This is a genomic window from Sphingobacterium bovistauri, from assembly GCF_020295405.1.
Taxonomy (GTDB): domain Bacteria; phylum Bacteroidota; class Bacteroidia; order Sphingobacteriales; family Sphingobacteriaceae; genus Sphingobacterium; species Sphingobacterium bovistauri.
This window is the reverse complement of the sequence record NZ_JADEYP010000019.1, coordinates 1-57,671: the sequence shown is the minus strand read 5'-3', so window position 1 is coordinate 57,671 and position 57,671 is coordinate 1. Positions and strand designations below refer to the sequence as shown.

The following is a 57,671-nucleotide window of genomic DNA, read 5'->3' as shown; positions in this document are numbered from 1 at the left end:
TTAATCCTAGGGCATATACTCAAATACAAATCCAGTTTACGCCAAATCTGATAAAGGAAAAGTATTTTGCAATTGATGACGTCGTCGTCACTAGAACCGACGGGATAACCAAATATTTTCAACTTAAACATCGACAACATCCCGAAAGGGATTTATGGGATTTTGGGGAACTTAAAACAAAAGGATTGTTCAAATGGATAAGCTCATACTTAGCACTTGTCAAACTTGGGCCGACAGAATCTTCTTTACAAAGCAATGGAAATATCTCAGCAGATATAACCCAATGCTTGTCCGACTGTAAATTGGATAAAAGAAAGATCGCAAACGCCGACCCGGATTTTTATAAAGAGCTGACAGATAAGTTTTCTGAAGAAGATTTGGAAAGATTTTTCAGAAACTTTGACTTTAAGTTCAATCAGCCAGGCATCCAAGAACTTGAATCAACGCTAAGAGAAATTTTGTATAAAGAGCTGAAAGTGACCAAAGCTGGTGTCGATAGCCTATTACTCTACATTTCCTCCCAGGGACGCGCCATGTTTCCTAAAACCTTCACGCTTGAAGAAATACGAAGTTGTCTTTCATGGGACAACCCAAGGCCATTAAATCAAAATTTTGAAATACCTGACGATTTCGAATTCTTTGACAGGGGATTTCATGAGAAATTGCTGTTCGAGCTTAAAGATGTCAAAGGAGGTATAAAGGTCTTTACTGGAAAACCCGGCTGCGGTAAGAGTACTTATTTGTCAAAGTTATTTTCCACGTTGAAGAAAAACGGAATCATGGTCTTTAGGCACCATTACCACCTAAACCCTAAGGACTCCTCCTTTGCAGAGCGACTTAACTCGGATCGGGTCAAAGAAGCCCTTAAAGCTGAGTTTAAAAAACAAAAGAACACAGTGATTAGGGAACTCGGTGAAATAAATACAGAATATATCGCTATTAAAGCATTTATAGATCGAATTGCGGAATATCACCGTCATCAAGGAACCGCATTTATTCTTATCATAGATGGACTTGACCACGTTATTAGGGAAGGTAAAAATCGGGACGCTTTAGTATCATTCTTAAATGATATTATATTTCCACAGGAAGGCTTTTGGATAATATTCGGAACACAAGAGATGGCAACTCCTTGTTTTCCAAGAATTGTTGAACAATATGCTCCCAAGTCTGATTGGACTGAAATTAAAGGCCTTAACAGGATACAGGTTGCAAAAATTGTAAGAAAGGCATTTCCTGATGTTGCGAGAAAATATAAAGAGTACTTTCGAGAGAGTACGGACGCACTTTATGAATTAACCGCTGGAAACCCATTACACCTAAGATACATAATTACGGAGATTAGCAATAATGGCAGAAATCTTTCAAGCTATGAGCTTAGGGGAATAAAGCCATATGGTAATGATATTTCAAACTATTATGCTGCTTTGTGGAATTCTCTTTCGGAGCTTGCACAGAGTCTTTGCTATGCAATAACTGCATTAGATTTTAAGTTGCACAAGGAACAACTTTTTTCCCTAGCAGCCCACTTGACCAAATATCCAGCCGATGTAAGTATAGCATTTAAGGATATATCTCATTTGATCCGTATAGAGTTGTCTGGAATCTCAGTTTATCATAACAGTTTTCAGGTCTTTATGAATGGTCAACCAGAATTAAAAGAACAGCAGACAGCACTTTATAGGGTCATCAGGGAATGGTTACAAAATCCGGCGCAAGAATCTTTGAGATGGGCAGAATCATCAAAAATTGAATATTATTTGAATAATCCTGCACCTCTTTTATCGTTAAGCCACGATTGGATCATAAACAGTTATCTTGATTGTCGCGATGAGTTTCAGATTCAAAAGATATTAGACCTTGCAGCTAAAGCAGCTTTCGAAAATAAACGTGCTGACAAGGTAATTTACTTTTCCGTTGTCTCCAGTTACTTTTCAAATCGTACATTTAACATGGCTGAGTGCCTTAATACGCTTTGGATTACATCTTTTCGGTCTAAGCCCAATCTTGCAATACCATATCCAGACTTCTCAAAGTTGACCCATTACCAAGTTAAAGAGATATTGATAAGTCTTAAAAATAGGGGGATTGTAAACGATATTCCTTTGGAGGCAATGGAACGGATGAACGAACTTTACAAAGACCGCAATTCTGATCAAAGAGAACTAACTCTAAACTGGATAGAAGTATTGGTCGCTTTTCCGGATATTCCGACAAAGAAGGTCTTCAATTTTCTCAAACAATTCCGTAAATCAAGCGAAGCCTCCACATACTTTTCAGCTTACCTAAGTTGCCTGCTGGCAGACGAAGCTAATAATAGAGAACGTATAGATGCATTACTAAGACTGAGACTAAAACCATCAGAGCGTGTAGCACTTTTGGAGGTATTCATGCGACGGGATATGTTGAGTGGCTCTTATCAATGGATAGAAGTCATAACCAGAACAAACCTAAAAGCTCATCGAATGATGAACTTTTATTCTGTTTATTCAGGACTTAAACCAGCGAAATTATCTAATTTTCCTAGTCAAGAGGAATTCCCTGACGAATATGAATACTATAGTTCCTCAAAAAGTATAGAAATAATAAAACTGTTTGAGCGCACTTTCGACGCTGCCTTTTTTAACGTCTTAGCTGATAACAAAACAACTATCAATAAATTCTTAAATAATGCTTCGGAACGTTGGCCCGTAAAACTGGCGAAAATTGTGGCTAGAATCGCTTCAACTTTGGGGAGATCTTTTTTAGAGAAGAAAAGAATAAAACTTCATGATGTACTCCAGCATCTTGACGAACTTCCAGAATTGGACTTCTCATATGATTTTAAAATCTATGAACTTAGAAGAGCAGTTGTTCCCTATATTATAGAAGAAACAGTATGGTTAACACAGGTTACGAACATCCGAAACGGAAATCAACCTGAGTTGACCAAAGCAGAGCTCGATCTCTTATTTCATCATAAATGGTATTATCAAAATAAGTTATTTGATCTGGTACAAAGCAAGCTGGTGTCAATTTCCGACGAAGCTTTGGATTTTTTCTTGGAACAAGAACTAGACAAGCTTCAACAAGAGCTGATACCATTCAAAGACAAAACGGAAAGCCTAGTAGGCCTAACTTTACTGTACAAAGACTTCCAGAATGGCGTGCACTTGCCTAAACTTCTCTATCTAACCGCAGAAAATATTTTGGCCTATGGTTATCATAAAGATATGTTCATCCATGATATCATAGAGAGCATAGAGGTTCTTATTGATTCTGGATCATCCGAAACAGGTGAATATTTGAATAGGTTAATGCCATTTGTTTATTATATAGAAGAGCTTACTGATGGTGATGAAACAAGGCATTTTATCTCTGCTTTTTACTTACTAGTGGCTCGTTATGATATTCAGTTGTTGTATAATTTTTATTTTCATCGATTAGATACCAGAGAGTACCTTGATAGTGACATTCTCTGGACTAGTGTGCTTAAAACGCTGGACTTAAATAATCCTGTCTCATTTGCTTTAGCATGTACCGCAATAGACCACTCTGGGTTTTCTACTATTTCAAGTGAAAATGTTAACCCCAAGATGACCGAAGTTATTGCAGACATTCACTCAAAATTCGGGGGGCTCAATTATTCGAAGAAAGAAAGTAATTCCACATCATATAAACGCGAGAATTCAAATGACAAATCCTACACGTCCGTAATACCAGGCAGTTTAGCTAAGATCCTATTAGACAGAAAGGAAAAAGAAGACTTTACAAGATTTGACCAAGGACATTTTATTAATCTTTGGGCAAAATTCTGGTTACGAAAGTTGCCGAATTCAACTTTAGAAATTTTAAAAGAAATTAAAAGTGTGTTGGGTGATAAACCTTGGGATATAGGAAAAGAAACATTAAATATATTATATCCCTACGCATTGAAAGTTGACAAGGCGCTGGCCTTTGATTGTTTGTGCTGGCAAATGATCGCTATTGGGGGATGGAACAGTAATTATATGCTTCGTATGGAAGACGCTCGTACTGTTTGGCGGGAGGTTAATCAAAGTTTTCCACACAGGAGAGAAGAGTTTTATCAATGGACTGTGAGTAACTCAGGATTACGATATGGTGACCAAAAGAATTATTCAATTCCAATTCCCAAAAGTATCCAGTTCTTTGTTGATGCAGGGCAGATACAACGTGCTGAAGAGTATGTAAAATTCTATTTAAATACTCTCGCGAGCATTTTTCCTAATGTGGCTCTACCGGTTCCTGAATTTTGGACTAAACCAAAAGAAATTAAACCGTTTGATTTACTCTTGCGTCGTTTGGAATGTATGAGCCCATTAGTAAAATCTACTGCTGCAGAAAAAATATCAGAACTTCTGCGTAATGATAAATCGGGAGAGATTCATTCAATGTTCTATTCTTGGCTAGAATCCTGTAAGCTGGAATCTATTGCATGTTATGGCTTGTTAGTAATCATACGCTCACTACAGAATCAGCAGTCATTAACGTTTAAACATCTGGGGCAATTACGATTGGGTATATTACTAAAAATTCGATGTATGGCGACAGATCTATTACTTGAGCGTATTGCCGAGATATTGAAAGTTCCATTATATATAGATAGGCCGCTTATTGTCGCCATTAATTCTGCACCTCCCAAAATTGATCTCGATCATTTCAAAAATTTGATTGGCAGAAACCTGACACTTTCTTATCTCGATTTTTTGGATGATATTGAAGACCGTAGTCCATTTTCAGTATGGAGGGCGTGGCTGTGTATGTATAAAGAGCGTTGTGAGGAAATGGGATTGGTGTACCAGTCTGAAGATGAAGAATATGAAAATAGGGGAACTACAGTAATGATTGGTAGGAATACTATTTTTGCTGAAATCTTAAAATCGACATTCTTTAAAATTATCGATAGCCTTTATGATATGGGGTTACTTGACATAGGGACGTTTTTCCGTCTGACATTAAAAGTTTTGCCGATAGACTATTCTATATGGGAGGTTTCCCCGCAACGTAAACCGGAATGGTGGCCAAAGTTTCATGTGGCTTTAATAAAATCAGGAGATGCGCATCCGGATTTATCCGAAGAATTAAACCAAGCATTTATTGCGTCGGGAGATAACACTATTTTATCGATGAACGCTGTATTTCATCATGGTGAAGACTTTTATTCGGCTGAGACCTATTACGTACAAAAAACAATTGCATTTGCGTACCCATCAAATCAAACATTAATTGGAAATGCAGACCAAATCTATGATCAAATTCATGCCAATGGATTTTTGTATCCAAAAATTCGAACCCTCAACGAATTTGGATCTTTGGATAATGATTTAGGCTATTCTGCAAGGAATCGGAAACCTGCAATCTCAGGTTTACAACCGCTAACAGCTCAACTTAATATTCCGACTCATCATATATGGGAATACTATCGCATCTTCAACCCTTTTGTGTTACTACATCCTCTATTGGGTTCAGGATTAAGATTGGAACCTAAAACGGATGGTATATTCTATTTTTCTAAGGAACGGCCCATTGCGAAAGCTGCGGACTTTATGTCAGGATTACGGGAAACATTTAACCATCACTTACATTTGATCCCCCATTCAAACTATCTTGTTATCGATACTGCTTTTTTTAAGGATATTTTGCAGAAAAATAATATGCAATTCGCATATATTGTAAGGGAAGAATTCTATTATAAAGCCGATTCTTACCAGGATGAATGGCCAAAGCCATATGTGACCTATCGAGTAGTTTCAAAAAATATCTAAAGATTTTTCTTCTTATCAAAAGTTAACAGAGGTTTTCTTTTCTATCAACATCAGGGATATTTAGAAAGAAGAAAACCGATGGTTACTAATCAAGTAATTGGGAAGGAAGATTGAATTGATATTACAAGACCAATGAAACTAAAATCACTTATGCAATAGCCGAGTAATATATCTTTAAGGTAAAAACTTGGATGGACCAATATGGAATTTATTGATAAACTAAGTTCAAATAAGCCTAACAGAATACTTTTATCAGGTGAGATAGGTTCACCAGGGGGAGCACCTCCATCCTAATAATATAATTATCAATCTTTTCACGACGAAATATTGAAGCTTGATCTACCGACCAGCCTTTAGACGTGTTTATCTCCGAAAACAAAGTCTTATTTGCTGTTTTTTTTGAATAATGTCTGACCAGAATAGTTGAACAAAATTATTCTTCCGTTCACTATTTTTAGAAAACTGAAAATCAACAAAAAAAGATGGAAACATCAGAACCTTGAAGAAGATATCGAGATGCATGAAAGACATTCTAAACAGAAGACAGCAGCGGTTCTTCAAAAGATTCAGGACTAAAGTTGATGCGAATTTCGAATACAAAGGTTGAACTAGAAATACAGACTATCAACAACTTGTATCATAAGCATTTATTGACTTAAGGGTAAAATAGTTCACTACTTTCTTTAAGTCAAGTTCATAAGATTCGAACCCTTAAACTGTTCAAAATAAAGTTTAACAGTTAATTAAATCGCTAAAAAATCCCTATATTTATGTAATAGTAATTGCAGCTAAAACATACATCAAACCAGTGAGTTATTCGGTGAGTAGGGAAACAGAAGGTTTGTAAGACATTGAAAATAAGACTAATGCTCAATGGGTATTATTCCCCTACGGGCTACAAAAAAGCGACTTCAAAAGAGTCGCTTTTTCTTTTTATAAAATATTCTTTACACTCATTCACATCTCTTCTGTTTTAACTTATTAATTCTAATAATTGTTATATCTTTCGTAGATTGACAATATTTCTATTAATAAATAGTTTTATTAAAGAAATTTTGAATTAAGCTTGTCAGATGGACAATAGCAATATCGTAGATCAATTATATCATAATAATCAAAATGGATTAAAGGAGCTTTATAAAATTTATTATAAACCTCTACTCTACTTTGTAATGCAGTATGTAAAAGAAAAGCAAACTGCAGAAGATATTGTAGCTGAAACATTTGTTAAAGTGTGGGAATATCGCCATAAATTCTTGGCTATAGAGCCTTTACGTTCATTTCTATATGTTACTAGCAAAAATCTTACATTAAACCAGCTAAAAAAAGCCTCGTTTAAATACGAAAACATTGATGTTAACTCGTTAGAAAATGAAATATTATCTGATTCTAATATTTTAGATAAGATCGTTAAAACAGAGTTACTTAAAAGTATTTTTGAAGAAGTACAAAAACTTCCAGAAAAACAGCAACAAATTATAAGATTAACTTTTATCGAGGAAAAGTCTATTGAAGAGATCTGTGCACTCCTAAAAATGAGTGAATCTGCTGTCTATACAAATAGATCGAGAGCTATCGCCTCATTAAAAAAAATGATTGGCAAAAATCCAATATTAGAATTTCTTATTACCCTTTAATAAAATTATATAGCTATTAATCAACTGTTTGCGGTTAATTAATAAATAATTAACCTTGTAATGTAAGAAATTACCTTTCAAGTTGTTATACCCATTGATAACACAATTATTTAAATTCATTTCATGCATCATATTGATAAAATAACGCATTTACTAAAGCGTCACTTTATTGGCTCAGGCAATATCCAAGCGGATAAAAATGAACTTTTGGAGCTTCTTGAAAGACACCCAGAACTTAATCAGTTATTAGAGGAACTGAAAGATCCTTCCGTAGCAGGAAATATGTTAAATGAATACGATGATCTCAACACCGAAAATCAGGATTTAATCCTTGAATCCATTCTGGAAAAGATAAGAGAAAAACCGTCGAGAAAACATGTCGTATTCAAAATCATAATATATGCTGCAGCCTGCATATTGTTATTAATTGGGTTTTATACCATGCAAAACTACAAATCTCCAGCGGTCAAAACTGATATAACGGTTGAAAATTTTATAGCAGGTCAAAAAGGCGCCCTACTGAAATTGGCCAATGGCACCACGATACCCCTTAATGGAGATAAACAAGGTATTGTAACTGGTGAGGGAATAACATACGAGGATGGTACCAAACTACTAAGTGATGACGAACTACAATCAAGCCAATTATTAACACTGCTGGTTCCTAATGGTAAAGAATTTCAAATCACCCTTTCAGATGGAACAAAAGTCTTTTTAAATGCAGGGAGTGAATTAACTTATCCGATAAAATTTACACAGAGCACCCGAAATGTACAATTAAAGGGTGAAGCCTACTTTGATGTTAAGACCATCAAAACTAAACCATTCTTGGTGAAAACACCGACTCAAACTATAGAGGTTTTAGGTACACAATTCAATGTAAACGAATATAGTAATACAAATCCTTCTGTCACATTAGTGGAGGGGTCAGTAGAAATTGAAACCTTAAAAAAGAATAAAGTTCTTCTGACGCCTAATCAACATGCTACAAATACGAATGGAACACTCTCTGTCAAAAATGTGGATGTAAGTGAGTATATAGCTTGGAAAAACGGCGAATTCCTCTTTAATTACGAGAAGCTTTCAACGGCTATGGAAAAAATCAAACGATGGTACGATATTGATATTAAGGTAGATCCAAACGCTGATGATATTCAACTTTGGGGATCAATAAAACGAAAAGAAAACTTTACTGAGGTACTAAAATTAATAAAACTAACTAACAATAATTTAAAAATAAATATTAATGGCAGAAAAGTAACTGTAACACGATAACACGATTATCAACCAATTCAAGAAGAAAAAAGCGGAAAAGGTGGAGCTTTCCCGCTAGATTCTAATTCAAAAAACCGTTTACACACAATTTTTTAGAACTAACAACCAATTAAAAGTAATGAAAATTAACTTCTATTCTCATTGGCGGATACAATTTATTCCGCTCAGAAATCTATTAATTATGAAATTCATTTTTTTACTTGTTTTTGTTTTCACTTTGGGGAGTCAGGCTAGCATTAATGCGCAGACTGTTAATTTTTCTAAGAACAATGCATCCTTAGTAGAAATTTTTCGTGAGATAAAAAAACAAACTGGCTACACTATAATCTGTGATGCCAACATTTTAAAAAATGCAACTCCTGTTTCAGTATCCCTGCGGAACACTCCTTTAAAGAGTGCTTTAAAAGAAAGTTTACGCTCGAATGATCTCGATTATTATATAGATGGAGAGTCTATAGTCATTCGTGAAAAAACAAATGCAAATCAAATGAAAATTAGTTTGCCAAAAATTGAATCTGAAAAAAGTCAACAAACCGTAACAGGAACGGTAACTGGTGCGCAGGGGCCATTAGCAGGTGTCACCGTCTCTGTTAAAGGCGTTTCTACACAAGTAACATCTACTGATGCAAATGGTAAATTCTCCTTACAAGTTCCATCGGGGAACGGAACGCTAGTATTCAGTATGTTAGGATATATTAAAAATGAAATTGAAGTAAACAGCCGAAGCATCATTAACGTAACCCTTAAAGAAGAAGAAACTGCAATGACTGAGGTCGTTGTCGTTGGATATGGAACACAAAAAAAAGCTACAGTTACTGGTTCTATTGCACAAGTTAGTGGTAAAGAAATTGTAAAGTCTCCTGTTGCTAACATTAGCAATTCCTTACAAGGTAGATTGCCTGGACTTCAATTTCAACAAACAAGTGGTGAGCCCGGTGGTGACGCCGCCAATATTAATATTAGGGGATTAGGTCCAGCTCTGACTATTGTTGATGGTGTTCCAACTGACATCAATCAGATAAATCCTAATGATATTGAAACAATCAGTATCCTAAAAGATGGCGCTGCTGCCATATATGGTTTTAGGGCTGCAAATGGAGCTATTATCATCACTACAAAAAGAGGAAACTCATCTAAGCCTACTTTGTCGTTTGACGCATACTCTGGAACACAAGCGAACGCTATCCCTTATCCAACTTTATTGAATGCTGGTCAATATATAGAGCTACAAAACGAAGCAGCCATAAATTCTGGATCATCTTCTTCTTTACCCTATACTAAAGAGGAGGCTCAAAAATGGAAAGAAGGTGGACTAAATTATGAAAGCACAGATTGGTATAATTTAGTGTTTAATGAGTACGCCCCACAAAATAGTATTAATCTAAGCGTTCGTGGAGGTAGTGATAATGCTAGATATTTTATATCTGGTGGCGTTCTTAATCAAAGTGGAAATATAAAAAGCGACAATTCTAACTTCAAAAGATATAATTTAAGAAGCAACATTGACTTCAAAATCAATAAGGATTTCAAAGCCTCAATTAACTTAAGTGGTAGACTTGAAAACCGCAATGCTCCTCCTTATCGAATTACGGGAAATGACTTCAATATACTACAAACTGTAGCTCGCGTTTATCCAAGTTATAAGCCATACGCAAATAATAATCCAGACTATTTTGGGACAACGAACGTACCTTCGGGCAACCCGCTAGCAATGTCTAGCAGCAATGCTGGGTACAATAGAAACACCTGGGCTGTAATGAATGCATCAGGTACTTTAGAGTATTCACTCCCCTACGTGAAGGGTTTGTCTGCTAAAGCTAATCTTAATTACGAGTACGTAAATTATAATTCAAAAACTTGGAACAAACAATATTCATTATATAATTATAATGAAACAGCTGATATGTATGATATTGTTTCCAATGTTAACAACCCAACTACACTTAGCCATAATAATTATCAAGAAGGCATTCCTATTGATTTACAATTATCGCTAAACTATGAAAATACCTTTGCACAAGACCACAATATTAAGGGATTACTCCTAATGCATAAAACAAAGAAAAATGGTTTTGGATACTACGTAAACAGAAACTATTCTTTAGATGCACTTGATCAATTGGGAAAAGGAGACGTACTTAATCAAACATTAGGCGAAAGCAAAAATTATCAAGAAGCTTATTTGGGCTATGCGGCTCGTTTGAATTACGATTATAAAGGAAAATATTTATTTGAAGCGATAGGTAGATACGATTATTCGTGGAAATTCCCCAATAACGCTGGTTTCTTTCCTTCTGTGTCGGCAGGCTGGATCGTATCAAACGAATCATTTTTTAATGTACCACAAATAAATAATCTTAAAATAAAGGGATCTTGGGCAAAAATGCCAGATGACAATGGCTTTGGTGGATTTATCTATTTATCAGGGTATAATTATCCGAGCGGGAGCTATTTATTTTCTTCAGGAACACCTGTCAATGGTCTCAGAATAGGCGAGCTTGCAAACCCTAGCCTAACATGGGTGACAGGCGCTATGCATAATTTAGGGGTAGAAATTGGCTTATGGGACAATATGATAACTGGGGAATTTAATATATTTCGTAGAAATAGATCCGGATTAACAGCAACTAGAAATGCAACATACCCTTCTGTATCTGGAGCATTTACTCCACTAGAAAATCTCAACGAGGACAATACAAGGGGCTTTGAAATAGAATTAGGATTAAACAAAACTATAAATGGTTTAAAACTGAATGTTTCGCCAAACTTTGCCTACTCAAGATCAATGAATGGATTCCAAATCGACCCACCAGCCGGTAGCGCTTGGAGCAATTATGTTGACAAAAGAACAAATAGATGGAACAATATCGGTCTAGGCTATGTAGCTCTTGGTCAATTCCAATCTCAAGAAGAAATCAATACCTCTCCTGTACAAGATGGTCGTGCCAACCATTCCTTACGCCCGGGAGATATCAAATATGAAGATATCAATGGTGATGGTGTGATCAATGATGATGACAGAAGATTTATTAGCCGTGGTGCTTTCCCTCAAATTCAATACGGGTTAAACCTTAGTCTAGAATACAAAAATTTTGATCTTTCAGCCTTATTTGCTGGAGCAGCTCATTTTAACATCTCATATGATGGAGAACTACAACGTCCTTTCTTCAATGGCGCTAATTCATTTGACTTCTATATGGATAGATGGAGACATGAAGACATTTATGATACCTCTTCTCCATGGATTAAGGGTAAATACCCTAGCACTGTAGCAGGAGGTTCGGACAATAACAATAAATATTCTACATTTTGGGTGAAAAATGGTGATTACCTAAGATTAAAAAATCTAGTAATAGGTTATTCATTACCCAAAAACCTTTTAAGTAAAGTAGGTATAGAAAATGCACGTATTTATGCCTCAGGACAAAACCTATTTATATTATCCGAAGTAAAGAATTTAGATCCAGAAGCATTTGCAAATGCAGCTAGAGGGGCATATTATCCTATTCAAAAGGTATACACTTTTGGAGTAAACATTGGTTTCTAATCATTCATTAAAAGAAAACGATCATGTCAACAATTAGAAAAATACATTATATATTATGTTTTACTCTTCTCCTTACAGCATCATGTAATAAGGATTTTGTAAAACTTGATCCGACAGACAAGATATCAGACGATCAGGCTTATTCAACACCAAATGCAGTACAGGCACTTATGGTTTCTCTATATGAGCGAATTGGTTGGAATTTTGAAGATCAACGATTTGGAGAAGGTGGTCCAGGAAACTATACCTGGATATGGACAGATGAGGCGCACGGAAGTTACACATGGTCTGCGACCGCCAACACTAATACTGTATCGGACAACTTTGGGTGGTGGGATTATGTCCTCATCAAAGATTTGAATGATTTTATTGCAAAAATATCTGACGCAACTGTCACTGCTGAGCTAAAAACTAGATACTTATCAGAGGCTCACTTCTTAAGAGCTTATATATATTTCAGTATGGTCAAAAGATATGGTGGTGTACCTATTGTAGATAAAGTGCTGCAAATAGGGATTGATGAATTAAATATCCCTCGATCTACAGAGCAAGAAGTCTATGATTTTGTGGAAAAAGATTTAAATATTGCAATAGAAGGCCTATTAACAAAATATGAAGATGGAACAGACAAATATAGAGCTACAAAATATGCGGCATATGCTCTAAAATCTAGAGCCATGCTATATGCTGGTTCAGAAGCCAGATACGGAACGGTTCAATTGAATGGCTTACTGGGTATAAACAGTACGTTAGCACAATCGTATTTCCAAAAAGCATTTGATGCCGCCAATGAAATTATCAAAAATGAAGAGATCAAATTATATAAAGGTAATCCAGACTACGCTTTAAATTATCAAAAAATCTTTGACGGCTCGGTAGATCCTAATGCCAATAGCGAAATAATAATGGCTAAAGGGTATGCTATGCCAAACAATGCCTACAATTTTGATTTATATAATGCACCACAATCATTCAAAGTGGACTGGGGCTGCTTTACGAACCCCACAGCAGATCTAGTGGAAGATTATGAATATACAGACGGTACAGCGGGCAAACTTAAAATTAAAGATGGCTCAGGTCAATACATAAAATATAGCAATCCAGCAGATCTTTTCAAAAACAAAGACCCTCGTTTCTTTGCAACCATTTTATATCCTAATGCTACATTTAATATGAATGGCAATCCACAAGGAAATTTTATCGGCATCAGAAGAGGAATCATGGTTGGCAATAATACCCTACAAACAGATGACGCAAATCAAACGCATGGTTCTGGTACATTTGCTACCACTATCTTAGGTAAAGATGGTCCTACAGTAGCTAATGGTGACCAGACAAAAACTGGTTTCTATATCAGAAAATTTATGTCAGAATCTTCATCCTTCATTCCAGGATGGGGAAAAACAGAAACACCAGGTATAATTTTCAGATATGGAGAAGTATTGCTGAACTATGCAGAGGCTGCATTTGAAATAAACAACGCTACACAAGCCGCGTGGGCTGTGAATGAAATTAGAGAACGTGCTGGTATGCCAAAACATGTGAGCATTGATATGGCGAAAATTCGTCACGAACGTAAAATCGAACTTGCTTTCGAACACCATAGATATTGGGATGTCCGTAGATGGCATATTGCACATACGCTATTTAACAACACGCCACTTCATGCTCTTCATCCATTTTTAGTATGGGAAGATGGAAAGCCTTCGTCAGAAATGTCTTATGTATTCCAAATAGTACAAATTCCAAATCGTCCGACAAGAACGTTTTTGAATGCGACTTATTATTTCAGAATTGACAACTCAGGGGCGAACACATATTTAATCCAAAATCCAGGTTATTAATTAATATAATCCATTATGAAAAAGTATTTTATATTAAACATCATATTCATAAGTTTGACTTTACAGTTTTTTAGCTGTTCTAATGATATAGACAATCTTACTCCACCCAATGGAACTATACATGGTGCACTTTTGGATAAATCGACAAAAGACACTGTGTATACAAGCAATAACACTTCGGGATTTAGTTTCCCAGATGGAGTATTGAATTTATTCCAACAAAACTATAGCAGTACAGTAGCTGGCCCACAAGGGACATCCTTTACTCAATATGGAACATTCAAAAATACGGCTATTTTCCATGGACAATATAAAGCTATACCAGTAGGAGCTTTTTATGCAGATACAGTTTTATTAAATGTAAGTGAAAACACAAAAATTGATTTTGAAGTGAATCCATTTTTGAAAGTAAATATCAATGTAGATACAAAAACAGCAAACTCAATTACGGTAAGCTATTCGGCTAACACAAATTCCGATAAACATAGCGTTAATGAGCTGGCGGTCTGGCTAGGAACAACAGAAGGTGTAAGTCGATTCTTTTGGTTAGGATCCAATAGAGAACTTCACGAAAATTTAAACGCAAATGCTTCATTTACTAAAACATTTCAAAACTTATCTCCGAATACCAGTTATTATATAAGAGCCGGAGCAAAAGCTTCTGGCGATAATCCTCAAGGATACTGGAATTACTCTAAGTTGATAAAAATAAAATTATAAAGCAGTATCAAGCATGAAACAATAAATTGACTTCAAAATTCATGTTACAATTATTAGAAAGCTGCTCTACGACTACTCTGTGGAGGAAATTAAATTTTCCTCCACTTTTTTTAAAAAATATTTGGTAGTAAAAAAATATACTTCTATATTTGCAACACTTCGGAAATGATGGCCCGTTCGTCTACCGGTTAGGACGCCAGATTTTCATTCTGGAAATAGGGGTTCGATTCCCCTACGGGCTACAGATCTTCAGATCAAAACATACAAAAGCTTGCAAATCAAATGATTGCAAGCTTTTTTGTTTTTCAGTATCTACAAAACTTTCAACTATTCCCAATAAAAAAGTGAGTCATTCGGTGAGTCATTTTCTGAAAACCATTTACTCACTGAAACAGGTTTAACACATTGATTTGTAACACATTCAATAGTTAAACATCTTGATTTCATTTTACTGCAAGGCTAACTTTGTTTCACTTAAATGATTAAATCATGAGTAAAAATTATTCCTTGCTCTTCTACCTGAAGAAACCAAAAAACCACGCCTCAGGTCCCAAACCGATCTACATGCGCATCACCGTAGACGGTGTCCCCAAGGAAGTATCTACAGGAAAAGAATGCGATCCTGTCAAATGGAACTCCAGAGGAAACCGAGCCAAAGGCACAAAAGAGGATGTCAGAACTTTGAATAGTTATCTGGACGCACTTGAGTACAAGATTAATGAGGTGCATTTGCAGTTGACTAAGAACGGTGATGATATTACGGCAACATCTCTCAAACTTAGATATCTTGGAAAAGACATTCAAAGAAAAATGTTACTAAATGTCTTTATGCAACATAACGAGCAAATGTCCGAGCTGTTAGGAAATGGATTCAAGCCCAATACGTTGAAAGGATACAAAACCTCATTTGCACATATCGCAGAATATATTAAAAATAGTTACGCTTCAAAAGATATTGAGGTAAAACAACTTGATCATGCCTTTGTATCAGGGTACGAGTTTTACTTACGTTCATCCCGAAACTGTACGGCTATTTCTGCAGCCAAGTATATCAAACATTTACGTAAGATTGTTAAGATATGTATAGCACATAAATGGATTATAGAAGATCCTTTTGCACACTATCAAAACAAAGCTAAACCAAAAGTAAAGACCTTTTTAACTGCCGATGAATTATTGCGTATCGAACAAAAAAGCTTCACCATACCCAGACTTGCTCACGTCCGTGATATTTTTGTATTTTGCTGCTATACGGGTCTATCCTATGCTGATGTAAAGAAGCTGACTTCCAATGATATTGCTCGAGGTGTTGATGGAAAATTGTGGATACTCACCAGCAGAGAAAAAACAGAGACTTCTTCTCATATCCCTTTACTAGACAAAGCTCTTTCGATAATAGCACATTATAAAGATTTTCCGCTATGCCTTACAAAAAACATTGTCCTGCCTGTACTTAGCAATCAAAAAATGAACAGTTATCTCAAAGAAATTGCGGACATCTGCGGCATCCACAAAGAGCTTACTTTTCACATGGCTAGACATACTTTTGCTACGACAATAACTTTATCCAATAATGTACCAATCGAAACTGTATCAAAAATGCTCGGGCATACTGATTTAAAAACAACGCAACATTATGCAAAGCTTTTAGATACGCGGATTGCAAGTGATATGTTCACTCTTCAACAAACTTTGGGAAAATGTCTGCCATAGAATTATTAATTCTTAAAACATGTAGATTTGATAGAAAAGTGATTTATCTGTATAAGAACATTATTATTTGTCTATTAGTGGGGCTTCGCAATAAGAAATTTGTTAAGAATGGTTAAAGGTTTTCCGACCAATAACAGTTGTGCTTATATTTGTTGCACATAATTTAGGTTAATAATTGGTTAGTTAAAGAGTCCCAACCTCCCCGGTTGGGACTCTTTTTTAGATCCTAGTTAACTATTTGCAAGTCTATTACATAGAACATATAGTTTTCCTTGTTAGCAAATTCATATATTAACAATCTTTTTCCAATAAATACCTTAATTCAAGCCTGACCAGCTTTTAGCAATTTAATATTTACGTTTATAGAATCATAAGTCCCAATTATACTGACGTTTCAACCGAATCTATCCATGTGTTTAAGATCAAAAGCAACAACCGGGAAAAAATATAGTGTTAATAAGGAAGTTTTTAAACAAGTATTATCCTTTTTGTCAAGAATATGTAGACTAGATGAGACCTTTCAAATTGATGGCTATTCACCATTTCTTCTTGTATAGATTTGTTTTCTTTTTTTTCGTTGGATGTATCCAATGTTCAATTAAATCAGGTTTCTGGAGGTCAGCTGACAAATTTGACAGTTTCAATTCTGAGTAATATCTCCATATAATCTTTTTTAAAAATCTCAATTCTAATTCTGTACTATTAATAAATTCAAAATCATTAATCAAAAGTTTAATAACTCGTTGGAAGTTATTTCTAAAGCTTTTATTATTTGATGTATGGTATAGACAGAAGGAGTAACACGACCGTTTTCAATTCGACCAATTGTTTGATAATCTTTAAAGCCTATAAGTGCCGCTAATTCAGGTTGAGTAAGATTTTTATCTTTTCTTATCTCTTGAATACGTGCTCCTAATAATTTTCTAAATTTAAGTTCTTCTAAATCCATAGGAACTAAGCACGATATATTATAAAAAATTATACCAAACATATTTGTTTGGATGTTATTGTTTTACTATATTTGATTGTATTATCAGATCATATTCTGATTTATGGTGTTAAATAAAAGAGTCTCGGCTACAAACTCTGACAATAAATTACGGCGAGGCGATGGATTTTAATGCCCAAGTTGATATTTTGTGTAACTTAGTTGCACGCTATAGCTCTTGGGCTTCTGTCGTGAAATCGTCCGTAAGGGGTCAGAGCCTAGTAGTGCGATTGATAGAAGCTCAGCTGTAGTTTCCTTTCCATTAGAGACTCACGAATTATAAACTGGTGAGTTATGAACAAGCAACTTTACAAAAACATTATTTGCGCGCCGGAGTAGCTCGGTAGGCTAATTGGCTATATCATAGCCGAGAGATCGTTGAATGCTCCAATTATAAACCAGATAAGAAGAAAGAATAGATACCGATTCTGGACATTCCGATTATCCATGTTCAATTTATTTTTTAACAATGTGGCCTGATCAAGGATTAGGTACGATAGATATTGAGATTATTTCTCTATGAACTCTTCTAGATTTCTCCGCTTCGGTCGAAATGACGGAGAGGGGTGATTAGGTCACACTCAATTACCAAAAAACTCCCATACTACGGGACTCTTTTGGTCCGTTAGAGAGCAATTAAATTCCAAAAAAATGAAGAATTTTTACTGGGCTGGGAGCGAAATGCCCCAAGGGCAGAGCTATGCCCGCCTGATAATACAAAATAAGATAACACCCAAAACCAATTTACTCCCATCTGAACATGAGGAATCAGAGGGTGAGGAATTAACATCTGATGAAAAGAATAGTTATGCTTCCTATTTGGCATCTATAATCTATGATTATCAATTAAAGTATGTAAGTATTTTCTTATTAACTTTTCTTAGTATGCTAAAATTCGATTTTGCCTATGCACAAGAAACTACTAAATCTGAAATTGTTCCTTTGCAAATTGGACAAAAGGTCCCTGAAGAATTTTGGACAAAGGAACATTTATTTTATATCAATTGTGATACCGTTCGTAAATCATTAGAAGAACATAAAGGAAAAATGGTAGTTCTAGATTTTTGGATGACAGGCTGTATGCCCTGTTTACTTCATCAGAAAGAAATCAATAGATTCAAAGAAAAGTATCCTGATGAGCTTTATATAGTAATGATTAATAGCTTAAAAACTAAAGAGAACTATAAAAAGATACACTCCTTTGCTAGTAGTGATCGTTATAAGTCACTTAATCTAGGGATGTTGAATTCCATTATAGAAGATAATTATCTTCAAATGATGTTTCCATATCGAAGTTATCCTAGTTATTTCTGGATTAATGAATCTGGAATTTTACAGACACATACCTATCGAAACCTTTTAGATCCAAATTACCAACCACCATTTATTTTAAATAAGTAATGAGATATATTATTACTCTTTTTTGTACAGTAATAGGTTTTGCTGTACATGCTCAGATTGTTTTGAAGGGAAAAGTCATAGATACTAGAGGAAATGGTATTCAAGGGGTCTCTATTATGTTAAATAAATCAAACCAAACTGAATATTATACTGATGTAAATGGTTCATTTGAATTCCGTTCAAATATAAATAATGGAGAATTGCTATTTAAACATATTTCTTATGAAAGTAAAACTATAGTTTATAATAACAATAATACCTCGATTATAGTTTTGATGAATCATAAAAACCAAGAAATTGAAGAAGTCAATGTAGTAAATACTGGATATCAAACGATTTCTAAAGAACGTTCAACTGGTAGTTATGAAGTAATTGGTAATTCGAAGTTATCTCAGAGAATTTCTGTGAATATTTTAGATCAATTAGAAAATACAGTTCCCGGATTACAGTTTGACCGTAGGGATGGTAATGCCACAATTAACGTTAGGGGATTGAACTCTCTTTCTACACCTATGCATGGTCCGTTAATTGTGGTCGATAATTTCCCATTTGATGGCAGTATAAATATGATTAATCCAAATGATGTAGCATCCGTAACAATTTTAAAAGACGCTGCGGCAGCATCTATTTGGGGGGCTAGGGCAGGTAATGGCGTTATTGTAATAACTACTAAAAAAGGTCAATTTAATCAGCCTATTAAATACGATTTCAGCACTAATCTTATGATTAGAAATCGTCCAAATTTGAAATATATACCCAGAATGTCTTCCATAGATTTCATTGACGTCGAAACTATGCTATTTAAACAAGGGCACTATAACTCAATATTAACTAGTACTAATCTATGGAATTATATCACATCTCCAGTAGTAGACCTACTGCACGACCACAATCTTAATATTATAACTGACGATGAGTTAGAGAAGGCTATATCTCTGATTAAAAATGAGAACCATGATTACCGTGATGATTTATTAAGATATCAATATAGAAATGGTTATCAAATTCAAAATTCATTTTCTTTATCTGGTGGTGGTACAAATACCAATTATTACTTTTCAATTGGACATGACAAAGGCTTTGGAGAACAAATTGGAAATAGTGACAATAGGTATACTGTTAGAAGTCAAAACAGCTTAAAATTTAGTGATAAATTCAATTTATCAACTCAAATTTCATATGCATTTTCTAAAAAAAAAGCACAGTCTGGTACGATTGAGATAAGTCCTGGAGGAGGTAAATCAGCCATGTATCCCTATGCGAAACTAGTTGATGAGAACGGAGAATATCCTGCGATTCCTTATCAATATAACTTACGTGAGATTCAAAGTCTAGATAGTCGTTTGTTGGATTGGACATATAATCCCATTCGTGATGCTGCAGCAGTTAATTTATCCAATCAAATGAACCATTTTCAAGCTAATCTTAATCTTAATTGGAAAGTTTTCAAAGATATATTTCAAATAAATGGTATTTATAGTTATGAAAATCAGCATACGAATCAAATTAACATTGAAAGTATGGGTGCCTTTTCTACAAGGAACTTAATAAATCGTCATTCAGTGGTTATTGGGGATATTTTATCATATGGAGTTCCATTAGGTGATATGCATACAACATCATTACAAAATATTGCTAGTCATAGAGGAAGAATTCAAGCAAATTACAATCAAATATTCGCTAAAAATAGAATAGATTTTTTAATAGGATCGGAAATTTCAGATAGATTGAATAACGCGGATTCTTATAGACTATATGGTGTTGATCCAAGGACATGGGTTCATGCATCTATAAATACAGCAGATAGACTTCCAACATATAATAACATGTTTGGAACTAGTATAATCCCAAACATAGGAGGTAAAAATAGGAACATAAGACGATTTGTTTCATTTTACATGAATGGAAGTTACAGTTTTGATGATAAATATGTTTTTTCAATTTCTGCTAGAAAAGATGCCGCGAATACATTTGGTGTTAAAGCAAATGAAAGGTGGAATCCACTATGGTCAGCTGGGTTATCATGGAACATCGTTAATGAAGATTTTATAGCAAAATATCAATGGATTGACGATCTAAAATTGAAATTGACAACTGGTCATGGTGGCAACTCTGGTGGTTTGGCGAATACTTTACCCATCATAAAGACTCAAAATAGTGTTGTTAGTTATTCAAATCTCCCTTATGCCTTAATAACATCTTTACCAAATCCAAGACTGAAATGGGAGGATGTTCGAATGGATAATCTTGGTTTTGAATTTTCTTTTTTAAATAGATTACTGAATGGAAGTTTTGAGATTTATAAGAAAAAAAGTGTCAATTTAATTGCTAACGACCCTATAGATCCTTCAAATGGTGAATTTTATATTACAAGAAATGTAGCACAATTGTCTGGAAAAGGAATGGATGCCAAAATAAACAGTGATTTTTCCATTGGTAATACCAAAGTAAATTTGAGATCTGGATATAGTATAAGTACAAATAAAGTGGAAAAATTTTATGGAACAATTGCGGCAACAGACTCTTACACGAAGGAGGGAGGTAAATCACTTACGCCGATGTTAGGTAAATCCCTATATCCTGTTTTTTCATACAACTTTCAGGGATTATCATCAGAAGGCAATCCAACTGGATTATTAAATGGAGAAATTTCCGAAAGTTATAATCTGTTAATTAAAGATTCTTTACAAAACACAATTTATCATGGTACAGGATTAGCGCCCTCTTATGGATATTTTAATCCGGAGGTAAAATGGAACGGTTTTGAAATCATGATGAATATTGTCTTTAAAGCTGGAGCATATTTTCTTAAGGAAACAATCAATTACAACTCGCTTTATAACAACTGGGAATCTCATGGTGACTTTAATAAACGATGGAAAGAAAAAGGAGATGAGAATCTTACAACAATACCTGCAATGATTTATCCTGCAAATAATATAAGAGATGTATTTTATGCACAATCAAAAGCAAATATTCGGAAAAGTGATTTAATAAGATTAAATGATATACGAATAGCATATTCATTTCCCCTAATTAAAAATAATAAAGTAGGAATTCAACTTTATTTTACTATTAATAATGTAGCTCTACTTTGGACTTCGAATTCCGATAGAATTGATCCTGATTATAGTGGGATGCCTGCATTAAGAAATTATAGCCTTGGAACTAAAATATCATTAAAATAATTCATATTATGAAACTAATTTTATTTAATATAGGTAAGTGGCTGATCTTAACGCTACTTATTTTAACTCATATTTCATGTAACGAATTTTTGGATGCAAAACCACAAATTTCAGTTAATATTCCAGAAACATTAAGTGACCTTAGACTTTTACTGGATGATGCTAATACTATTAACCAAAGTGCGCCAGGGTTAATTGAATTGGGATCAGATGATTATGTAGTTGATTACACTGTGTTTACATCAAGACCAATGTTTGAACAACAAATTTATTTATGGGATAATCATCCGCAATTTCAACTGTCGGATATATCATTGCAATGGTCAAAACCTTATAGAACAATACTGATTTCTAATGTTGTTTTAGAAACATTAGATCGTATGAATGATGTTGATAATAATCTGAAAAATCAATTAAAGGGTGAAGCGTTATTTGTAAAAAGCTTTAATTATTATATTTTATCCCAAATATACAGTGAACCGTATGTTCCTAATAGTAAAAATGATAATCTAGGTGTAGTCTATCGTCCCAGCTCAGATTTTAGTGAACAATCATATAGACCAACAATAGCAAACGTTTATGAAACCATATTGGAAGAATTGAAACAAGGATATGAATTGTTACCAGTTCAGCAAATACATAAAACAAGACCAGATAAGCAAGCAGCAGCTGCACTATTAGCTCGTGTATACTTATCCATGGAGAATTATGAAATGGCTTTGCAGTATGCTGAAAAAGCATTGGAATATGATAATTATTTGATAGATTTTAACACACTGCCTATTACAACTTCTAATCCGCTGGAGGTTATGGGAAAAGAAGTGATTTATCATGCCATTTGTAATACAGCATCTTATATTACTGCTAGTAGAAGTAATGTTGCACCTTCAGTTTACAATTCTTTTGATGATAATGATTTACGTAAATATCTATATTTTAATGCGAAAGCAAATGGGACATTTAGCTTTAAAGCAAGCCATTCAGGATCAAGTGTGATGATCTTTACAGGACTTGCTATAGATGAATTGTATTTTATTCAAGCAGAATGTCTTGCGAGAATGAACAACTTGAAAGAAGCTCTAATAATAATGAATAAATTTTTGAAGCTACGGTGGAAGTCAAACACGTATCTTGATTTCAATTCAGAGGATAAGTTGGAAGTATTGAAGTTTATTTTAAAAGAGAGAAGAAAAGGTTTAATTTTTAGAGGGATTCGCTGGTCAGACTTGAGAAGACTTAACAGAGATGATAATTTCAAGGTCACTTTAACTCGACAATTTCTAAACAATACACTAACAAGTGAACTTAAGCCAAATGATCTTAGATATACTTATTTAATTCCAGAAGAAGTAATAAATATGACTGGTATTCAACAAAATAAAAGGTAAATTTAATATGTTTTAATAGGAGAGCAGCAAAGACTGCTCTCTCTATGTTTAATTATTCTTCCCGAAATGAAAGAGCTGTTTCATTAGGAGTAAGATTGTTTGTCGCTTCATTAATTTGTTGTAATACTGTTTGTGATGGAGAAGTGTCGGGTACAATTGCAGACATTCTTGGTTTTCCAAGAGAATCTGGAGCACTAATTTGGCAAATTACTTCTTCAGTCTCACCGCAAGGTTTGTTAGGAATCGGTTGATCAGAATAATGATCTGGGTTAGTTGGATCACCACCTTGAAAATACCAAGTTTGATTTAAGTAATTCATGTTCGAAATTGGAGCGTCAATATTTGAATTTGAAGCTTTTACAATATAGAATATTCCTAGAATTAAGGAAAAAACTGTTACCCCAGCTATTAAATTTGATTTTTTCATTGCTTTAATTTTTTAGTTATTTATAGAATTATGTATTGTTTTAGAATCACTTCTAAGCCCTTGTTTTAATATATTTTGGCCTACCAGTTTCACGTTTTGTAAAAGGGTATGGCCTTAATCGGGAATAAGGCAAATTTCTTTTTATACTTTTTCATAAATTGTAGATGTTTGTTTATTCCAAATCTCTACAACTGTTTATTTATAAAATTATGCTATTAGCATATTTCTTATACATGTAAATGATAGGATAATGCGCGGTAATAGTATTTAAAATTGCTAATGTTTAAGTAAGCCATCTTTTCTTTGATAGTAAGTGTATGGTATAAATCTGGTTGAGGTAATGCTAATGCATGAATTCGATGATTAGAAGGGGAATTCAAAATGCTTATTAACTGTTGAATGTATCGAATTTCGTATTGTTTTAGAATCTGATAGATTTCATTTTGTTCAGTATAAAGACTTATTCTTTCTTGGAAACTACTGTTTGGTATTTCGGATAATGTAGTATTTCTAAGGAATTTAATAGAAATCTGGTTTTCTAGCTAGCATATTGAATCATTATTAATTCTTCAACTGTACTTTATTTTTTTATCGAGATCTGTACGTACCAGTCCATTTTCATCGCTTAGGCTACTATTGAGCAAGGATACGAAATTGGGTCAAGGGCACACTGCGATAGCCTAGGCATAGGACAGTGTTTATTTACCCTTGAACTTTTCGAATCCGTGGGTAGCTTTGCCATAGTGGTGAAGATGGGTAGCTCTTCCGATTAATTTAATAGATGCTGCCTCTTAATACTTCGCAAGTGGTATACGCTTTAGCAAAATACCTCTTGCAATCCCGACCGAGGCTTACCTGCTTACTGACGAAGGAAGGCTAGCAGGTGTGCCACAGGGAGTAAAACTATCTTTTTACTTGATTCCCTCTCTTCTTTCGCATTTTTTTATTCTTATTCTCCTCTATATTATCTTGACCTCCAGATATGCCCCCTAGCGGCTCTAGAAACATATCGAAAATCTCCCATCCTTCATTAAAAATAGAGGACAACATACCATCTATATAGAAGTGTTGTCCCGCAGGAATGTTGGTTATAATGTTATCTATTATTTGATTATTCTTCTGTTGTGGATGTGCTTCCAAAACATTGTTCAAAACCTGTAACTGTGCTTTCTGTTGTATTGTTCCGTTCTTCATTATATTGGCATAATCCATCCGTTCTTTCAGTCCACGGTTAAAACCAAACATTTCATCAAATAACGATTCTCCCGACTGCTTGAAAGCCGTGCGATCAAATTGCCCCAGCTTTGCCGAATGCGAAGCGTTCTTTCCTCGTGATGTATTCTGCGGGCTAAGTTTGATCTTGTTGGTGATATCTTTGCGGCTGACAATGATCTGTACATGTAACTGCTGCCCTTCCTTACGATCACCACGTTGTCTGGTTCCGTTCTTCACTTCTTTATCATTATAGCCATAATAACGGTAGTTTTCCAGTTTGCCATACCAAAGCAGATCTTTATGATTGCGGATAGTATCCCGCTTAAAGTTTTTAGCATATTCGTCCATGACTTTAATGGCAAATTCCTTAAGCTTATCCTTCACTCCCTCCTCTCCAAATTGAGATATCAAAAAGTGTAGTTCTTTTTGACTCGGGTTTATATTAATCAGAAAAAACTTACTATCTCCCTTTGTTAGTTTAGCTATATTATTATCGATTCCAATCCGTACTTCATGGGGTTTGATAAAAGTACTCTTACCGTTAAACCAGTTCTCATGATCCTCCAGCCGTTTCTTATCCTTGTTCTCCTTCTCTAAATAAGCGACAAGTGCTCCGCAGCTTCCTTTATTGTCCCCAGTTTCAGATGTGGTGATATTGATATACATATATTCTTTACTATAACTTATCTAAAGCATTACGTACTTGTTTAGCAAGTTCTTCATTCTTCACAGCCGATACCGACCAGCCCAAGGTTTCTCGTTGAGTGATATAATGCTCCAGTATCTTTCCGAAATGGGACTTCAAGGTTTCCTTCTCTCCAACCTTAGTCAATAGCTGTTTTAGATGATTATCTAAGGTTTTGATCTGTTTCAGATTCTCATTATTGGATTCATTACCTTTAAGCTGACCTTCTGCTATCACTTTACTGATAGATCCTAGTAGTTTGGTCAACGTAATCAGTTCACTCGACATAGAATAAATCGGGACCAAAAGATCGCTTTCTTGTTTTCGGATAAAGGACAGTATACGGTTTACTCCACTTGATAATTCTTTTTTTAGAACTTCGTCATTGAGGTCAGCTGGATCCTTTTTACTTTTATAGAAATAGTCGACCATCTGTATCACAAGCATCCGTTTGGTACGTCCGAGTTTACGTGAAAGTATAGCCAGTCGTTCATCAATTTCTGTCGAGAAACGTACTGATTTAATATTTTCATCGACTCTAGCCTTCATTATCCCTATCTGTTATTTTGATAAACCTGAACTTACTGGCTTTAATGGGATGCCATGATGGAATATATTCCACATAACCATAGCTTACCAGTTCTGAAAGACACTTGTGATAGGTAGCTATAGAACGTATACGAGAAAACCGCATCAACTGTCTTCGACTGGTATGAAAGAATTCTGCTAAATCTTCACTGCTATGATAGTAGAACAATGCCATGATCAGTCCGACATGTGAAGGTAAGAGTCTACTATCCTCTCCGACACGTTCAAAAAAGGTACTGTATGCATGTTTTGGTATATGTAGATTCTTATCCATTGTCTCTTCTCCCCTCCATCATATTGTGGATGTCTTGACTCTGGTAATACATTGTTCCTCCGATCTTACGATAAGGTAGTGTTCCGTTAATTCGAAGATTTTGAAGAGTTCCAGCAGATATACGGAGCATTTTCCGAACTTCTGCACTGCGTAGCCAACTGCGGTCAGTACTATTCATTTGGTTACCCTTCTCTTGGAGGATTGCTCTCATCTCTTCCAGAATTTCGCTTTTAAATGTTCTTAAGTCCTGTTTTGTTACGATGTCTACTTCCATATTGATCCGATTTTATTTATTAAGAAAGTGATCTTTTCACCTCCGATGGAACAAAGTTCGGGCTTGGAAATACTTTTTAGATGACCAAATAGTCGTCATGGTCATGTTCAATTATTAAATGAGAGATTAATCTTTATATTCGAGGGGGATGATACGAAACAGTTTTCGGTTTTCTGGAATCTCAACGCCTTTCTGCGCATCTTCAGGAGCTTTGTCAACAAAATAGTTTCGTGCTGTATCGAGCGAGATTTCTTTTTTGTTATTACTGAAATAATTGGATAGTATTTTATAATACGGGCTTTGTTGATCCCGTCTCAACAGAGGTGCTCCATTGGGTAATTTCAAGGTCTGCAACTGCTGTAGAAGGTCTATTACTGTAGTAAAATGGTCATCGTAGATTTCTATCTTTCGATTAACCCTAAAGTTAGATAGCTGCTTGTTTTCCTTTTGGAGCTTAGCAATCAGTTCGTCTTTTTCTTTTAACAGGACATCGTTAGGTCGGATGTTCCACTGATCTTTGGGGGAAAGAAAAGACTGGAAGGCTTTCAGCTTGTCGATATTGGATAGGTAAAAGGCATGTTTCAAGGAAAAGGGATCACGTCCCTGAAAATAAGCGATTCTATCAGATACAATATACCAAATATGGGTAAAGAAATCTTTCTCCTTATTGTCAGCTCTTTTTAACAGATAATAGTCTAGGTGATAGCCATAATAGTCTCCATATAAAGATTCGTCAAGGCTATATAACTTCAATAGAAAATGGTTATCCTCATATTCGGGACGGACACCCATAATATTGCCCAATGCATAAGCGTGTGCTTTGAAATCGAAAGCTTTCCGTGTTTTAAAGTACTGTGATGCCATACGTTAAATTTACTAAAAATACTACAATTGATCGATTGGCTGGTTGACTAGGTGTATGGCTTATTAATTGGCCAGCACATTATGGAGCTTTTTCGAAAAAAAGATATTGTATACTGGCAAGTATACTAAAAACGATATTCCTGATATCGTTATGCAACAAGAGTATCCCTGGAGGATACCCTAAACCCCGTTTGCAACGCATAGGGATAGAAAGTAGGGCCACTGCCCAACTTCCGCTTGCTCAAAAAAAATGCGAACATCAGAAGACAATAAGATGAACATAAAATTCATGACTTCACCGCATAACGGCAAAGCCAAGGAATTTAAAGGTTTTTTTGACAATTGGAATGGAATAAATTTTAAAGTTTCTGGACAAATGTCTTCGAAACTAAAAGTCAAACCTGTACTAAAATGTGCTTACTTAACCGTATTTTCAAGAATTGGATACGATTTGTTATTTGGTAAATGAGGCTTTAAAGTAGCCACTTGTGGTGTTTTTAATTGATATCCTGAATAATAGATACCTATGAGTCAAACTTTCCTTTCATATGTCAAGAGGGCCATGCTTCTTTAAAACAAACTGATGTGGAGATTGTAACCATGTCAAATGGTTTACAAGCACTTGTTGTTAATTTAACCTTCAAACTAGAGAATCAAGCTCATAAATATTATGTTTTCTTACCTCATCCTAATTCTGTTGATCTTGAAGATTAAAAAAAGATCAAATCAATATCTGGTGATGTAAATTTTGATGTACGGCCAATTACTTATAAGATTAGCTGTATCCGAATTTATGAAAGTAAACAACAATTAAGAATCTATCGTTATCAGCGCCCTTATAAAATCATATCAAATGTAAACTTAAGCTACCTACACCATCAGTCATATTTCAATACTTAAGCATTCCCCTTGTCAATTTGGATAATATAAGGATTAAAATAGGTTACAATTATTCGCACAGCAATAAGGATTCCCTGCGGACCGATAGGATAATATCAATCCGAGTTCAGGAAATTTATAGTGCGAGCGCTATGCTGATAAAATCTCCAATGCTAACACCAAGCATGGCCATTCCTGCATCATGGGGAGACTCCAATTTATATTTCCCTTTAGCAGCACCATTTAAAGCATAATCATACCCCTCAATGGTAATGACGCACCAATGCTTATTCCTACATTCGACAATAACTTCTTCGGCATAAAAAGGCCAATTCCCGTCAAAATCATTTTTCTTGATCAGTTTTGACCTAAATTTTGGATTAAGCTTTCGCTCCAATTCGTCTATTGCTGTCCGTTTGTGCACTTTTTTTGGTGTTTCCTTAAACCGTGTTGTGTTGACACGATAGTCCGTCTGGCCCAATTTATCTGGATACAGCATTGCAAAATCAAACAAATGGCCGGAAAACTGTTTGGCATGATCACCAAGTGTACCAAAATTAAACTGCCTGGCCAGTCCAGATACAAACTTCTCAAATATTATGATGATTGTCCGCGAGATATCTCCGAAAACCTCGTTCTCCAAATCACGGTCATTAAATTTTTCAAAGCCATTAAGAGAAAGAATTTTATGCTCAAACTGCTCCCAAAGTTCCCTTGGGTTAACGCTTGGCTTCTGATTTGCGGTTATAATGTCGAAGTTGTGGTACCGGGCCATTTTTCCGAATTCCGAAAGTATATATAACAGCTCTTTCAACTCAGCATCATTCTCTAAAAAATTCCTGTCGCCAATCAAATAGTATCTGCCATGATCATCAAAAAAATCAACAAGAATCTTGTTGATCAAAGCCTCAAGATCGTGTCCCAATCCCTTAATGTAATTCAGGTTGGGATAATCCCCTTGCCTGTTGTAATAACCTAAGCAGATATAGCTTTTCATTAGTCGCTCAAACCCTTGGGAAAGCAGTTGAAAAGGTAAAAAGTAGAAATTATTTGCATAATCAATGTTCTGAAGCTCACCAAAACCAAGCCGTATGAGCCTATTGGCGGTTTCAATTTCATCAAGCAGTGCAATATTCTTGAAATTTATGCTCATTTCAGTCTTAATTAATACAAACCGTGGCCGGAATTACTGACCACCACTTTTATAGTGGTTTAACCTTACATAATCTTCTTTGACGGTGACGCTTGAAATATAATGGATTGCATCGAGTATGCGACCAAGCTCCCTGTTTGCTTCATTGTTGTCTAATCTAGGTTCATTTCTATCTGCAACCTCAGCATACTTTCTTCCCAACGATTGTAGGGCACCTTTAATCTGTTCGGGATTAAGTTTATCTAAATGCAAGTTCAAAAGATTAACCCTTTTCTCATCATTCTGATTTGCTCCCAGCAACCCTTTTAATACCGAATAATTGATCTCTTCATATTGGGTAAGCAGAAGCGTTATCATTTCTGCTTTAAGGTCTTCATTTTCATTTAGCATATCGCTTGTTATCGTTTTCAGAACCGTTATCTTCTGATCATAGGTAAACTTCTGAGATTTCAAGACGAGTAAAAAATCATTAGCATCGAAACCCCGATCGGTAAATTCTCCCATGAATACCTCTGGAACCTGCTCCCCCAGGCTGATATTTTTACCATTGAAATTCGCTTTTAACAGATTGTAATTGACAAAAGAATACAATAGGAATTTATGGTCAATCATAACGTTAACTTTTTCCGGATGCACCTTTGAAACATCCAGGTCTTCAAATTCGTAAGGAAAACTAGAAATCAAGGCTTTAAAGCTCTCTAAACTGACCGTATCATTGGTTGCTATTGCCAGTGCGAACTTCTCTATATCATCCTGATCGCCTTCCAAATCTGTGACATCTAGCTTAGATAAGGCTTCGAAATTATCCTTCACATTCAAAAAGCTCACCAAATGCAGATCCAAGCCTTTCTCTTTTTGATAGTATGGGTAAAGATTTGTCCATTTTGGACTTATTTTCTTTGCCTTCATTAAATCTGTCCATAAATGTTCTTCAACCTGATCAAAATCTTCTATCACCGTGTTCTGGGCCTCAATAATCGCAACTATATTATCCAACTCAATATCAATGTTTTTATATAGACTGACCAGGTTTTCTGCCGATTCATCTTTATTTGTTCCCAAAGCCAAAAAGACATCTTTTATATAATCGTCTATATCCCGTTCCACATATTCTTGGAGCTTAACCAGTCCGCTGTTTTGGATTGTGGTATAATTAGCTTTATTAAACCCATCACTTGGAATTTCAGTTTCAATCTCCTTGAAGTGAAGCAGTTTGTGGATCATTCGTGCGTTAACCCTGTAAAAGTCATTTTCGTATACCACTTCGAAATATTCCTTTTGATCATTGCCAATATCTAAATCATCGAATTTAACATCCAATAATTTTAAAACGGTTTTAATCTTATCAGCCGATTCTAGCTGCCCCATTGTGGTTAGAAAACCCTTATCCTTTGAAATGGAGAGGCTTAAACTGCCTTTTGAATTGAGTGATTTGATAGTTTCCAAGTCAGCATGGTCCAAAATCAGTTTCAGATACTGAAGTTTCTTTTCGTCGGAAAATCCGGATTCGATGATTACGTAATCCCAAAAACCAGTCCATTGGGCAAAAAGTTGATTTACAAATTTTGGCACCTGTTTGCCTTTCTCAAGGTAACTGTCCCTAAACTGGCCTGCTAATGCAGTATTCGAAACGATAAGCTTTAAAAAAGCCTCTAGTTTTACCGTATATTTATCTTTGGACTGTAACAGGGTATCCAGCAGAGAGTAATTCAGCACTTCATACTGGCCAAATTCCATCAATTTGATTTCTTCAATTACATTAGAAGGATTGTCCAGTGTGTAATCCGCATTTTGTGCCTTATGGTTTTTGAGACTAAGCAAGAAAACCTTATCCTTCCGGCTTAAAGTACCTTCATAAAAGTGAGAGGTGTAATCGTGGTAATCCTCATTGATATAACCGTTTCTAATGAAGAACAATAAAATGGACGACTCTTTTATCGAGTGATCCAGTTCACTATCTGGTAAACCAGCAATGATCTTATGGAATGGGGACAAAGATATTTCCAGCAACTCTGCCCTTATGCTCTCCGCCTCTTTTTTGGTCTGCTCTGAAAAATATTCTTCCCTACTGGTGATCTGCTGCTCCCTTTCGTCGTAGCCTTGGCTTTCATCAACCTGCTTTGAAATTGATTTAAAATTTTGACCACTGTTATGTTTGTTATACCCGCTGGATGAATAAAAATTAAAGGAAACTTCTGATTTCAGCTTAGCAAAATTTTCATCCGTTTTCAGGTCTTCAAAAGCTACTGGAACCTGACCAAGATAAACATGCCTGTAAGTGTTGTTGGGCATTAATTCATACAATCTCGCAATATAAAGTGATCGCAGTTCGTATCTATCTTTTAGTACCGAAAACTCCAAATCCGCTTGTTTTTTTTCAATTGTTTCCAATCTATCCCGCTTGGTCTTTGTGATCTGTTTAATGTATTCACCTCTCTTTGCAAAAAAATCAAAAACCAGTCCTTCGCCCTTATTTAAATCTGCAAAATCAGTGGGATAAAGATTTTTATATAAAATCGTTGCCAGCAGATTGTTGGGATCTAGTTCGAATGTGCCAAGTTTAGCCTTATACAGTATGAATTCGTTGAAAACATTTTTAAGAAGCCTCATATCATTGATATAAAGGGCAATTTCGGAAACAAACTTCTTAGAAAGCTCTGGAAAAACCTTGGCTGTTTCGAGACGTTCAAGCAGCTTTGCCTCGGAATTGGATGAATTGATAACCGGTATCACAGGGATTACGAAATCAAAAAACTTGGTTCTTTTCTCGTCCGTGAAAATATCATCCTTGAGTGCATAGATGAATACAACCCTTTTTTCTACCTGTTTGGAACTGTTTATCAAATTATTGATCTCTCTCAGCTTGGTGAATATCTCCGGATTTTGAAACCGGTCCAGATCCTCTATAATAACTACATTATAAGGTGTCACTTCAAAAAAATAAAGGATTTCGTCCAAGTGTTTATTCAGGACTGAGGCATCCGAATGATCCGAAAGTTCCACTTCACCGCTTGTAATGTTAACCTTGTTAAATTTTGAATTGTTGTATAGCTTGAAAATGGTATAGACCAGGTACAAGCTTCCAATACCAAGGACTATTATTGCGGCAACCAGCAGATAAGGCCTAAAACCGTCTAAAAATGGTTTTGATTCAGGTATGGCGGGCAACGGTGAGGTTTTGGTTAAATAAAAAAAGCAAATGCCACATAGGATCAACAATGCAGCTTTCAGCAACAAATTTGTTTTGGAAGCTTTTCTGATCCGCTTAAACCTGGAATCAGGAATTGCATTATGCTTTACATGGTAAAAAATCTGCTGTAAAATGCTGACTTCAATGAGTTCGTTATCAGGATCATCGTCATCCTTATGAACTTTAAACGATGCCAGTGAAATATTCAGGTATCTGAATTCTTTGTGGTTTTTCTGAAATGTTCTGAGAATTGTACTCTTTCCCGACCCGTAAGGCCCAGTTAGGGCGATATTCTTAATATCCTTATCCAGTAAAGAAAAGCTTAACGCTTTATCGTAAATATCATTGTCCTCTCCGTCTTCAATTGGCGTAAGAGGTTCAAAAAGCTCATCGCTTTTTGCATTGATTGAATAGTGCAGATTCTTCTTTAGTTTTTGAAGCTTTGTAATATATCCCTCCAGAGAATAATAAAACACTCTTCTAAAAGAAAATATCAATCTTTTAAAAACTTCAACGGTAATCTTCCAGTATTTAACATTGAGTACCAGAAAGAGTAATCCAATAATGATTAACAGTATAAATAAGAGCATAATAGATTAAGGACTTGTATTCTTTACTCAAAAATAATCTAATAATTAAATATAGTCAAAACAAAAAATCCATCGAAAACATTAGCGATCTACTTTGCCTAAATCTTCAGAACTGAGATCCAATTTTTTATATTTTACCTTCCATTACCCCATTAAGATGCTAGCAGCGTTACATTTTGTATCTTTATGGAAATAATATAACTTACTTTATGAACACCATTACCCAGATTGAAAATGCTTTAAAGGCAATAGATCAAGCAAAATTTCAAACGCTAGTAAATCACCTATTGTATTTGCAGGGGAATAAATTCATAGGTGCACCTGGTGCTGTCGTGGGCAAGGAAAAAACAAGCAAAGGTACCCCCGATTCTTTCTTCGTTGATGGCGACAAATACATATTTGTCGAATGTACAACGCAAGAAAAGATCGGAGAAGCTAAATCTTTCTTTCAGAAGCTGAGCAAAGATATAGACCATTGTTTTGACGAAGGTAAGACAGCCATCCCTAAAGAGAAGGTAGCTAAAGTAGTTTTAGCATGTAACGAGAAAATCACCGCTGAAGAATATCGTTTGTTAGATACCAAAGTAAAGACATACCATCCCGAAGCTGAAATTGAGGTTTTAAATATTCAGAATCTCCCCATACTCATCAATGAATTTCCTAAACTGGCGGATGGGTACTTAGGAATTCCAATTTTAAAGGGGGATATTTATCCACTTGAAGAATTTCTTCTAAAAACAAAGACCGGACTGCAGCCATCACTCACAAATGAATTTATTGGCAGGGAAGAAGAAATAAAAAACGGTATTGCCGCACTAAAAAAGCACGACATCTTACTATTGTCAGGTGGTGCCGGTGTGGGAAAATCGAAATTGGCGGTAAAGATACTTGATGAGCTTTCAAAAGTAGACTACATACCCATAGTCATTCAAAGTTCAGGTGTACCGCTGTGGGAGGACTATCGGCATCTTTTTTTACCGGGCAAGCAGTACATTATATTATTTGACGATGCCAACAAGTCGGTCAACAATCTAAACTACCTGCTCAGCAAACTTAGGGAGTCAAAATCGTACGCAGCAAAATTGGTCATTACGTCCCGAGACTACGTGAAAAAACAGGTATCGGCTGCCTTGGGAGACTGGTCCTATCAGGAGTTTAATATTCCTGAATTCAAGGACGCAGAAATAGAGAACATAATTATCGCAGCGCTCCCCAATCTCCAATATCATCGTGAGATAAAGCAAAAAATAGTCGATCTGGCTAAAGGAAATGTGAGAGTGGCCCTGATGGCCACCTATTCAGTCACGCCTGATTCGGAAAAAAACTATTTGGATAGCCCTGTAATGCTATATGAAAAGTATTTCAAAAAGATATCGGAGGAGATTGGCATTCTTGATAATGCAATAGTTCTACAATCTCTTGCTATTGTTTCTTTCTTTAGTGTTCTGGACAGAAATAACGAAAAACTGAAGGCTGATATTGAAGATAAATTCGGAATTGACTGGAATGAACTCTGGTCTGCTATCCTTGAATTGCACAACAACGAATTGGTAGATGTGTATGCTGATGAAATAGTAAAGGTCTCAGACCAGGTTTTGTCAACCTACGCTTTCTATAAATGCTTTATCGATGACCAGACCGCTGTGATTAATTATGGGGATTGGATTGCCACTTTTATTGAAAAGCATTCCAACAGAATCCGTATTACGTTGGTCGATGTAAATAACACGTTCACCTATCACCATATTAAGGAATTGGTATTGCCTCACCTGAATAAGGTAAGCGAGCAAATCATATCCGATGAAGAGCGGCAATATGCTTTCTATGATTTATTTTGGATCTATAAGGATTTGGATTGTCTCCTGTATTTGAGAAAGTGGATAATGAGCTTGCCTCAGGAAGAGCATCCAGGCTCTCTTAACTTCGATACCGTAAATAGTCTTCAGCCTGAAACAAGACATTTCGGACTTCTGAAACGCTTCTGGAACCATCCTAACGAGTATTTAAACCCGTCTCTGAAACTGACCTTTGAACTTGCAGAACGGCAACCAAGTCTGTTGCCTGAAATTTCAAAATCTATTAATGAAGATTTCAAATATAAGATAGAAGACTTAGAACACCGATATCTAAGGCAGAATATGCTTTTCGATGTCCTATTGGACGACAAATGGAATGATACGCAAAAAACAATTGTAAATGGTATTTTCCTTCGTCTATCAGATGTGCTGCTAGGATGGCATTATACGCAATATGGCCCTACCAAAGGCCATGAATTCACCTATTACAATTTCAATCTATACAAATCAGAGGCTTTATCATATTTGAGAATGCGCATTCTTGCTCAATTGTATGATTTGTTTGAAATTGATAATAAACAGTGTGCTAAAGTACTGATGAAAATCGTTCATCCTGGAGGAGATATAGATAAAAGTTTATACGCAGAGGAGCTGCCGATTTATGAAAAAATTATTTCCCATAAATTGGACCATAGGCAATCCTCCCACTGTAAGTTTGTATCATCACTCTCCGAACATCTGGAAAAAGTAGCAACAGCAATTCCTGAAAGCTGGAACGATTTCATCAATTCGGATATACAGAAATTGTCCGATCTTTTAAAGCCGGATTGGAAAGATAGAAAAAGTAAATCTTTGGAAGAACGCCCAAAAGAAAGGTTAAACAAAATCAATGACGTCGTAAACGGGAGTGATTGGCCAGATTTAGAACAACTGCTCCTAAATGTTAATTCGTTGTACGATCAAGAACAAGGTAATTCCGCCAAGTATATGCAGGCCCCTGCTACAAATATTTATATCGCTATAGCGAGAAAGGATAAAGCTCAATTTGAAAATGCGCTACGACTGCACTTTAGCGGAAAAGTCCATTTCCCATTGAGTTCACTGGTTTTCCATATCCCGTTACAGGAAGAGATTATCACAGGAGAAGAACTATTCAGAATCGTAGACAGCTACGAGTTCGAAGACAGGTTTTTCTGGGAATCTGTTTTGGTGACGTCATTACCAGAACAACAGATAAACGAGCATTTCTTAAAACTCCTTTTGGCACTCTTTAACAACGGCAACAGATCTGTCAACGTCCATAACATGCACGACTATTTAAAATACTGGATGGCTTTTGAAAACTATAAGGCGAAAGCCCCAGAATTAGGTAACCATAATATTATTACTTATCTCGCGAGCCTTATACTAGCTAGAAAAAATCAGACAAGTAATCCTTTTGGTTACGATTTTTTCTCAGAATGCGCATCATACTTTTCCAACCATATTGAGCAACTAAAAAGTGCGTATTGGGCACAGCATGAAATTGATCCTGGTTTTGATTATGAAGACAAGGAATTAAGGGCGATGCTGGATCTGGATAGACATTTCATCCACGAGACCTTTTCCAACGGAGCTATAGGTTTAGGCTACACGGCCAAGATAAATCTAAGTAATATCAACATCAGCCTGTTATGGGAATATCCTGAATATGAAGAACTGGTGGAGAACCTATTATTCGATGTAGTAGAGAAAGAAAGATTCAGTTCAACTTACGAACAAGCAATTTTCAATTTGTTCAGATTAAAAAGCGCTGACGAGAATAGTATGAAAAAGGTGAAATCACTAATTATTAAATTGACCCAAAAGTACGCTCAAAACGACAAGGTATTATTGATACTAATTGAGACGGTCTACAACAATTATAACGACTGGATAATACCTTATTACAGAGATTTCCTTCTGCTTCGTAAGGATATAGAGATTACCAAAAAAAATGACTTCGGCCGAAGTGGAAGCATGAGTGGAAGTTGGGTTCCCGTATATCAGCGAAGAATAGATTTTTATCAAAGCATTATAAACATGATAAACACCCTACCTGATATTCTTGACTACGCCGAACACATAGCTTACTTTGAACAATTAATAGCTTGGAAGAAAGAAGATATCAAAAAGGAAATGAAAAGAGATTTTATGGAAGAGCATTACTAATTCTTATCCGGAAAATGAACAAGATTTAATATATACATGAGATATATACTATAAAATCATATTACATTATGATCACAGCAGAATTGTTTTCAGAATTCTATTCAATTTCTAATGACCAAGAAAATGAAATATGGCATCAGGAATTTGAAATTTCCAATGAGACCTTTGACAATTTGTTAAGAGTCTTTTACGAGGAAGTTCGATTAAAAGGAATGGACGATGCTCTTGAATATGCTACAAAAATTTGCACGGGTGTAAATAGGATTGTTGTATCATCTGTGCATCAACGGATAATAACAGATTTTCTGAGATTTCAAATATGCTCGTCAGTTCTTCCATTATTATCTGAAGCAAAATTATTCAACAAGCTTTTTCATTGGATTGTAAACGCTATTTCAGATGAGGTTAGTGAGAGCGTTGAAAGGTCTTTTCATCCGGATATAATTGAATCTTTTTTTGCAGCGCAAATCCCTTATGTAAGGGAACGGATTATTCCAAATTTTATATGTTGGTCCCAAAACCTTTTTTACTATTCGAGAATTGATGGTGGGCTGCAGTCTTTAACCAAATATTATCTTGACCATCAATTTAAGATGTTATTGGGTTTATGTAATAGGTGCTTTTTCTATGAAAATTTAGACATTGCTTTAGCTCAAATCATTGTTTGGTCGAGCAACAATAATTTGCCGGAAATTAAAAAGCAAGCCACCTCGGCAATTATGTACCTGTATGAATCTGCTGGCTATCCCGAAAAATGGAAAAAAAACATAGAATTCGCTTTAGCATGCTGTGGGCACGAGTATACCAGCATTGCTCAAATGCAGTGGATTGATAAATTACTTGATGGTCGACACGAACTGAAAGCACATGAACCAATGCAACTATTTGCTCTCAAACATTCAAGTGATATTGATGAGATTATAGAAAATTGGCAAACAATTAAAACATCCATTTCTACCTATCACACATTTGTCAATAAAAATCATCATCATGAAAATGAAATAAGTTATGAAATATGTATGTCTTTCAATCTACTTAGTCCTGTTACATACCAATTATTAGCCAACAGTAAAGTAGATTTGCTCAACGAATTAATTGGGCATTATTTCCAAATACCACCAGAGGAATTGATTGGCTCCGAAAACATCTATGTAGCACCTTATACCAACGAAGGAGCAATGTATGTGAGACAAAACAATGTTCTCTTTTCAGAAAAGGATGCGTACGTTTTTAGGAAGAGAATTACCGAAGCGATAAATAACTTTTTAAATTGGACTGTAACGATACCTGATGATTTTTCATATATGGCACCAGTGCCATCCAAGTACGGTGTAGGAGTTCCTAATAAATTGATGGGGAAAGATTTTGAGAATGTTTTAGTTGACTACTTTGGTCTTGAGGAAGAGAAAATAAAGAAAACCGTCACAAATTCTTCAGGTTATTATTTTTACTCAACATATCAGTTGCCCCTTCAAGCCCTATTTGTTAAAACATTTGGCTATTCACCACCTTTAATCCAATCGTTTTATAAACCGCTACCTGCGAGATGCCTTAAGCACGTTCTAATATGGCAGGGCGACTGTATGACCTCGGAATTAGAATGTAACACAATATGTAGGATTTTTGAGCATCATGGCGTTTCATACAAACGCTTCAATTGGCATGATGCAAAGAAAAGCGACTTTCTCGCAGAATATCATTCTAGCAATTACGATTTAGTTTGGATATCTTGCCATGGAGAGTTCGATCATTTTGCCCCATATGACTCTCATCTAGTTTTAAATATGGAAGTGGAGAATATTGAACGCCAAATAATATCACTTTCGGAAATTGGTCAATTGGACGAAAGCCAAAATGGACGCCGACTATTAGTTTTGAATGCATGTGATGGAGCAAGTACCTCCTTGCATAATTCCCCTTCATCAATTGGCTACGGAGCAAAGCTTAGCCATAAGTTTCAATCACTAATTAGCCATCAATGGCCTGCTGACAATAACGCATGCTTAGCACTTGGATGTTTATTAACTATCAATTTATGTCAAGGACATACGTACCTTGATGCATACAATATCTCATTAAAGCAGTTTATTGATAATGAATACCATACGCTTAATGAAATGCAAAATAAATATAAGCTAGGCGAATTTAGAGAGGATATATTATTTGGTCAAAATATTGATCACACCAATATTTTTTATTATGGTTCACTCGCTTATCTGGAGTAAATATTTCAAAACCTAACTAATACTATTTATGCCTCTAATAATAACTAGAAACAATTTAAAGGTTTATATTGGCGACAACACTGCTGAGAAGAAGTTTAGGGCGGAACTTTCTATTTTATTGAAGTCGACATTCGGGATAGAATCATATACTCAATTGCAAATCAAGGAAATACTGAAGGTTTCTCTAAACTATTATATACAGGAGTTCACAAGAATATGCCATTACGAAACTGCATACTATTTTTATCAATCCGTCTTAATGTTTCACGAAGATGCAGTTGAGATCGCAGTAAAGCATAGCGAAAATGAATTTTCTGATGTTATTCCTGAAGGCTATTTACCTAAATACAGGAGGATATTGAAATTCATAATAGAACTTGCATGCGAAGTTCCTATGGAAATTATTGCGCCGACAGCAAATGATCGGCAGAGAATAGAAAAAATATTAGATGATCTTTTATTTCTCGGAGATATGATTCTAACCTGCGTAAGTCTTTATTCTGAGCAGAGTATGATTGAAGATGTAGCCGAAGTAAATTTTGATAAAAATGGGTTATACGTCTTTTCTCGAAGACATCACTACAATCATGTATTTGACTATATAAGCGAACTATATGGATATTTTATAGAAAAGTCGGCTGGTGATGAAAATGGCATTCAAGACTTATTTAAAGCATTTGAGGACTGTTTTGGAATCAAATATAAAGATATTGGACACATCATAGGATCGATACACGATCAAAATAAATCCGAATATGAAGGGTTTAATTGGGATGCACTACCGAGTAATTTAGAGCGTTTATTTGGGGTTCCTTATTCTGTTGGTGAACTGTTTTTTAAAGGTTTGACACTTGATAAACACAATAAAATGTCGTTGCTGGACTTATCTTGTAAACCTTACAATATAAATCGATACTTGTATAAACCGATAATAATTTGGAATGTAAACGGAAAGGATTTTGCATTCTTGGGGAAAAACGTTTGGACAGAATCTATTATTCAATTTGCTACCAATGCTATTCCTTGGGCTAAGGTTCCAAAAGAATGGGCTGAAAATAGGTGCTTCAAGAAGTATGTTCACAAAAAGGAAGACCAACATGATAAATGGCTAGATGATGAAGTTGAAAACATTTTGATGAAAGAGAATTGCCTATATTCAAGGAATATAAAGAAACTCAGAACTCCAAATGGATATGAGAATTTCGACACTAAAGGTTTGGGAGAAGTCGATTTCATAATTGTCTCCCATGATACGAGAAAAATTCTAATCGTAGATTGTAAACACTTACAAAGTCGATATGATCCTGTTAACCAACGTAATGATTTCAATGCTTTCACAATAGGACCCAAAAAAGGCAAAAGTTATAATGAGACAATGGGTAATAAGGTCAAATGGTTCACATCCAATCAGAATCTTTTACAACATCATTTTGATTGCGATATTTCAACATATTCAGTTGAAGGTATTTTCATTGTCAACACGCCAACATTGTATATGTTTAATTCCGAATATCGAATATATACGGTCAATCAATTAGCATCTGTCTTAAATGGGACTTTTAAAGATAGAACTTTTATAATACATCAACAGGGGGAAGACGGATTAAAATTACTGAAAATCAATTATCCATACTTTCAAAAACCAAAGTATTTAGAAATTAATGATATATTTGGATAATCTGCTAAGAAGATATCAAGACCAATTCAGAGCCTATATCTCATTAATTTAGAGACTGGTTTTTGCGTAAATGATATGCATGCATATCATTACCGAAATCGAATATGGGAGAAAACTTGAAGATAATAACTTAATCAACTATTCTTTTGGGTAGTATTTAATTCGTAAACAAATAATATGAGCCCCACCTACTTCAACTTTAAAAGCTTTAAAAATTTAAGGATTCTGTCCGAAAATAGTAAAACACACTGATAACTAACAACTTTTTTCGGGATGAAAGGATTCGAAGCACAAGATAATTAAATGAGATTTTTACAATTAAATTTTCAGAAAAATCACTATATTTATCCAATAGCAATTGCAGCTAAAACGTATGTCAAACCAGTGAGCGATTCGGTGAGTAGGGAAAACGAAGGTTTGTAAAACACTGATAAATAGGCTCATTTTCAGTAGGTGTTATTCCCCTACGGGCTACAAAAAAGCGACTTCATTTGAAGTCGCTTTTTTATTTACAGCCTATCGTTAGATCCAATTAATAGCAATGCTATCTTTTTCCATTTTACGAAAATAAGTCATCTGACGCTTAGCGTAACGATGAATTTCGGTTTCTAACTTTTTGTAAAAATCATCGTATGTAATAGTGCCCTTTAGATAATAAGAGATATACTTATATTCTAATCCATAATATTCCAAGTCATCATAGGACACTCCCCCTTCCATTAAGGATCGTGCTTCATCAATCATTCCCTCGTCCAAACGTAGCTTTAATCGTTTACTTATCCGTTCTCGACGAACTTCTACGGATGGATTTAACCCTATAATCTTATAACCATAGTTTTTTCTAGATTCAAAGGCGAAATCGGGATTAGAACTTAGGTATTCACAAATTTCTATTGCACGAATTATTCGTTTTCGAGAAGAAAAATCCACTTTAAAATCATTAGGAATGAGCAAGCCACTTAACAATTGCACAAGCTCCTCTTTATCCCGTGTTTCCAATTCATCTCGCAAATTCAGGTTAATAGGAATACGAATAAACGGTTGTGGCTGCAATAAGCTTTGTATATAAAAGCCTGTTCCACCACATACTATCACGCGCTTTCCACGACTCAAGATATCTTGATAGGCTTCCGCAAAATCCGCAATAAAACTATCAATATTATATTTTTCACCTGGATTGATGATATCGATAAGATGATATGCTACATCTTGATACTCGGCCAAATCTTTACCTGTACCAATATTCATATGTCGATATACTTGCCTAGAATCTGCTGAAATAATTTCAGCATTAAATTGTTTAGCTAATTCAACGGCAAATTTGGTTTTGCCACTAGCTGTAGGACCGAGTACTATTAATAAATCTTCAGGAAGGAAAGTAGAATCTTCCTGAAGATTTTTGATAATATTTTGAGTGTATATCACGACTCAAATTTAGTCCATTTATTTGATTGACTTAAACTTATTTTTTCAACTCATCATCCAATAGAGTTTTCAACGATGGATTCGATGGTCGCGGACTATCGGCAGATACCAAATTGCCCTGTTTATCAATTAGAATATAACGCGGTATTCCAGTTACTTTATACGCCTCTGATAAAGGATTTGCTACTCCAGCATGTAATTGGATTCCTTTAAGTTTTTTCTCCGTTACATATTTTTCCCAAGCCCCTTTATCCTTATCAGTAGAAACTCCTACAAAGGCTACATCTTTACCCAGGTACTCCTCATTCAATTTTTCCCAGAATGGTTCTTCTGCACGACATGGTCCACACCAAGTAGCCCATAGATCTACTAAGACAACTTTACCTTTTAAATCATTTAACGATTTAACATTTCCATTTATATCTGGAAATTTGAATTGATAAGCAGGAACGCCTCTCTTAGTATCAATAAGTTTAGCTCCCATTGTGCTATGACGAGCTTTTTGTTCAGCCAAAATGAAGTATTTCTGATATTTTTCAGTTAGCTCAAGGTAATTATCATAAGATTTAGACCTCTCCAAATTTTGTAACGCAAACTGACCTTTTAATTCAGCAACAGGGATACTCTCCAACATTGTATCATATGTAGGTTTGGTAGATAAGTCTACTTTTTTATAAATCAATGTTGATAAAAATCTATCTCCATAGTGCATATTTAAAAGATCCTTAGTCAGAAACTTATCTGGATCGAAGGTATTATAATAATTTATAAAATCAATTTTTTGTGGGTGTACTGATTTTGGCATGAAAACATATGTTAATGCATAATATGCAAAATCAAAATCAACGATATTACCAAAATTACTATCAAATCTTTTGTTGCCTGTTGGGTTAATATTCTTCAATTTATTCAATCGGGCATGCAAAGCTTCAACTTCTGGGAAGAAATCTTTAAATGTACTATTTCCTCCTAAGGATAATGCTTTCTCTCTGATTACACTTGCTTCTTTGTCCCACACAGCTAGAGCCTTATTCTCATTACTATTGTTCCCTAAGAGTGAATATCTACTCCCATCAAACTCCACATTAAGTGTTTGATCCTGTTTAAAATAAAACCGAAACAAGTTATTTTGATTAGACGCTGCGCCAACATTCAAAACGTAAAACCCTTCATACTCTGGTATAAATCGAAATCCAAAATACCCTGAAGAATCTACGGAAGTAGTCCCTATTTCAATTAACCTTCCGTTTAATATTTTAGATAGACCAACCTTTTTTACTTTTTCAAAATTGACATGACCGTTTATTGTACTTGGCATTTGAGCCATAACCGCAATAAACGCGAACATGAATAAACATATAAATACTATTTTTTTCATTTTTATTCCATTAACATTGGTAATAACCTAATAAGATTTTTAGGTAAATATGATTTATTATTTTTTGCTGTAATAGCCTCTGCAAATTCTTTAAGAGTTGCGTCTGTAATCAATTTTGATTCAGATTGTTTGAATTTTTCTAACCATTCGTTTGCCTTATCGAATTTTCCCAACTTATAATACAACGTCGCAATTTTGAATCGGTCTGTTTCGTGAATTTGTTGACCAGCGCCTATTAGGTTTTCATATTCAACCAAAATTTTTTCTAATAAAGCAGTCTCTACAGCCGGATTAGTTATTATATTTCCATAAGCGTTACTTAATGTTTCCCATGAAGAATAAACATTGAGTTTTTTTATTAATTCATAGTACGTCTCCAAGTGTTGATTTTCCTTGTAATAAGTTTCAACGTATTTTGGAAGAAAAACCGTCCAAAGCTTTTTATTATAAACAGGCTTTATATAATTCAACATTGTAATAAACTCTTCAGCCTTATTTTCCTGACCAAAAAATTTACTTTTAGAATCTGCTATTCGACCAATTTTATTTCTTAACAAATTAGGACCATACATTCTACGTAACGTATCTAGATTTTGGTAAGTCCAAGCATCATATTCAGGAAAGAAAGTAGCAGAATTGGCTAGAAAAACTGTTTCCTCAAATTGATTTTTTTGTTCGGCCAAAAATGACCTTATCTCTGAAAAGGGGTAATTATTGCCCGTCTTAATAAATCGCTCACTATATGCACGATGGTAGATTTTATTTAAGTCTAAATCAAAAGCCAAATATTCTTCTTTATCATTAAGCATTATAGCAGAATGTAATAATTCAGCAAACCTATCAACACCGAAAAAACCGGATTCTGAAATAATTGCATGACCATTTTTATTTAATATTACATAAGTTGGAAATCCAGAAGCGCCATATTTTCGAGCTAACTTCTTTCCATCCTCTTCTTTCATAATATTAGTTTTATAAAAGATATATTTCGAATTTAAAATTTCTTGGATTTTTGAAGCAGGAAAAACCTTTCTATCCATTTCCTCACATGGCATACAGCCTGTAAAGTACATATCTATCAATATGAGTTTATCGTATTTTTGAGCTTCATTTTTACAATCTTCAAATGAGCCTTCAAAAGCTTTTTGAGCAAAAACAGATTGCTTAAAACACAGGATTAAAATTATTATAGTAAGAGACCTAAACATGATTTTTATATTTAAATTAAACAAAGAGCTTGCTAAAAAATGGCTAGCTCCTATTCTATTATCTTTCTCTATAGGTTAAGTCTTTAATTCGACCAAAACCGGAATAACTCTTATTTAATACGAGATCCCCGTTCAATCCAGGTACAGTATAGATATTCAGACGACCTTCAGTTCCATTGCTGATATTTGGGTCATAGAAACCAAGCATTAATTTATTGCCATCCTTATATTTATTTGTGTTAATAAATTCATAAAATCTAAGGTATGAGATCCTATTATTCCCTATATCAATCATAAGCTTAGTGGTTTTATAAATCATATCATATTGGTATAACTTGCCACCCACTGCATAGAAAATATATCCGAACTCAGGGTTTACTTCAAAAAATTCAGCATTTTTAATATCATTATTCAAAATCTCTGCGTAATATGTTTGAGCATTACTTCTAGCGTTAAACCTCGCCAGATAATAAAGATCGCTATTCGGGCTTTTCAAAATAGAAAAGATCTCGCCTCCATTAAATGAAACTCCTTTCATATACTTCAAATCCATTCCCGTTTTAAAGCTAAAAAGTTTATTATCGGAAGGATCAGGAATTACAGTAGATGATGAAGCTGCACCTGTATGCTTTACAAATCTTCTATTCGTAATATCATAAAACACGCCTGTAGGTGCATAAACAAATGGCGCTACCTCAAATTCCACTCTTTCCTCATTAATATAATTTATAGGTGCCGAAAAATAGATATTCATCACCCTATCATAATAATAGGCATCACCTTTGCCAATTAGATAAGCGCTCCACGTAGATTTTTGTTTAATAATAGATGCGTAAAAACCGGTAGGGTACTCACCAAACATTTCATGTTGCAATCCCATGGTAGGAGTCCATTTGAAGGTATTAGGCTCTATTTTGGTTGTCATCTCATCTGTCCCAACGTATAGTCCATGAGAAATTTTATCAGGACCAATCAACAATCCTGTTGGATAGTTGTAAATCATTTCTGGTTTACCTTTTAGTTCTAAATCTGAACCGACTTTACTCAATAAATCTAGTACTAAAACAGCATTACCTTCTGAGTTTAATGATAACATATCAATTCTAGGTTTCCCGTTCGCTTCATTCATCATTATCCAACCTTCATTAAACTCATCTTTAATAATAAGTCTAAATGGGGTTCTGAATTTAACTCCTGTTTCTTTATCTGTTACACTAAAATAAGCTTGATAAGTACCCGCTACAATTGACGTAACAATCATATCTACATCCTTATTTTCATTAAAAATAAAAAGCTTAGTCCCCCCCAAACCATTGGGGCCTATATACGACCACTCGTAATCATATTTACTCTGGTCAAAATTTTGATCCTTATTAAACTTTACGTCCGGAGAAAATTTGAATTGAGAACCATAAAATGCCGTCAATGTATCTGGCATATTGGTAATTTCTTCTAACCTATTAATCTCACTGTATGTATAGTTTCCGGTATCTTTAATACATGATGTATATGAAACACTAAAAGCTATGGCTAGTAGGAGAAAACTGCAATATTTTAAAATTTTCATGATATTTATAAGTTATTAATTAGCTATTGCGAAGCAGAGCCCATCGTCATCTCTGTTATTCCATCCTCTTCAAAAATAGTTTTGCCAAGATTTTTTTGATCATTTAGGTATCTATTCATAAAACGACCAAAAGCCGTCATCTCAGGTATACTGACTGAAGCATCCAAATAAGAAGCTTCAATACCTAATATTTCGACCATTAGAAACAATTTTTTACGAGTAAATGTACCGAAGTAAGCGTCCATCCATCTACCTGGCTTTTTTATAATGTCATTGACATACCATGTATAAGTCGAAAAATTATGCTTAACACCATTCGATAAGGTCTTTTCTTTCATGTCAACAGAAAAATTTTCATTTTCAACCAGATCAAAGATTAAAACAAAGTTGCTGTCCAACATTTCATTTGTTCGTAGAAATTTAATTAAAACTGTATCTTTTAGTTGACCGGCCTTAATGATAAAATCTTTATTCAAAAGCTCAAAATGCTCATTTTCTTGAACTGTAGATTTATCGTTTATATGAATACCATAATTTCTATCTACATCACTAATATTACTGATTGTAGATATAACCATTGATACAATTGAATCTTTTGCTTTGGATAAGCTAAAGGACATAATTGTAGAATCTCTTATAACCTCACCGCTATAGGCCGGCAACCGACCAGCTTCATTAAAATATATGGTGGGCTTACCCTCATACTTATGTAATTCCTTTTCACAAGAATAGAAAAATAGAATAAGTACTAAGGTCAAAATATTTAGTCTTTTCATTTTATTAAGTATAATGTTAATCACGATAAATTGATTCAGAATCGGGCATTGGAATGGAATAATTAATTGTTCTATTACCACTTGTTGCAGAGCCATTTACTGTTGATGTTGTATTTCTACGCTTGTAGTAGTAAAATAACTGACCTTCTCCAAAGAAATCCTTTTGATATTCCTTTTGCAATTCAGTATTAATATTTGCATTTGCTGCTAAAGGCAATAAACCACGATTAGCACGAACGGTATTTAACAACGCTATCCCATTTGCAGAAACAGTCTGACATTCTGCAGCGATATAATACATTTCGCTTATTTTAATCAAAGGGATTGTATAGCGAAAGGATTTATTTTTATCAACTATGTCTGCATACTTCAAAAAAGTCTTATACGTTTTAACTCCAGTCGATGGCCTAACCCAATTTAAATTAAACCTATAATCATTCTCATTATTCTCAAAAACGGTATTTATTCTTGATTCTATCGGAGCCAAAATGTTAAAATCATTTACAGATGGGTCAAATAGAGCTGTATATCTATTATATAATTGAGTATTCATTACACCGATTATCATCTCAGAGGTAAAAACTCTATCTGGATTTTGCTTCTCACTTAATGCATTTTGAGAAGTTGTCCATGGAAATAATGATGAAACACTGATGACCTCGTTTGCATAATTCAAAGCCTCGACCTTATTACCTCTATACAGCAACACCCTAGCTTTAAGTGCTTTAACAGCGTAATAGTTGAATCGATAATTCCGGTTCGTATTAACAAATGAATTAACTCCCTCGTCTGAAAAATCAATTATCTGACCTGTAGTAATAGGATCTGCTTTCAATAGTTCTTCTGCCAGATTCAAATCGTTCAAAACCAAATCAACATAATCATTAGCTGGTAGCAACGGATTTACTGTGTTTTGAGATTTTTCATAATACGGTAGACTATTGGCCGTAGAATCTGATGTAGAATAACGTGGCCCGAATAATCTTAATAAATCAAAATGTAAAAAAGCTCTTATAGCATATGCTTCACCTTTCAGAATAGCTTCATTTTCTGCATCTAAGGTGCCCTTATACTTATTTAAATTTTCTAAAAAAGTATTAGTATTCAGTATTAAAGAATAACTTCTTGTCCATATATTTTCTAAACGAGATTTAGCGGGTTCTTCATTATATGCATAAGTAGCTATTTTATTGAGATTATGTGTTGTTGGAACATTATACCGTTGAGCCAAAACTTCAATAGTTGATAACGTCAAATTATCACCATACAGCATATTGTCTGCCAAAGAAATATAAAGACCATTTAATACACTGTTGATTCCTTGTTTTGAAGAAAACAATTGTGTCTCAAGGATCTTATCTTCAGGCTGTATATCTAGGTATTTGTCACAGGAAGTTAAAAAAGAAAAACAACCTAAGACAAAAGTGAGTTTTAATAAAATATTTTTTTTCATTTCCAAAAAATTAAAATGATGCTCGTAATGATAAAGCGAATGTTCTCGCATAAGGATAATCAATACCTCTTTCTCTTCTTATAGTAGAAAAATAAAGAAAATCATTAGCTAAGAAATTTATATTCAGAGATTCAATTCCTGATTTTTTCAACCATAATTGATCATTGAATAAATAACCAATATTAAGGGTTTCACTACTCAATGAATTGTTCATTTGGACAAATCTAGACGAAATAGGTGTGCTGCTAGTTTGAGATATCCCTTTGAACTGAGAAATGTCACCTGGGTTTTTCCATCTATCATATAAAGCTCTTTTGTCTTGATTATTTGCAATATTGGTATACGTAATGTTTTCGACTTTATTGAATAGAGCTGAATTAAAAATTTCTCCACCAATTCTATACCTAAGGCCTATTCCGAAATTGAAACCTTTGTATCTTAAGTTTGTGGATATAACTCCTTCCATTTTAGCTGCAGTATTTCCTACATTCATTATGTTGGCCGCTGAATAATCAAAAGAATATTGTCCATCCTTAGTTAAAAAGACTTCGCGACCTGTCGTAGGATCAATACCCAATGATTGAGTAGCCCAGATAGCTTCCGCACTATTTCCGTCTATATATCTAATAAGGTTTTTATCAACTTCTTGCTTCTTGTTCAACGTTTCTAAGATGTTTCCAAAACCATCATATTTACTTTTATACGACGCTCCAGTGATTGAAAAATTCCAAGTAAAACCTTTCTCCAAATTGTAAATCGGAAAATAAGTAAGTTTCGTTTCAACCCCTTGATAAGTTAAGCTTCCAATATTGTATGGATATGAAAATATCCCTGTAGAAGAAGGTAAATCTACCGGTACAATTAATGGATTTGTTTCTTTATTATAAGCATTGATATAACCGGCCAATCTATTGTTGAATAAACTAAAGTCTATTGATGTACTTATTTGTTTCGTTTTTTGAGGTTCCAAATTTGGATTTCCCAACATACTTAAGCTTACTCCCTGACCGAATAGATTGTAATTTACATTTGAATTATAGTTGTATACTGAAATAGAGCTTATATTAGAAAAATTTTGATTGCCCGTAATTCCAACATTTCCTGTTATCCTTAATGTATTAATCCATGACTGGTTTTTAATAAAATCTTCTCGGTGAATATTCCACCCCAAACCAAAAGCGTAATATGGAGAATATCTTCTATTGCTACCATACGCTGTAGATCCATCAATCCTATAAACAAAATCAAATAAATATTTATTCTTAAAAGAATAATTACTACTCAATGTTGAGTTTACCGCTCTATAAACACCGCTTGATGAATTAGGAGAGCCATCCTGCAAATAATTATATGCAAATCTAGGACTACCTAAACTACCCGCTGGAAAACCTTCTGCTATAGTTTGATATGAGTCATTCTTATTTTCAGAAATTGTATTTCTCCAGTTTACATTTACAATGTGATCATTAGCGAATGTTTTGTAAAAGGTTAACATTAAATTAACCTGATAAGAAAAGTTATTTGATCTGCTATCATTATATCTTCCCTTTCTAAGCAATGGCGTATCCGAGAAATCCGTCATTTCTGGAGATCTATATCTCTTAGCAAATGAATTTCCTTTAGTAACTTGCAAACCACTATTCAATCTTAAATAATTTGTAACATCATAATTTGCGTTAAAATTATTTTGCACTTCAATATTTGACGATTTATTATATTGATTTTGCACAGCATTATATAAAGGATTGAAAACAACTAATTGAGTGCCACCTCTGTCAGCTTTTCTAGTTACCTCTAAGTAAGGAGAGTCATAATTTTTTTCATAATATGGATTTGCATTTACGAAATCTGCAAAAGAACCGTAAGGAGACTCTTCCGTTTTTGTTCCTCTTATATAAGTTATATTATTAACGTGGAGCTTATCTTTACGATAAGTTAAATTGGTAGTTCCACCATAACTATCCCTTCCTGACCCCTTCATAACCCCATCAGCAATACGATAATTAAAACCAACATTATAAGTAAAAGCTTGATCACCACCTGATACATTTATTGAATTATTGGTAGAGTATCCATGCTTAACAGGCTCATTTAACCAATAAGTATCCACGCCTCTCTGTACATTTTCTAAATGCGTATTATACAAATTTTCAAGAACAACTTGCAAAGCTGGATCACCGTCCGAACTAGGAATATAACGACCTGCTAGTTTTTCAAACTCCAATTTCTCTTTTGCATTCATCATATTATATGCCGATAAGTCAGGAGACTCAAATCTAAAATCTTGAGTATAACTAAATCTTAATTCTCCAGGTTTTGGTTTAACAGTTTCAACGACCACTACTCCATTTGAAGCTTGTGAACCATACAATGCTGTTGATGCTGCATCCTTTAGAATAGTTACAGAAGCGACCCTGTTAATATCCAAATCCATAATCGTCTGAATATTAGTCGGGAATCCATCCAAAACAAATAAGGGTTGATTCGGATCAGAACCAAACTCATCTTTTAGGGTAGCACTAGGGATACTACTTTTACCACGAACCTCGATAACAGGCATGATGTTAGGATTTGAACCAGCCAAATTATTTTCAATCTGCAAAAAAGAGGGATCTAAAGTACGTAAGGATTGAATAATATTGTTATTACTTACGGCTTTCAGTTCTTCTCCAGAAAAAGAGGCTGTTGTTCCTGTGAAACTGTCCTTGTTTCGATTAATTCCAGTTCCCGTTACTACAACTTCACCTATTTCAGTTTCTTGCTTTGCTAATCGAACTATCATTTGATTAGCGTTCAAGGTAGATTTTACTTCCTTATTTTCGAAACCTACATAAGAAACAACGAGAATTTCGTTTAGTGATGTTAGGGGTAATATGAAATTACCATTCTCATCTGAGATAACAATTTTTGAAGGTTCACTTTTTAGTCTTATAGAAGCTCCCTTTATTGGATTACCTAGGTTATCAATTACACGTCCTTTTATAGTTTGTTGTTGATTTAACAAGTTTATCCCGCTTGGCGTGTTGATTTTTACTGATGATAAAGTATTTGCGTTCTTCTTAATTACAATGGTATTATTAAAATACTCATGAGAAAAATTTCCTTGATTTAAAATTTGGCTTAAAGCTTCTTTTAATGGAATATTTTTGAAGTCTACACTAATATTCTTAGACGATTGTATATCACTTTTTCTATAAAAAAAAGTATATCCTGTTTGCTTTTCAAGATCTTTGAAAATAGTTTCCAAATTCGACTTGTTACGTTTGATTGTAACTTCTTGTGCAATTGTTTTAGCTCCGACTTGGGAAAGCCCCATAGTAACCATTAAAGCCACTAAATTGATCTTCATCAATGTTTTAGGTAATGTTTTCGCAGTCAATCTTTCCTTAGTAATATTACCAGTCCAATACTCAACAGCTGTACTGTTAAGTTCATCCGATATACTTCTTCTAGATTCCCCCTTCTGCAAAAACGGATTTAAAAATAATTTCATTAAATTCGTTAGTTGGGTTTTTATAATTAAATAATACAGGTTTTATTCTAACTCCACTTCTACGGATCTTGTTGGAGCAAGATCCGTTACTTTGAGTTCAAAAGGTTTTTATCTTTTCATTTATCAGTTTATTATTAGGTTAATACTCTTATCTTTCTCTTCATTTATTTTTACTGTAAAATCAGCAAATTTTAACAGCTCTATTAACTTGTCTAATGGTAAGTTTCTAGGGATCTTACCTACATAATCAGCTGTCCTATTTTTTGCTATATAATTTATATCTACATTATACCATCGGGCAATGTCGTCCATCACATCTTTCGTATTAGACCCATTAAAGTAAAATTGATTTTTTGTCCAACTTAAAACTTCATCTAGGACTACATTTCTAATAGATATATTTCCCTTATTAAGGACTGTAGACTGTTCTTCGGGTTTTAAAATTTTATTATTTTCAATATTAGTACTTACAGATACCGAACCCTCTTCAAGTGTTGTTTGAGTTACTTCTTGGTTTGGATAGGCTTTGATATTAAATTTTGTTCCCAATACTTCAACTTGTTGATTTTTTGAAAACACCTTAAATGGACTTCTATTTGAAGTTTTGGAAACTTCAAAATACGCTTCGCCTTCTAATGAAACCACTCTATCTCCTTTACTAAAAGTTGTGGGATAAGTTATTTTTGAATCAGAGTTTAATTGAACCTTAGTTCCATCTGATAGTGTCAAAGTATAAGTTCCTCCCTTTGGAATCTTTAATGTGTTATTTTGAACAATTTCTTTGTTACTTAACTTATCATAATAAGATACTTTTCCATTTCCATCTTTTTTTAGAATGGTGTGCCCCAAATCAATGCTTTCATTGAGCTTAATTTTTTCTAAATCGATCTCTTTACCATTTGGAAGTATAATAATTGCTTTATTCTGTGCTGAGGATATTGATGACAGTTTGTCTTTAGTAGATATTATATTAGGTTCTTTTGAATTTAGTGCTATATAGCTAAACGAACCTATTGCTATAAATATTGCCGCTACTACGCCATACTTTATTATAGCATTGACAATTGTTTTTCGTTTATTTTGCTGAATCGTCTGTAGGAGTTTTTGCTTTGCATTATATCTAATTGTATCAACCCTTTCAGTGTCTACAAGTTCATGGTTCGAAAGTGAATCATACCAATCAACCACATCCTTTTTGTCTAAAGAGGATTCATCATTATTTAGATAGTTCGTTATTTTTTTAAAATTATTATCAAGATTATGCATATAGACAAATTATGAAATAGGTCAGTTAATATATAAGTGTAAGAAAAGAGGGCTAGCTTCTACTAGGAATAGTACTTTTTTTAAAAAAATAATAAAAATCTTTTAGTCGAAGACCTTAACAACCTGATAGCCTTATTAATATGCTTCTCAACCGTTGATTCGGAAATATTCAATTGATTTGATATTTCCTTGTTCGATAAATAATTCTGCCTACTAAGTTTAAAAACTTCTCGGCATTTCTGAGGCAAATTTTCTATTTCATTTTCAACGATGTCAATAACATATCGATAATGAATTCGATCTTCAATAGAGACCTCCTCATTGATAACGTCTATATCAGTAATTGAAATACTTTTACCTTTTAATAATTCCTTTCTTAAATTATTCAAAATTAAATACCTACAAGAAGAGTATAAATAGGATGGTAAAGATTGAATATTAATTAGGTTTTGTCTATTCTTCCAAAGAGAAAGAAATAGATCATGTAGAATATCCTCAGCCTTTTCTTCGTCTTGTATTTTAGACATAATATGTCTAATCAAGTCATTGGCAAAAATATCATACAATTGAGTAAAAGCAAAGTCATCCCCTCTTGATACCTTTTCAAGTAAAAGAGTATAATCAGGAAATTCCTTTTCAATTTTCATTTAGTTAATTTATGATTATTAGGATAATCATAGGATAGATATTCCTTGAATAGTATATATAAAAAAGTCTTCAGTAATCCTTATGTATAGATTACTGGAGACTTCTAAATATTAGTTAAATTTATCACGACTCAAATTTAGTCCATTTTTCGTTACTTCCGTTACTTTTTACAACGGTATCTATAAATGCCATCCCACGAACGCCATCAGCTACCGTAGGAAAATCCAACTGTTCTGCTGTAGGAGTTTTTCCTTCCCGCTTTGCGGAAACTGTCAACGCAAAATTGCGATAAATATTTGCAAATGATTCTAATAATCCCTCTGGGTGACCTGCAGGAATACGGGTATTATGGGTCGCAAAAGAACTCAAAGTATAAGGAGCGGCATAGTTATTTCCCGTACGGTAAATTTGACGTGGAATATCTAACATCTTGACGATTAAGTTATTTGGATCTTCATTAGCCCATTCCAAACCACCCTTCTCTCCATATATACGGATTCGCACGGCATTCTCTTCACCTGCTGAGATTTGAGAAGCCATCAATACGCCTTTAGCTCCTTCATTGAAGCGCAACAATACAGCACCATCATCATCCAGTGCACGCCCTTCAACAAACGTTGTTAAATCGGCACACACTTCTTGAATACGTAACCCCGTAATGTGTTCCGCTAGATGCGCAGCATGTACACCGATATCTCCCATGGCTAAAGATTTACCCGATCGCTTTGGATCAGTGCGCCAAGCAGCTCCAGCATTACCTTCACGTTCTGTCAATCTACTTAACCAGCCTTGAGGATACTCAACGACTACTTTTCTAATTTTCCCAAAATGACCCGCAGCAACCATAGCTTTAGCTTGTTTTACCATTGGATATCCGGAGTAGGTATGAGTTAAACATAGCGTGCGACCAGTACGTTCTACAATATCTTGCAAAGATTTTGCTTCTGCTAAGGAAAGCGTAATAGGTTTTTCAACCACTACATCAAAACCAGCTTCCAAGGCAAGTTTCGCTGGTTCATAATGCAAAAAGTTCGGAGTAACGATAGTTAAGAAATCCATACGTTCGCCATCAGGCAAAAGCGCTTCCTTTTCAATCATTGTTTTATAGTCTGGATATATTCTATCTTCAGCAACAAATAAATCACGTCCTGATTGAACAGAAATCTCTTGATTTACACTAAAAGCCCCACAGACTAATTCAATTTTACCGTCCATGAATGCCGCTATGCGGTGAACTGCTCCGATAAAAGCATCGTTACCTCCACCGACCATACCCATTCTTAGTTTTCTTTTCATTATTTTCTAAGTTTATATTGACTCTTCTAATTTAACTAAAACTTACGAGAGATAGAGCTTCAATTTTATACTTCCATTATTTTTCACTAAATAATCATACTCTTCCTTGCTCTCTAGACTACTGAGTCTTACCCCATTTCTAATATAGAAAGTTTGTACATCAGTAACACTTTCATCTACAAATCCTATTGCTTCTAAAGATGACTTTTGACTCCAGTCACGGTCTGCGTACGTCATAATATCACTGGGCTTGAATTCTTGCACAAATGCTTTAACAAGCTTTGATATCCCACCTACAACCAAGTAATCTGCCTTATTGCAAAACCGTATCAACTCAAAAGATCTGTAATCATCACTAATCTTACGCATAACTCGTGCTCCACTAAAAACAGCTAAAGAGACTAACTCTCCTTGGTAGAATAATCCATATCTATACTTTCCGGGCAAAGGTCCATTCAAGTGATATTCTTCTAAAAATTCCGTTGACACCCTTTTATCCACACGGGCAACGACCGTTTGGCGTGCAAAAACACGCTTCCCTAAGCCAATTAACCCCTTTATACGTTGTAATACTTTTTGATAATAATGATTCAAATTATCTATATCCAAATGAATTACTTTTCTATCATCCTCTATTTCTAATCGATTAGAATGGGGTAAATAGATTATTATTAGCAATTTAGATGTATATATTTTTAAACATCCATCTGGCAAATGTTCGCTTCTCTCATAGAGATTTTCAAGACTTAAATCGTCAATCAACCTCTCAACCGCAGACAAATCTTCACACATAGGCTAAAAATACAAAAATATTTCAGACTGTCTTATTATTAAAATATTGGTAACTTTGCTCTCTGAATAAATTGAATAATGAAATTACCTATAGTAGCATACGGAGATCCTGTATTAAGAAAAAAAGCAGAAGAAATAGATGAGGATTATCCAGGTTTAAAAGAGTTGATAAACAACATGTTCGAAACGATGTACGCCGCTCGTGGTGTAGGGTTAGCAGCGCCACAGATAGGTTTACCCATTCGTTTGTTTGTTGTAGATGGCTCTCCTTTTGGAGAAGACGATGAAGATGGTCCTGGTGATCCTACAGTAAAAGATTTTAAAAAGGTATTTATAAATCCCATGATCATAGAAGAATCAGGCGAAAAGTGGGCATTCAACGAAGGCTGTTTATCTATCCCCGATATTCAAGAAGATGTATTACGCCATCCTAATGTGTTAATTAACTATTTAGACGAAAACTTTGAAGAACATGAAGTCGAATTAACGGGATTAGCTGCACGTATCGTTCAGCATGAATACGATCATATTGAAGGAAAATTATTCGTAGATAAAATTGGTCCTTTGAAAAAAGCAATGTTAAAAGGAAAGTTGGACGCTATCTCAAAAGGAATTATTCGCGTAGGTTATAAAATGAAATTCCCTTTACAAAAGAAAGGTAGATAAAATAAAAAAGGCTCCAGTGCAGTTGGACTGACCCCCAAAAGTTGGACGACTTTATACAATGTTTTTGATATAATGAGCTCGGTATTCCACCGGGCTCATTCCATTTAAATTAATTCGTATTCTTTCGTTATTATAATACTTTATATATTCTCTAATATCTTTAGCTAACTCAAAAATAGAAGTATATTTTTTTAGATAAAACAATTCTG

The 57,671-nt window shown here is 34.6% G+C and carries 37 protein-coding genes and 1 tRNA gene (1 of these 38 running past the window's edge); 17 read left to right on the top strand and 21 right to left on the bottom strand.

Annotated features, from left to right (window positions below; genetic code table 11):
* From IPZ78_RS10955 to IPZ78_RS10920, 8 genes are all read left to right on the top strand, one after another.
* Window positions 1-5,765: the 3' portion of an ATP-binding protein gene (locus IPZ78_RS10955; RefSeq protein WP_225553614.1), read on the top strand. The gene continues 88 nt to the left of window position 1, outside the view; 5,765 of the gene's 5,853 nt are visible here — the last part of the coding sequence; its start codon lies off the left edge, out of view; it ends in the stop codon at window positions 5,763-5,765.
* A 1,073-nt stretch (window positions 5,766-6,838) separates the two neighbouring features.
* On the top strand, window positions 6,839-7,402 hold the full coding sequence (locus IPZ78_RS10950) for an RNA polymerase sigma factor (protein WP_225553612.1): 564 nt from the start codon (window positions 6,839-6,841) through the stop codon (window positions 7,400-7,402).
* Window positions 7,403-7,525: 123 nt separating this feature from the next.
* Entirely contained in the window at window positions 7,526-8,677 is a 1,152-nt protein-coding gene (locus tag IPZ78_RS10945; protein WP_225553610.1) for a FecR family protein, read from the top strand.
* 181 nt (window positions 8,678-8,858) lie between these two features.
* Entirely contained in the window at window positions 8,859-12,224 is a 3,366-nt protein-coding gene (locus IPZ78_RS10940) for a TonB-dependent receptor (protein WP_225553608.1), read from the top strand.
* A 23-nt stretch (window positions 12,225-12,247) separates the two neighbouring features.
* Window positions 12,248-14,068, top strand: coding sequence for a RagB/SusD family nutrient uptake outer membrane protein (locus tag IPZ78_RS10935; RefSeq protein WP_225553606.1), 1,821 nt, complete (start codon window positions 12,248-12,250; stop codon window positions 14,066-14,068).
* 15 nt (window positions 14,069-14,083) lie between these two features.
* Complete coding sequence (locus tag IPZ78_RS10930; RefSeq protein WP_225553604.1) at window positions 14,084-14,788, top strand: DUF3823 domain-containing protein; 705 nt, start codon at window positions 14,084-14,086, stop codon at window positions 14,786-14,788.
* Between the two features lie 170 nt (window positions 14,789-14,958).
* Window positions 14,959-15,030 (top strand) — tRNA-Glu (locus IPZ78_RS10925).
* A gap of 247 nt (window positions 15,031-15,277) precedes the next feature.
* Window positions 15,278-16,501: a site-specific integrase gene (locus IPZ78_RS10920; protein WP_225553602.1), complete on the top strand. Its 1,224-nt coding sequence runs from the start codon at window positions 15,278-15,280 to the stop codon at window positions 16,499-16,501.
* 724 nt (window positions 16,502-17,225) lie between these two features.
* On the opposite strand, the gene IPZ78_RS10915 is transcribed toward IPZ78_RS10920, so the two are convergent.
* Complete coding sequence (locus tag IPZ78_RS10915; RefSeq protein WP_225553601.1) at window positions 17,226-17,450, bottom strand: helix-turn-helix domain-containing protein; 225 nt, start codon at window positions 17,448-17,450, stop codon at window positions 17,226-17,228.
* A gap of 690 nt (window positions 17,451-18,140) precedes the next feature.
* Here IPZ78_RS10915 and IPZ78_RS10910 point away from each other — a divergent pair.
* The 3 genes from IPZ78_RS10910 to IPZ78_RS10900 are packed head-to-tail and all read left to right on the top strand — an operon-like array spanning window position 18,141 to window position 23,466.
* Window positions 18,141-18,890, top strand: coding sequence for a TlpA family protein disulfide reductase (locus IPZ78_RS10910; protein ID WP_225553599.1), 750 nt, complete (start codon window positions 18,141-18,143; stop codon window positions 18,888-18,890).
* Window positions 18,890-22,078, top strand: a complete 3,189-nt coding sequence (locus IPZ78_RS10905; RefSeq protein WP_225553597.1) for a SusC/RagA family TonB-linked outer membrane protein — start codon at window positions 18,890-18,892, stop codon at window positions 22,076-22,078. Before IPZ78_RS10910 ends, IPZ78_RS10905 begins: the two co-directional genes overlap by 1 nt.
* A gap of 8 nt (window positions 22,079-22,086) precedes the next feature.
* Window positions 22,087-23,466 (top strand): RagB/SusD family nutrient uptake outer membrane protein, encoded by a 1,380-nt coding sequence (locus tag IPZ78_RS10900; protein WP_225553594.1) that lies wholly within the window; start codon window positions 22,087-22,089, stop codon window positions 23,464-23,466.
* 52 nt (window positions 23,467-23,518) lie between these two features.
* Here IPZ78_RS10900 and IPZ78_RS10895 read toward each other — a convergent pair whose 3' ends face one another.
* From IPZ78_RS10895 to IPZ78_RS10870, 6 genes are all read right to left on the bottom strand, one after another.
* Window positions 23,519-23,893 carry a hypothetical protein gene (locus IPZ78_RS10895; protein WP_225553592.1) on the bottom strand — a complete coding sequence of 125 codons (375 nt, stop codon included), beginning with the start codon at window positions 23,891-23,893 and terminating at the stop codon, window positions 23,519-23,521.
* A gap of 903 nt (window positions 23,894-24,796) precedes the next feature.
* Window positions 24,797-25,774, bottom strand: coding sequence for a DUF5712 family protein (locus IPZ78_RS10890; protein WP_225553590.1), 978 nt, complete (start codon window positions 25,772-25,774; stop codon window positions 24,797-24,799).
* Window positions 25,775-25,784: 10 nt separating this feature from the next.
* Window positions 25,785-26,342, bottom strand: a complete 558-nt coding sequence (locus IPZ78_RS10885) for a BfmA/BtgA family mobilization protein (RefSeq protein ID WP_317197579.1) — start codon at window positions 26,340-26,342, stop codon at window positions 25,785-25,787.
* Entirely contained in the window at window positions 26,332-26,556 is a 225-nt protein-coding gene (locus IPZ78_RS10880) for a hypothetical protein (RefSeq protein ID WP_225553586.1), read from the bottom strand. The genes IPZ78_RS10885 and IPZ78_RS10880 overlap by 11 nt, the downstream gene beginning before the upstream one ends.
* A gap of 91 nt (window positions 26,557-26,647) precedes the next feature.
* Window positions 26,648-26,929: a helix-turn-helix domain-containing protein gene (locus IPZ78_RS10875; RefSeq protein WP_225553584.1), complete on the bottom strand. Its 282-nt coding sequence runs from the start codon at window positions 26,927-26,929 to the stop codon at window positions 26,648-26,650.
* Between the two features lie 126 nt (window positions 26,930-27,055).
* Window positions 27,056-27,793 carry a hypothetical protein gene (locus IPZ78_RS10870; RefSeq protein ID WP_225553582.1) on the bottom strand — a complete coding sequence of 246 codons (738 nt, stop codon included), beginning with the start codon at window positions 27,791-27,793 and terminating at the stop codon, window positions 27,056-27,058.
* 250 nt (window positions 27,794-28,043) lie between these two features.
* Here IPZ78_RS10870 and IPZ78_RS10865 point away from each other — a divergent pair, with 250 nt between their 5' ends.
* Window positions 28,044-28,262, top strand: coding sequence for a hypothetical protein (locus IPZ78_RS10865; RefSeq protein ID WP_225553580.1), 219 nt, complete (start codon window positions 28,044-28,046; stop codon window positions 28,260-28,262).
* Between the two features lie 116 nt (window positions 28,263-28,378).
* A complete protein-coding gene (locus tag IPZ78_RS17260) occupies window positions 28,379-28,507 on the top strand; it encodes a hypothetical protein (RefSeq protein ID WP_262903866.1) in 129 nt (42 codons plus the stop codon).
* A 301-nt stretch (window positions 28,508-28,808) separates the two neighbouring features.
* On the opposite strand, the gene IPZ78_RS10860 is transcribed toward IPZ78_RS17260, so the two are convergent.
* Together IPZ78_RS10860 and IPZ78_RS10855 are read right to left on the bottom strand one after the other, a co-directional pair.
* Complete coding sequence (locus tag IPZ78_RS10860; RefSeq protein WP_225553578.1) at window positions 28,809-29,825, bottom strand: hypothetical protein; 1,017 nt, start codon at window positions 29,823-29,825, stop codon at window positions 28,809-28,811.
* 33 nt (window positions 29,826-29,858) lie between these two features.
* Window positions 29,859-33,605, bottom strand: coding sequence for a YobI family P-loop NTPase (locus IPZ78_RS10855; protein WP_225553577.1), 3,747 nt, complete (start codon window positions 33,603-33,605; stop codon window positions 29,859-29,861).
* Between the two features lie 209 nt (window positions 33,606-33,814).
* On the opposite strand from IPZ78_RS10855, the gene IPZ78_RS10850 reads away from it, so the two are divergent.
* The 3 genes from IPZ78_RS10850 (at window position 33,815) to IPZ78_RS10840 (ending at window position 41,494) form a co-directional block, all read left to right on the top strand.
* A complete protein-coding gene (locus IPZ78_RS10850) occupies window positions 33,815-37,591 on the top strand; it encodes an nSTAND3 domain-containing NTPase (protein ID WP_225553574.1) in 3,777 nt (1,258 codons plus the stop codon).
* Window positions 37,592-37,659: 68 nt separating this feature from the next.
* Window positions 37,660-39,816 (top strand): CHAT domain-containing protein, encoded by a 2,157-nt coding sequence (locus IPZ78_RS10845; protein ID WP_225553572.1) that lies wholly within the window; start codon window positions 37,660-37,662, stop codon window positions 39,814-39,816.
* A 28-nt stretch (window positions 39,817-39,844) separates the two neighbouring features.
* Complete coding sequence (locus tag IPZ78_RS10840) at window positions 39,845-41,494, top strand: hypothetical protein (RefSeq protein WP_225553570.1); 1,650 nt, start codon at window positions 39,845-39,847, stop codon at window positions 41,492-41,494.
* 522 nt (window positions 41,495-42,016) lie between these two features.
* Here the strand turns inward: IPZ78_RS10840 and miaA are convergent.
* From miaA to IPZ78_RS10785, 11 genes are all read right to left on the bottom strand, one after another.
* Window positions 42,017-42,919, bottom strand: a complete 903-nt coding sequence (gene miaA, locus IPZ78_RS10835) for a tRNA (adenosine(37)-N6)-dimethylallyltransferase MiaA (RefSeq protein WP_225553569.1) — start codon at window positions 42,917-42,919, stop codon at window positions 42,017-42,019.
* 37 nt (window positions 42,920-42,956) lie between these two features.
* Window positions 42,957-44,297: a TlpA family protein disulfide reductase gene (locus IPZ78_RS10830; protein ID WP_225553567.1), complete on the bottom strand. Its 1,341-nt coding sequence runs from the start codon at window positions 44,295-44,297 to the stop codon at window positions 42,957-42,959.
* 2 nt (window positions 44,298-44,299) lie between these two features.
* Window positions 44,300-45,505, bottom strand: coding sequence for a thioredoxin family protein (locus IPZ78_RS10825; protein ID WP_225553565.1), 1,206 nt, complete (start codon window positions 45,503-45,505; stop codon window positions 44,300-44,302).
* A gap of 58 nt (window positions 45,506-45,563) precedes the next feature.
* On the bottom strand, window positions 45,564-47,072 hold the full coding sequence (locus IPZ78_RS10820; protein ID WP_225553563.1) for a PKD-like family lipoprotein: 1,509 nt from the start codon (window positions 47,070-47,072) through the stop codon (window positions 45,564-45,566).
* Between the two features lie 23 nt (window positions 47,073-47,095).
* Window positions 47,096-47,848: a DUF4843 domain-containing protein gene (locus tag IPZ78_RS10815; protein WP_225553561.1), complete on the bottom strand. Its 753-nt coding sequence runs from the start codon at window positions 47,846-47,848 to the stop codon at window positions 47,096-47,098.
* Window positions 47,849-47,864: 16 nt separating this feature from the next.
* On the bottom strand, window positions 47,865-49,301 hold the full coding sequence (locus tag IPZ78_RS10810) for a RagB/SusD family nutrient uptake outer membrane protein (RefSeq protein WP_225553560.1): 1,437 nt from the start codon (window positions 49,299-49,301) through the stop codon (window positions 47,865-47,867).
* A 10-nt stretch (window positions 49,302-49,311) separates the two neighbouring features.
* Complete coding sequence (locus tag IPZ78_RS10805) at window positions 49,312-52,794, bottom strand: SusC/RagA family TonB-linked outer membrane protein (protein ID WP_225553558.1); 3,483 nt, start codon at window positions 52,792-52,794, stop codon at window positions 49,312-49,314.
* A gap of 123 nt (window positions 52,795-52,917) precedes the next feature.
* Entirely contained in the window at window positions 52,918-54,060 is a 1,143-nt protein-coding gene (locus tag IPZ78_RS10800) for a FecR family protein (RefSeq protein WP_225553556.1), read from the bottom strand.
* A gap of 80 nt (window positions 54,061-54,140) precedes the next feature.
* Window positions 54,141-54,707: an RNA polymerase sigma factor gene (locus IPZ78_RS10795; RefSeq protein WP_225553554.1), complete on the bottom strand. Its 567-nt coding sequence runs from the start codon at window positions 54,705-54,707 to the stop codon at window positions 54,141-54,143.
* 124 nt (window positions 54,708-54,831) lie between these two features.
* Entirely contained in the window at window positions 54,832-56,004 is a 1,173-nt protein-coding gene (locus IPZ78_RS10790) for a Gfo/Idh/MocA family protein (RefSeq protein WP_225553552.1), read from the bottom strand.
* Window positions 56,005-56,046: 42 nt separating this feature from the next.
* Window positions 56,047-56,796 (bottom strand): hypothetical protein, encoded by a 750-nt coding sequence (locus IPZ78_RS10785; RefSeq protein ID WP_225553550.1) that lies wholly within the window; start codon window positions 56,794-56,796, stop codon window positions 56,047-56,049.
* Between the two features lie 78 nt (window positions 56,797-56,874).
* Between IPZ78_RS10785 and def the strand changes: the two genes are divergently transcribed.
* Window positions 56,875-57,462, top strand: a complete 588-nt coding sequence (gene def / locus IPZ78_RS10780; protein ID WP_225553548.1) for a peptide deformylase — start codon at window positions 56,875-56,877, stop codon at window positions 57,460-57,462.
* A gap of 51 nt (window positions 57,463-57,513) precedes the next feature.
* Here def and IPZ78_RS10775 read toward each other — a convergent pair whose 3' ends face one another.
* Window positions 57,514-57,666, bottom strand: a complete 153-nt coding sequence (locus IPZ78_RS10775) for an IS3 family transposase (RefSeq protein ID WP_262903833.1) — start codon at window positions 57,664-57,666, stop codon at window positions 57,514-57,516.
* Window positions 57,667-57,671 lie beyond the last annotated feature (5 nt).

Excerpts from the sequence above, each read along its gene's own strand:
- IPZ78_RS10950 (WP_225553612.1), top strand. The coding sequence starts at position 6,839 with ATGGACAATAGCAATATCGTAGATCAATTATATCATAATAATCAAAAT.
- IPZ78_RS10945 (WP_225553610.1), top strand. The coding sequence starts at position 7,526 with ATGCATCATATTGATAAAATAACGCATTTACTAAAGCGTCACTTTATT.
- IPZ78_RS10940 (WP_225553608.1), top strand. The coding sequence starts at position 8,859 with ATGAAATTCATTTTTTTACTTGTTTTTGTTTTCACTTTGGGGAGTCAG.
- IPZ78_RS10935 (WP_225553606.1), top strand. The coding sequence starts at position 12,248 with ATGTCAACAATTAGAAAAATACATTATATATTATGTTTTACTCTTCTC.
- IPZ78_RS10930 (WP_225553604.1), top strand. The coding sequence starts at position 14,084 with ATGAAAAAGTATTTTATATTAAACATCATATTCATAAGTTTGACTTTA.
- IPZ78_RS10920 (WP_225553602.1), top strand. The coding sequence starts at position 15,278 with ATGAGTAAAAATTATTCCTTGCTCTTCTACCTGAAGAAACCAAAAAAC.
- IPZ78_RS10915 (WP_225553601.1), bottom strand. The coding sequence starts at position 17,450 with ATGGATTTAGAAGAACTTAAATTTAGAAAATTATTAGGAGCACGTATT.
- IPZ78_RS10910 (WP_225553599.1), top strand. The coding sequence starts at position 18,141 with ATGAAGAATTTTTACTGGGCTGGGAGCGAAATGCCCCAAGGGCAGAGC.
- IPZ78_RS10905 (WP_225553597.1), top strand. The coding sequence starts at position 18,890 with ATGAGATATATTATTACTCTTTTTTGTACAGTAATAGGTTTTGCTGTA.
- IPZ78_RS10900 (WP_225553594.1), top strand. The coding sequence starts at position 22,087 with ATGAAACTAATTTTATTTAATATAGGTAAGTGGCTGATCTTAACGCTA.
- IPZ78_RS10895 (WP_225553592.1), bottom strand. The coding sequence starts at position 23,893 with ATGAAAAAATCAAATTTAATAGCTGGGGTAACAGTTTTTTCCTTAATT.
- IPZ78_RS10890 (WP_225553590.1), bottom strand. The coding sequence starts at position 25,774 with ATGTATATCAATATCACCACATCTGAAACTGGGGACAATAAAGGAAGC.
- IPZ78_RS10885 (WP_317197579.1), bottom strand. The coding sequence starts at position 26,342 with ATGAAGGCTAGAGTCGATGAAAATATTAAATCAGTACGTTTCTCGACA.
- IPZ78_RS10880 (WP_225553586.1), bottom strand. The coding sequence starts at position 26,556 with ATGGCATTGTTCTACTATCATAGCAGTGAAGATTTAGCAGAATTCTTT.
- IPZ78_RS10875 (WP_225553584.1), bottom strand. The coding sequence starts at position 26,929 with ATGGAAGTAGACATCGTAACAAAACAGGACTTAAGAACATTTAAAAGC.
- IPZ78_RS10870 (WP_225553582.1), bottom strand. The coding sequence starts at position 27,793 with ATGGCATCACAGTACTTTAAAACACGGAAAGCTTTCGATTTCAAAGCA.
- IPZ78_RS10865 (WP_225553580.1), top strand. The coding sequence starts at position 28,044 with ATGCGAACATCAGAAGACAATAAGATGAACATAAAATTCATGACTTCA.
- IPZ78_RS10860 (WP_225553578.1), bottom strand. The coding sequence starts at position 29,825 with ATGAGCATAAATTTCAAGAATATTGCACTGCTTGATGAAATTGAAACC.
- IPZ78_RS10855 (WP_225553577.1), bottom strand. The coding sequence starts at position 33,605 with ATGCTCTTATTTATACTGTTAATCATTATTGGATTACTCTTTCTGGTA.
- IPZ78_RS10850 (WP_225553574.1), top strand. The coding sequence starts at position 33,815 with ATGAACACCATTACCCAGATTGAAAATGCTTTAAAGGCAATAGATCAA.
- IPZ78_RS10845 (WP_225553572.1), top strand. The coding sequence starts at position 37,660 with ATGATCACAGCAGAATTGTTTTCAGAATTCTATTCAATTTCTAATGAC.
- IPZ78_RS10840 (WP_225553570.1), top strand. The coding sequence starts at position 39,845 with ATGCCTCTAATAATAACTAGAAACAATTTAAAGGTTTATATTGGCGAC.
- IPZ78_RS10830 (WP_225553567.1), bottom strand. The coding sequence starts at position 44,297 with ATGAAAAAAATAGTATTTATATGTTTATTCATGTTCGCGTTTATTGCG.
- IPZ78_RS10825 (WP_225553565.1), bottom strand. The coding sequence starts at position 45,505 with ATGTTTAGGTCTCTTACTATAATAATTTTAATCCTGTGTTTTAAGCAA.
- IPZ78_RS10820 (WP_225553563.1), bottom strand. The coding sequence starts at position 47,072 with ATGAAAATTTTAAAATATTGCAGTTTTCTCCTACTAGCCATAGCTTTT.
- IPZ78_RS10815 (WP_225553561.1), bottom strand. The coding sequence starts at position 47,848 with ATGAAAAGACTAAATATTTTGACCTTAGTACTTATTCTATTTTTCTAT.
- IPZ78_RS10810 (WP_225553560.1), bottom strand. The coding sequence starts at position 49,301 with ATGAAAAAAAATATTTTATTAAAACTCACTTTTGTCTTAGGTTGTTTT.
- IPZ78_RS10805 (WP_225553558.1), bottom strand. The coding sequence starts at position 52,794 with ATGAAATTATTTTTAAATCCGTTTTTGCAGAAGGGGGAATCTAGAAGA.
- IPZ78_RS10800 (WP_225553556.1), bottom strand. The coding sequence starts at position 54,060 with ATGCATAATCTTGATAATAATTTTAAAAAAATAACGAACTATCTAAAT.
- IPZ78_RS10795 (WP_225553554.1), bottom strand. The coding sequence starts at position 54,707 with ATGAAAATTGAAAAGGAATTTCCTGATTATACTCTTTTACTTGAAAAG.
- IPZ78_RS10790 (WP_225553552.1), bottom strand. The coding sequence starts at position 56,004 with ATGAAAAGAAAACTAAGAATGGGTATGGTCGGTGGAGGTAACGATGCT.
- IPZ78_RS10785 (WP_225553550.1), bottom strand. The coding sequence starts at position 56,796 with ATGTGTGAAGATTTGTCTGCGGTTGAGAGGTTGATTGACGATTTAAGT.
- def (WP_225553548.1), top strand. The coding sequence starts at position 56,875 with ATGAAATTACCTATAGTAGCATACGGAGATCCTGTATTAAGAAAAAAA.